At 74.9% G+C, this 57259-nt stretch carries 51 protein-coding genes (2 of these 51 running past the window's edge); 20 read left to right on the top strand and 31 right to left on the bottom strand.

Annotated elements, in window-relative coordinates:
- The 8 genes from murD to mraZ form a co-directional block, all read right to left on the bottom strand.
- Positions 1-522, bottom strand: the beginning of a protein-coding gene (gene murD, locus ACFC2L_RS11675; protein ID WP_375824470.1) for a UDP-N-acetylmuramoyl-L-alanine--D-glutamate ligase. 927 nt of this gene lie to the left of the window's left edge; only the first 522 of its 1449 coding nucleotides appear in the window; its start codon is at positions 520-522; its stop codon lies off the left edge, out of view.
- Positions 522-1604: a phospho-N-acetylmuramoyl-pentapeptide-transferase gene (mraY, locus tag ACFC2L_RS11670; RefSeq protein ID WP_047234006.1), complete on the bottom strand. Its 1083-nt coding sequence runs from the start codon at positions 1602-1604 to the stop codon at positions 522-524. The genes murD and mraY overlap by 1 nt, the downstream gene beginning before the upstream one ends.
- Positions 1601-3049, bottom strand: a complete 1449-nt coding sequence (gene murF / locus ACFC2L_RS11665) for a UDP-N-acetylmuramoyl-tripeptide--D-alanyl-D-alanine ligase (RefSeq protein ID WP_375824469.1) — start codon at positions 3047-3049, stop codon at positions 1601-1603. Before murF ends, mraY begins: the two co-directional genes overlap by 4 nt.
- Complete coding sequence (locus tag ACFC2L_RS11660; protein ID WP_375824468.1) at positions 3046-4713, bottom strand: UDP-N-acetylmuramoyl-L-alanyl-D-glutamate--2,6-diaminopimelate ligase; 1668 nt, start codon at positions 4711-4713, stop codon at positions 3046-3048. The genes murF and ACFC2L_RS11660 overlap by 4 nt, the downstream gene beginning before the upstream one ends.
- Positions 4714-4861: 148 nt before the next feature.
- Entirely contained in the window at positions 4862-6868 is a 2007-nt protein-coding gene (locus ACFC2L_RS11655) for a peptidoglycan D,D-transpeptidase FtsI family protein (RefSeq protein ID WP_375824467.1), read from the bottom strand.
- Complete coding sequence (locus tag ACFC2L_RS11650) at positions 6865-7308, bottom strand: hypothetical protein (RefSeq protein ID WP_375824466.1); 444 nt, start codon at positions 7306-7308, stop codon at positions 6865-6867. The genes ACFC2L_RS11655 and ACFC2L_RS11650 overlap by 4 nt, the downstream gene beginning before the upstream one ends.
- Entirely contained in the window at positions 7305-8339 is a 1035-nt protein-coding gene (rsmH, locus tag ACFC2L_RS11645) for a 16S rRNA (cytosine(1402)-N(4))-methyltransferase RsmH (RefSeq protein WP_375824465.1), read from the bottom strand. The genes ACFC2L_RS11650 and rsmH overlap by 4 nt, the downstream gene beginning before the upstream one ends.
- A 199-nt stretch (positions 8340-8538) precedes the next feature.
- A complete protein-coding gene (mraZ, locus tag ACFC2L_RS11640; RefSeq protein WP_031316739.1) occupies positions 8539-8973 on the bottom strand; it encodes a division/cell wall cluster transcriptional repressor MraZ in 435 nt (144 codons plus the stop codon).
- A 360-nt stretch (positions 8974-9333) separates the two neighbouring features.
- Here mraZ and ACFC2L_RS11635 point away from each other — a divergent pair, with 360 nt between their 5' ends.
- From ACFC2L_RS11635 to ACFC2L_RS11625, 3 genes are read left to right on the top strand one after another with little or no spacing between them, the layout of a single operon-like run.
- Positions 9334-10353, top strand: a complete 1020-nt coding sequence (locus ACFC2L_RS11635; RefSeq protein ID WP_375824464.1) for an AAA family ATPase — start codon at positions 9334-9336, stop codon at positions 10351-10353.
- 1 nt (position 10354) lies between these two features.
- Positions 10355-11695: a DUF58 domain-containing protein gene (locus tag ACFC2L_RS11630; protein WP_375824463.1), complete on the top strand. Its 1341-nt coding sequence runs from the start codon at positions 10355-10357 to the stop codon at positions 11693-11695.
- Positions 11692-13992 carry a transglutaminaseTgpA domain-containing protein gene (locus ACFC2L_RS11625; RefSeq protein ID WP_375824461.1) on the top strand — a complete coding sequence of 767 codons (2301 nt, stop codon included), beginning with the start codon at positions 11692-11694 and terminating at the stop codon, positions 13990-13992. The genes ACFC2L_RS11630 and ACFC2L_RS11625 overlap by 4 nt, the downstream gene beginning before the upstream one ends.
- Here the strand turns inward: ACFC2L_RS11625 and ACFC2L_RS11620 are convergent.
- From ACFC2L_RS11620 to ACFC2L_RS11610, 3 genes are read right to left on the bottom strand one after another with little or no spacing between them, the layout of a single operon-like run.
- Positions 13940-14335: a DUF3040 domain-containing protein gene (locus tag ACFC2L_RS11620; protein WP_375824460.1), complete on the bottom strand. Its 396-nt coding sequence runs from the start codon at positions 14333-14335 to the stop codon at positions 13940-13942. The genes ACFC2L_RS11625 and ACFC2L_RS11620 overlap by 53 nt on opposite strands.
- Positions 14336-14372: 37 nt before the next feature.
- Complete coding sequence (locus ACFC2L_RS11615) at positions 14373-15629, bottom strand: DNA polymerase IV (RefSeq protein WP_375824459.1); 1257 nt, start codon at positions 15627-15629, stop codon at positions 14373-14375.
- 39 nt (positions 15630-15668) lie between these two features.
- Positions 15669-16112, bottom strand: a complete 444-nt coding sequence (locus ACFC2L_RS11610) for an SAV_6107 family HEPN domain-containing protein (RefSeq protein ID WP_375824458.1) — start codon at positions 16110-16112, stop codon at positions 15669-15671.
- A gap of 196 nt (positions 16113-16308) precedes the next feature.
- Here ACFC2L_RS11610 and ACFC2L_RS11605 point away from each other — a divergent pair, with 196 nt between their 5' ends.
- Positions 16309-17151: a spermidine synthase gene (locus ACFC2L_RS11605; protein WP_375824457.1), complete on the top strand. Its 843-nt coding sequence runs from the start codon at positions 16309-16311 to the stop codon at positions 17149-17151.
- Positions 17152-17227: 76 nt separating this feature from the next.
- On the opposite strand, the gene ACFC2L_RS11600 is transcribed toward ACFC2L_RS11605, so the two are convergent.
- From ACFC2L_RS11600 to ACFC2L_RS11580, 5 genes are all read right to left on the bottom strand, one after another.
- Positions 17228-17431 (bottom strand): cold-shock protein, encoded by a 204-nt coding sequence (locus ACFC2L_RS11600; RefSeq protein WP_034655075.1) that lies wholly within the window; start codon positions 17429-17431, stop codon positions 17228-17230.
- A 321-nt stretch (positions 17432-17752) separates the two neighbouring features.
- Positions 17753-18679, bottom strand: a complete 927-nt coding sequence (locus ACFC2L_RS11595; protein ID WP_375824455.1) for a proteasome assembly chaperone family protein — start codon at positions 18677-18679, stop codon at positions 17753-17755.
- A 134-nt stretch (positions 18680-18813) separates the two neighbouring features.
- Complete coding sequence (locus ACFC2L_RS11590) at positions 18814-19254, bottom strand: response regulator (RefSeq protein WP_087471801.1); 441 nt, start codon at positions 19252-19254, stop codon at positions 18814-18816.
- A complete protein-coding gene (locus ACFC2L_RS11585; RefSeq protein WP_375824454.1) occupies positions 19251-20933 on the bottom strand; it encodes an ATP-binding protein in 1683 nt (560 codons plus the stop codon). The genes ACFC2L_RS11590 and ACFC2L_RS11585 overlap by 4 nt, the downstream gene beginning before the upstream one ends.
- A complete protein-coding gene (locus ACFC2L_RS11580; protein ID WP_375824453.1) occupies positions 20930-22261 on the bottom strand; it encodes a PP2C family protein-serine/threonine phosphatase in 1332 nt (443 codons plus the stop codon). The genes ACFC2L_RS11585 and ACFC2L_RS11580 overlap by 4 nt, the downstream gene beginning before the upstream one ends.
- A gap of 181 nt (positions 22262-22442) precedes the next feature.
- Between ACFC2L_RS11580 and ACFC2L_RS11575 the strand changes: the two genes are divergently transcribed.
- The 3 genes from ACFC2L_RS11575 to ACFC2L_RS11565 all read left to right on the top strand — a co-directional run bounded on the left by ACFC2L_RS11575 (position 22443) and on the right by ACFC2L_RS11565 (position 26565).
- Positions 22443-24731 carry a HelD family protein gene (locus ACFC2L_RS11575; RefSeq protein WP_375824452.1) on the top strand — a complete coding sequence of 763 codons (2289 nt, stop codon included), beginning with the start codon at positions 22443-22445 and terminating at the stop codon, positions 24729-24731.
- 95 nt (positions 24732-24826) lie between these two features.
- A complete protein-coding gene (serA, locus tag ACFC2L_RS11570) occupies positions 24827-26026 on the top strand; it encodes a phosphoglycerate dehydrogenase (RefSeq protein WP_375824451.1) in 1200 nt (399 codons plus the stop codon).
- A gap of 119 nt (positions 26027-26145) precedes the next feature.
- Positions 26146-26565: a pyridoxamine 5'-phosphate oxidase family protein gene (locus ACFC2L_RS11565; RefSeq protein WP_375824450.1), complete on the top strand. Its 420-nt coding sequence runs from the start codon at positions 26146-26148 to the stop codon at positions 26563-26565.
- 81 nt (positions 26566-26646) lie between these two features.
- On the opposite strand, the gene ACFC2L_RS11560 is transcribed toward ACFC2L_RS11565, so the two are convergent.
- Entirely contained in the window at positions 26647-26841 is a 195-nt protein-coding gene (locus tag ACFC2L_RS11560; RefSeq protein WP_375824448.1) for a DUF5302 domain-containing protein, read from the bottom strand.
- Between the two features lie 167 nt (positions 26842-27008).
- On the opposite strand from ACFC2L_RS11560, the gene ACFC2L_RS11555 reads away from it, so the two are divergent.
- On the top strand, positions 27009-28097 hold the full coding sequence (locus tag ACFC2L_RS11555) for an aldo/keto reductase (RefSeq protein ID WP_375824447.1): 1089 nt from the start codon (positions 27009-27011) through the stop codon (positions 28095-28097).
- Positions 28098-28191: 94 nt separating this feature from the next.
- Here the strand turns inward: ACFC2L_RS11555 and nrdR are convergent, their stop codons facing one another.
- Positions 28192-28731, bottom strand: a complete 540-nt coding sequence (gene nrdR, locus ACFC2L_RS11550) for a transcriptional regulator NrdR (protein WP_375824446.1) — start codon at positions 28729-28731, stop codon at positions 28192-28194.
- 441 nt (positions 28732-29172) lie between these two features.
- Positions 29173-29517, bottom strand: coding sequence for a LysM peptidoglycan-binding domain-containing protein (locus tag ACFC2L_RS11545; RefSeq protein WP_375824445.1), 345 nt, complete (start codon positions 29515-29517; stop codon positions 29173-29175).
- Positions 29518-29860: 343 nt separating this feature from the next.
- Here ACFC2L_RS11545 and lexA point away from each other — a divergent pair, with 343 nt between their 5' ends.
- Positions 29861-30595, top strand: coding sequence for a transcriptional repressor LexA (gene lexA, locus ACFC2L_RS11540; RefSeq protein WP_375824444.1), 735 nt, complete (start codon positions 29861-29863; stop codon positions 30593-30595).
- A gap of 126 nt (positions 30596-30721) precedes the next feature.
- Here the strand turns inward: lexA and ACFC2L_RS11535 are convergent, their stop codons facing one another.
- The 3 genes from ACFC2L_RS11535 to hflX form a co-directional block, all read right to left on the bottom strand.
- A complete protein-coding gene (locus tag ACFC2L_RS11535; RefSeq protein WP_375824443.1) occupies positions 30722-31732 on the bottom strand; it encodes an L-lactate dehydrogenase in 1011 nt (336 codons plus the stop codon).
- Between the two features lie 49 nt (positions 31733-31781).
- Complete coding sequence (locus ACFC2L_RS11530) at positions 31782-33890, bottom strand: ATP-dependent DNA helicase (RefSeq protein WP_375824442.1); 2109 nt, start codon at positions 33888-33890, stop codon at positions 31782-31784.
- Positions 33891-34023: 133 nt separating this feature from the next.
- Positions 34024-35583 (bottom strand): GTPase HflX, encoded by a 1560-nt coding sequence (gene hflX, locus ACFC2L_RS11525; RefSeq protein WP_375824441.1) that lies wholly within the window; start codon positions 35581-35583, stop codon positions 34024-34026.
- Positions 35584-35741: 158 nt separating this feature from the next.
- On the opposite strand from hflX, the gene ACFC2L_RS11520 reads away from it, so the two are divergent.
- On the top strand, positions 35742-36452 hold the full coding sequence (locus ACFC2L_RS11520; protein ID WP_375824440.1) for a class I SAM-dependent methyltransferase: 711 nt from the start codon (positions 35742-35744) through the stop codon (positions 36450-36452).
- A gap of 9 nt (positions 36453-36461) precedes the next feature.
- On the opposite strand, the gene dapF is transcribed toward ACFC2L_RS11520, so the two are convergent.
- Together dapF and miaA are read right to left on the bottom strand one after the other, a co-directional pair.
- Positions 36462-37502, bottom strand: coding sequence for a diaminopimelate epimerase (dapF, locus tag ACFC2L_RS11515; protein WP_375824439.1), 1041 nt, complete (start codon positions 37500-37502; stop codon positions 36462-36464).
- Positions 37499-38554 carry a tRNA (adenosine(37)-N6)-dimethylallyltransferase MiaA gene (miaA, locus tag ACFC2L_RS11510; RefSeq protein ID WP_375824438.1) on the bottom strand — a complete coding sequence of 352 codons (1056 nt, stop codon included), beginning with the start codon at positions 38552-38554 and terminating at the stop codon, positions 37499-37501. The genes dapF and miaA overlap by 4 nt, the downstream gene beginning before the upstream one ends.
- A 177-nt stretch (positions 38555-38731) precedes the next feature.
- Between miaA and ACFC2L_RS11505 the strand changes: the two genes are divergently transcribed.
- The 3 genes from ACFC2L_RS11505 to ACFC2L_RS11495 are packed head-to-tail and all read left to right on the top strand — an operon-like array spanning position 38732 to position 43238.
- Positions 38732-39229, top strand: coding sequence for a YbjN domain-containing protein (locus ACFC2L_RS11505; protein ID WP_375824437.1), 498 nt, complete (start codon positions 38732-38734; stop codon positions 39227-39229).
- Positions 39226-41193 carry an HSP90 family protein gene (locus tag ACFC2L_RS11500; RefSeq protein ID WP_375824436.1) on the top strand — a complete coding sequence of 656 codons (1968 nt, stop codon included), beginning with the start codon at positions 39226-39228 and terminating at the stop codon, positions 41191-41193. The genes ACFC2L_RS11505 and ACFC2L_RS11500 overlap by 4 nt, the downstream gene beginning before the upstream one ends.
- The gene (locus tag ACFC2L_RS11495) at positions 41190-43238 is read left to right on the top strand and encodes a hypothetical protein (RefSeq protein ID WP_375824435.1); all 2049 of its coding nucleotides are present in this window, start codon (positions 41190-41192) and stop codon (positions 43236-43238) included. Before ACFC2L_RS11500 ends, ACFC2L_RS11495 begins: the two co-directional genes overlap by 4 nt.
- Here ACFC2L_RS11495 and ACFC2L_RS11490 read toward each other — a convergent pair.
- Positions 43228-43854, bottom strand: a complete 627-nt coding sequence (locus tag ACFC2L_RS11490) for a hypothetical protein (RefSeq protein ID WP_375824434.1) — start codon at positions 43852-43854, stop codon at positions 43228-43230. The two genes, ACFC2L_RS11495 and ACFC2L_RS11490, sit on opposite strands and share 11 nt — an antisense overlap.
- Positions 43855-43928: 74 nt before the next feature.
- On the opposite strand from ACFC2L_RS11490, the gene ACFC2L_RS11485 reads away from it, so the two are divergent.
- Both ACFC2L_RS11485 and ACFC2L_RS11480 read left to right on the top strand, forming a co-directional pair.
- Complete coding sequence (locus ACFC2L_RS11485; RefSeq protein ID WP_375824433.1) at positions 43929-44528, top strand: YbjN domain-containing protein; 600 nt, start codon at positions 43929-43931, stop codon at positions 44526-44528.
- Positions 44525-45037 (top strand): YbjN domain-containing protein, encoded by a 513-nt coding sequence (locus ACFC2L_RS11480; RefSeq protein WP_375824432.1) that lies wholly within the window; start codon positions 44525-44527, stop codon positions 45035-45037. The genes ACFC2L_RS11485 and ACFC2L_RS11480 overlap by 4 nt, the downstream gene beginning before the upstream one ends.
- Positions 45038-45149: 112 nt before the next feature.
- Here ACFC2L_RS11480 and miaB read toward each other — a convergent pair whose 3' ends face one another.
- A complete protein-coding gene (gene miaB, locus ACFC2L_RS11475) occupies positions 45150-46823 on the bottom strand; it encodes a tRNA (N6-isopentenyl adenosine(37)-C2)-methylthiotransferase MiaB (protein WP_375824431.1) in 1674 nt (557 codons plus the stop codon).
- A gap of 102 nt (positions 46824-46925) precedes the next feature.
- On the opposite strand from miaB, the gene ACFC2L_RS11470 reads away from it, so the two are divergent.
- The 4 genes from ACFC2L_RS11470 (at position 46926) to ACFC2L_RS11455 (ending at position 50414) form a co-directional block, all read left to right on the top strand.
- The gene (locus tag ACFC2L_RS11470) at positions 46926-47744 is read left to right on the top strand and encodes an amino acid ABC transporter ATP-binding protein (RefSeq protein WP_375824430.1); all 819 of its coding nucleotides are present in this window, start codon (positions 46926-46928) and stop codon (positions 47742-47744) included.
- Between the two features lie 103 nt (positions 47745-47847).
- On the top strand, positions 47848-48726 hold the full coding sequence (locus ACFC2L_RS11465) for a glutamate ABC transporter substrate-binding protein (protein WP_375824429.1): 879 nt from the start codon (positions 47848-47850) through the stop codon (positions 48724-48726).
- A gap of 99 nt (positions 48727-48825) precedes the next feature.
- Entirely contained in the window at positions 48826-49515 is a 690-nt protein-coding gene (locus ACFC2L_RS11460; protein WP_375824428.1) for an amino acid ABC transporter permease, read from the top strand.
- Positions 49512-50414, top strand: coding sequence for an amino acid ABC transporter permease (locus ACFC2L_RS11455; protein ID WP_375824427.1), 903 nt, complete (start codon positions 49512-49514; stop codon positions 50412-50414). The genes ACFC2L_RS11460 and ACFC2L_RS11455 overlap by 4 nt, the downstream gene beginning before the upstream one ends.
- A 5-nt stretch (positions 50415-50419) precedes the next feature.
- Here ACFC2L_RS11455 and ACFC2L_RS11450 read toward each other — a convergent pair whose 3' ends face one another.
- From ACFC2L_RS11450 to ACFC2L_RS11430, 5 genes are all read right to left on the bottom strand, one after another.
- The gene (locus ACFC2L_RS11450) at positions 50420-50929 is read right to left on the bottom strand and encodes a regulatory protein RecX (protein WP_375824426.1); all 510 of its coding nucleotides are present in this window, start codon (positions 50927-50929) and stop codon (positions 50420-50422) included.
- Between the two features lie 116 nt (positions 50930-51045).
- Positions 51046-52161 (bottom strand): recombinase RecA, encoded by a 1116-nt coding sequence (gene recA, locus ACFC2L_RS11445; protein ID WP_375824425.1) that lies wholly within the window; start codon positions 52159-52161, stop codon positions 51046-51048.
- Positions 52162-52356: 195 nt separating this feature from the next.
- A complete protein-coding gene (locus ACFC2L_RS11440; protein ID WP_375824424.1) occupies positions 52357-53175 on the bottom strand; it encodes an MBL fold metallo-hydrolase in 819 nt (272 codons plus the stop codon).
- Complete coding sequence (locus ACFC2L_RS11435; RefSeq protein ID WP_375824423.1) at positions 53172-55400, bottom strand: alkaline phosphatase family protein; 2229 nt, start codon at positions 55398-55400, stop codon at positions 53172-53174. Before ACFC2L_RS11435 ends, ACFC2L_RS11440 begins: the two co-directional genes overlap by 4 nt.
- 68 nt (positions 55401-55468) lie before the next feature.
- Positions 55469-55702 (bottom strand): DUF3046 domain-containing protein, encoded by a 234-nt coding sequence (locus tag ACFC2L_RS11430; RefSeq protein WP_375824422.1) that lies wholly within the window; start codon positions 55700-55702, stop codon positions 55469-55471.
- 117 nt (positions 55703-55819) lie between these two features.
- Between ACFC2L_RS11430 and ACFC2L_RS11425 the strand changes: the two genes are divergently transcribed.
- Positions 55820-57259, top strand: partial view of a DEAD/DEAH box helicase gene (locus ACFC2L_RS11425; protein WP_375824421.1) — the start only. It continues 3663 nt past the right edge of the window; the window shows 1440 of its 5103 coding nt (coding positions 1-1440); it begins with the start codon at positions 55820-55822; its stop codon lies beyond the right edge, outside the window.

Here is a 57259-nt window from a genome sequence, read left to right as displayed (position 1 = left end):
CGTGTGCGTGAAGTGGAGCTGGAAGCTCGAGAGCTCCACGGCGAGCACGTCGAGCGTGGGGTCGCCCGCCGCCTCGACCACCGGCGTGCCGACGTTGCCCACTGCCGCCGCGCGCAGCCCGGCGGTCCGCAGGATCGTCTCGAGCATCTCGACGGTCGTCGTCTTGCCGTTCGTCCCGGTCACGGCGAGCCAGGGCGCCGGGCGCCCGGACGGACCGTCGACGCGCAGGCGCCAGGCGAGCTCGACCTCGCTCCACACCGGCACGCCCCGCTCGGCCGCGGCCACGAGGAGCGGGTGGCTCGGCGGCCAGCCCGGCGAGACGACGACGAGGTCGGTCGCCGCGAGGTCGACGTCGTCGGCGGCGCGCAGGTCGGCGTCCTCGGCGCGGTCGTCGAGCGTGACGACGGCGGCGGCCCGGGTCGCGAGGGCGGCGGCGGCCGCCCGGCCCGAGACGCCGAGGCCGGCGACGACCACGCGCGCCGCGTCGAGCGGGACCGCGAGGTCGTGACGGTCGCGTGCCACTAGCCGACCACCCACTCGGCGTAGAAGATCCCGATGCCCAGCGCGGCGAACAGCCCGGCGATGAGCCAGAAGCGGATCACGATGGTGACCTCGCCCCAGCCCGACAGCTCGAAGTGGTGGTGCAGCGGGGCCATCTTGAACACGCGCCGACCGGTCATCTTGAAGAAGCCGATCTGGATGACGTCGGAGAGGACGATGATGACGAAGAGGCCGCCGATGATGAGCGCGAGGAACTCGGTCCGCGTGAGGATCGACAGGCCGGCGAGCGCGCCGCCGAGGGCGAGCGAGCCGGTGTCGCCCATGAAGATCTTCGCCGGGCTCGCGTTCCACCACAGGAAGCCGAAGCACGCGCCGACGATCGCCGCGGCGACGATCGCGAGGTCCTGCGGGTCTCGCGTCTCGTAGCAGCTGGGACCCGCCGAGGCGAGGCGCTGGCACGTCTGGTTGAGCTGCCAGATCCCCACGAGCACGTACGAGCCGAACACGATGAGCGACACGCCCGTCGCGAGGCCGTCGAGGCCGTCCGTCAGGTTCACCGCGTTCGACCACGCCGTGATGAGGAAGTTCGCCCAGATCACGAACAGGATCAGCCCGACCGTCGCGCCCGCGAACGCGAGGTCGAGGTTCGTGTCGCGCAGGAAGGAGATGCGCGTCGACGCGGGCGTCCGGCCGTGCTCGTTGGGGAACTGCAGGGCGAGCACCGCGAACGCGATGCCGACGGCCCCCTGGCCGATGATCTTGGCGCGCGCCGTGAGGCCGAGGCTGCGCTGCTTGCGGATCTTCGTGAAGTCGTCGAGGAACCCGACGATCCCGAGCCCGGTCATGAGGAAGAGCACGAGCAGCGAGGACACGCTCGGGAACCGCCCGGAGACGACGTACGACATCGCCCAGCCGAGCAGCGTCGCCCCGATGATCACGACCCCGCCCATGGTGGGCGTCCCGCGCTTGGTGAAGTGCGCCGTCGGACCGTCCTGGCGGACGAACTGCCCGTAGTTGCGGTGGACGAGGAACCGGATGAACAGCGGCGTCCCGAAGAGGGCGACGAGCAGGGAGACGCCCGCCGCGACGATGATCGCGATCATGCGCCGTCACCTCCGGACGTGTCCGCGCCGGCCGCGGCCAGCTCGTCGCCGAGCCGCCACAGCCCGGACCCGTTCGAGGCCTTCACGAGCACGACGTCCCCTTCCCGCAGCTCGTCGCGCAGCAGCGCGGACGCCGCCTCCACGTCGGGGACGAACCGCGTCTCGTCGCCCCACGAACCCTCCTGGGTCGCACCGTCGTGGATCCCGCCGGCACCCTCGCCGACCACGACGAGCAGCTTGACGTTCAATCGGACCACGAGCCGGCCGATGTCGTCGTGAGCGACGCGCGAGTCCTCGCCGAGCTCGAGCATCTCGCCGAGCACCGCGACGGATCGCCGGTCGCGTCCCGCCATGACGGCCAGCGCCTTGAGCGCCGCCCGCATCGAGTCGGGGTTGGCGTTGTACGAGTCGTCGATCACCGTCACGCCGTCGGGACGCTCGGTGACCTGCATCCGGTGCGGGCTCAGCGCGCGCGCGTCGGACAGCCGCGCGGCGACGTCCGGCAGCGCGACACCGAGGCGCAGCGCCGCCGTCGCGGCCGCGAGGGCGTTCGTCACGTGGTGCTCCCCCACCAGGCCGAGGGTCACGCGCGCGTGCGTCTCCTCGGTCGGCCGCGCGTCCCCGGCAGCTCCCGGACGGACGCGCAGCGTGAAGGACGCACGGCCGGTCCGGTCGATCCCGAGGTCCTCGGCGCGCACGTCGGACGCGGGGATCGTGCCGAACGTGACGACGTCGCCCGGGGCGGCGTCGGCCATGGCGGCGACCCTGAGGTCGTCGGCGTTGAGCACCGCGACCCCGTCCGGGGCCAGGCCCGTGACGATCTCCGCCTTCGCGCGCGCCACGGCCTCGATCCCGCCGAACTCCCCGAGGTGGGCGCTGCCCACGACGAGGACCACCGAGACGTCGGGCGGCGCGATGCGCGTCAGGTAGGTGAGGTGGCCGACGCCGCTCGCCCCCATCTCCAGCACGAGGAACCGCGTCGACGCGTCCGCCTCGAGCACGGTGAGGGGGAGCCCGATCTCGTTGTTGAACGAGCCCCGCGGCACGACCGTCTCGCCCTCGGGCCGCAGGAGCTGCCCCAGCAGGTCCTTGGTCGTGGTCTTGCCCACCGAGCCGGTCACCGCGACGACGCGCAGGTCGCCACGCTCGCGCAGCGTCGCGAGCACGTGCCGGGCGAGCTCGCCGAGGGCGGTCTGGACGTCGTCGACGACGACGCACGGCACGTCGAGCTCGCGGGCCGCGAGGACCAGGGTCGCGCCGGCGGCGACGGCCCCGGCCGCGTAGTCGTGGCCGTCGACGTGCTCGCCGGGCAGCGCGACGAAGAGCGACCCGGGCCCGACCCGGCGCGAGTCGACGACGACGGGCCCCCCGACCCGCACCTCCGGGTCGGCGGACAGCCGTCCGCCGGTCGCTGCGGCCACCTGCGCCGCAGTGAGCTCGATCATGCGTGGTGCTCCTTCAGGTCGTCGGGGGTTCCGTGGGGTGCGCCGGCCGCGGCCCGCTCCTCGAGCGCGGCACGCGCCTCGACACGGTCGTCCAGGGGGTGGTCGACGCCGGCGATCTCCTGCCACACCTCGTGACCGCGGCCCGCGACGAGCACCGTGTCGTCGGGGCCCGCGGCGGCGATCGCCTCGCGGATCGCCCGTGCGCGCGGCGCGACCTCGAGCACCACGACGTCGCGCGGCTCGGGCGCGGCGGCCGCCGCCTCGCGCGCGGCGTGCGCGCCCGGGAGTACCTCGGCCCGGATCGCGGCGGGGTCCTCGCCGTGCGGGTCGTCGTCCGTCACGACGACGACGTCGGCCCCCTCGACCGCGACGCCGCCCATCGTGGGCCGCTTTCCGCGGTCGCGGTCACCCGTGGCGCCGAACACGACGACCAGGCGACCGGGCGTCGTCGGGCGCAGCGCGTCGAGCGCGAGCGCGAGCGCGTCCGGGTTGTGGGCGAAGTCGACGACGACGCGCGGGCGGTGCGGCGGACGCGAGACGAGCTCCATGCGACCCGGGACCGCCGGGGTGAGCCCGCCGGCCGCCTCGAGCGCCGCCTCCAGGTCGCGCGGGTCCGTGCCCGCCTCGAGCACGAGCGCGAGGGCGAGCGCCGCGTTGGCGACGTTGAACGCACCGGGCAGGGCCGTCGTCGTGCGCACGCTCCGCCCGTCACGGTGGCGCAGCGTGAACGCGGAGCCCCCCGCCGCCGACGGCTCGACGTCGTGCACGGTCCAGTCGGCGGCAGGCTGGTCGTCCGCCGTGTCCTGCGGGCTCACGCGCAGCGTCGCGACCGGGACGCGGGACGCCGCGACCATGCGCTCGCCCCACGCGTCGTCGACGACGACGACGCCGCGGCGGGCGTGCTCCGGCGTGAACAGGAGCGCCTTCGCCTCGAAGTACTCCTGCAGGTCGCCGTGGAAGTCGAGGTGGTCCTGGCTGAGGTTCGTGAAGCCGACGACGTCGAACACGAGCCCGTCGACCCGGTGCAGCGCGAGCGCGTGCGAGGAGACCTCCATCGCGAGGGTGCGCACGGTGTCCTCGCGCATCGCCGCGAGCAGCGCCTGCAGGTCGGCCGCCTCGGGCGTCGTGAGGCAGCTCGGCAGGACGCGGTCTCCCGACCGCATCTCCACCGTGCCGATGAGGCCGCCCTTCCAGCCGAGCGCGCGCAGCGCGTGGTCGACGAGGTACGTGGTGGTGGTCTTGCCGTTCGTCCCCGTCACGCCGAACGTCGTGAGGTCCTGCGCCGGGCTGCCGTAGACCCACGCGGCGACGGGGCCGAGCAGCGCGCGCGGGTCCGCGGCGACGAGCACCGGGACGCCCAGGTCCGCCTCGGCCACCGACGCCGCGCCTTGCTCGTCCGTGAGGACGGCGTGCGCCCCGCGCGCGACGGCGGCGGGAGCGAAGCGCGCCCCGTGCGCGCGGGCACCCGGGAGGGCGACGAAGAGGTCGCCCGCGTCCGCCGTGCGGTCGTCGGAGGCGACCCCCCACACCTCGACGGCGCCCGGTGCGGACGGCCCTCCGGACCCGTCACCTGCGCGGACGTCGAGGCCGAACCGTGCTGCCAGGTCCTCGACCGACCGGCGGGTGGTCGCGGCAGGACGAAGGCGGTCGATCGGGGATGTCACGTGTAGAACCTACCGTGCCGGGACCGCCACCCTCGCAAGCCGTCCCGCCCCGGCCGCCGCACCGGACCAGGCTTCACCGGACCTCCACGGACACCGTCACGGGCGGGGCGACGGGCTCGCTGCGCGAGGCCGACCGACGGGGTGAGGTTCACCACGTCGTCGGGAGCGGCACGTACGGCTCCGTGCTCGGCTGCACGCCCTCGTGCTCGAGCGTGAAACCCATGATCTCGCTGAACACGGGCGCCGCGACGACGCCGCCGAAGATCGACGAGTGGGGGTCCTTGAGGAACACCGACACGGTGTAGCGCGGGTCGTCCGCCGGCGCCACGCCGATGAAAGAGGCCATGATCGAGGAGAGCCTCCCGTCGGAGCCCGCCATCTGCGCCGTGCCCGTCTTCCCGGCGACCCGGTAGCCGGGCACCGCGGCGCTGGAGCCCGTGCCCTCCTCGACGACCGACTCCATCATGTGCAGCACCGTGTCCGCCGTCTCCTGCGAGACCACGCGCACCGGGGCCGGGCGCTCGGCCGGGACGAACGCGCCGCGCTCGTCGGTCGTGCCGGCGACGACGCTCGGCGTCGTGCGGACGCCCCCGTTCGCGATCGTGGAGAAGACGCTCGTGGCCTGGATCGCGTTCACCGACACGCTCTGGCCGAAGAGCACGGCGTACTCGGTGCGTCCGTCCCACGCGTCGGCAGGGTGGAGGATCCCGGCAGACTCCCCCGGCAGGCCGACGCCCGACAGTTCGCCGAACCCGAACTTGCGCAGGTAGTCGTAGCGCACCTGCTTCGGGATCCGCTCCCCGACCTGGACGGTCCCCGTGTTCGACGACTCCGCGAGCACGCCGGCGAGCGTGAGCCGCTCCACCGGGTGTTCGTGCGAGTCCTGGAAGGTCTCGCCGTTGGGCGTCGTGTAGAGGTACGGCACCTCGAACTGCGTCGCGGCGTCGGCGTACCCGCCCTCGATCGCGGCGGCCATCGTGACGACCTTGCCCGTCGACCCGGGGTCGAACACGTTCGACACCGCACGGCTCGGCCGCGCCACGGCGTCCGTCGTGCGGTCGTTCGGGTTCACGGTGCCGGAGTCCGCGAGCGCGAGGATCTCGCCCGTGCGGAGGTCCTGCACGACGGCGATCGCGTACTCCGCGCCGGTCTCGCTCACGGCGCGGTCCACGGAGTCCTGCGCCTTCCACTGCACGTCGCGCGCGACGGTGAGCTGCACGTTCCGCCCGGGCACCGCGTCCACGACGTCGCACCGGCCGGTCGGGATGACCTGGCCGCCGAGCCCGGCCTCGCACTCGCGCGACCCGGAGACGCCGGCGAGGACGTCGTCGTAGGACGCCTCGACGCCACCGCCGCCCGCCTGCTCCTCGTTGACGAAGCCCACGAGGTTGCCCGCGACGGTGCCCGCCGGGTACGTCCGCTCGCTCGTCATGGTGGTGCGCACGTAGGCGGAGAGCCGCAGGTCGGCGATCTGGCGCTGCACCTCGGGCGTGACGTCCTTGGCCAGGACGACGTACCGCGACGTCCCGTTGAGCTGCGCGGCGAGCTCCGGGGAGGACCTCCCGAGGATCGGGGCGAGCAGCTTGGCCACGCCCACGGCACCGCCCTCCTCGAGCGGCTCGCCGTCGACGAGGTCCGCGGTGCGGGGCGTGAAGTCGGCGATCGTCTTCGGGTCCGCCGCGACCGTGTACCGGTCCACGGACGTCGCGAGCACCACGCCGTCGGCGTCGGTGATGTCGCCACGGTGGGCCAGCAGCGTCGAGCTGCGCGTGCGGTCGGCGCGCGCGTCCGCCGCGAGCGCCGGCCCGCGGAGCACCTGCACGTTCACGAGCTGGCCCACGAAGACCGCCGTGATGACGCCCGCGACGACGATGAGCCAGCGCTGGCGCCGCTCGGGGCGCCCCGGCTCGCGGCTCCCCCGCGCGGGGCGGGCGGGCGGGCGCCCCGCGCCCCGCGGCGCCCGCGAGACGGTGGTCCTCGACGCACGGGCGGACGCCGCGGTGCGGGTGCTCGTGCCCGCGGTCTTCCGACCCCCGCCGGAACCAGCGCGGCCTCCCGGCGAGGGCCGGGAGGCCGTGGGGGCGGGGCGGGACCGCTGCGTGCTCGCCGCGGGGTGCGACCGGCGGTCGCGTCCTGCTCCGGCGTCGCCCGTCACTGCCCGGCCTCCTCCAGCGCGCCGCCGACGACCGTGCCGTCGGACAGCCGGAGCATCGCGGGGTCCTCGGCGGGAACCATGCCGAGGGACGCCGCGGTGTCCGGCAGCGAGGTCTTCCGGGCATCGACCTGCGCCTGCAGGCTCTGCGTGTCCTGGGCCACGCGGCTCACCTCCCGGCGCAGCTCCGACATCTCGTAGGAGTTGCGCGCCATCGTCGTGTTCACCAGGAGAGCACACAGGAGCGCGGCACCGAGGATCGACATGCAGACGACGAGGAACGGGATCTTGGACCGCGCCTGCAGCGGCGCGCGGACGAGCTCGAGGCGCGAGCGGAGCGCGCGCTCGGACGCGCCGCCCGGCAGCGCCGTGAGCGACGGGCGCGGTGCCGGGCGCGCCGTGCGCGGGAGCGGGCGGGCGGCGGTCGACCTCTGTGCGCTCATCGTGTCCTCTCCCCCGGGTCGTGCGGTCGGTCGGTCTGGTGGTGCGTCGGGCGCCGGTGCTGCGGCGTGGGTCGGGTGCGCTCGGCGGCGCGGAGCCGGACGGACGCGGAGCGCGGGTTGGACTCCCGCTCCTGCTCGGAGGCCTCCTCGGCGCCCCGGGTGAGGAGCCGCAGGTAGGGCTGGTCGTCCTCCGGCACCACCGGCAGCCCGGGCGGGGCGCTGACGGTCGCCCCCGCAGCCAGCACGCGCTTGACGATCCGGTCCTCGAGCGAGTGGTACGACTCGACGACGACGCGCCCCCCGACGGCGAGCACGTCCACCGCGGCGGGGACCGCGCGCTCGAGGACCTCGAGCTCGCCGTTCACCTCGATCCGCAGCGCCTGGAAGGTGCGCTTGGCCGGGTTCCCGCCCGTCGTGCGCGTCGCCGCGGGGATCGCCCCGCGGACGACCTCGACGAGCTCGGCGCTGCGCTCCCACGGGCGCTGCTCGCGGCGTCGGACGATCGCCCGGGCGACGCGCTGCGCGAACCGCTCCTCGCCGTAGTCGCGCAGGATCCGGGTGAGCGCGCGCTCGTCGTAGGTGTTGAGGACGTCGGCGGCGGTCTGGCCGGTCGTCGGGTCCATGCGCATGTCGAGCGGCGCGTCGTGCGCGTAGGAGAACCCGCGGTCCGCCTCGTCGATCTGCAGCGACGACACCCCGAGGTCCATGAGCACGCCCTGCACCGGCCCGCCGACGACGTCGGCCACGACGTCGCCGATCTCGTCGTAGACGGCGTGCACCGCGCGGAACCGGTCGCCGAAGCGCTCCAGGCGCCGCGACGCGCGGGCGATGGCCTCGGGGTCGCGGTCGATGCCGACGACGCGCGCCGTCGGGACCTGCTCGAGGACCGCCTCGGTGTGCCCGCCCATGCCGAGCGTGCAGTCCACGAGGACGGCGCCGGGCTCCGCCAGCGCGGGGGCGAGCAGGTCGACGCACCGCTGGAGGAGGACCGGGACGTGCCGCTCGGCGGCGTCGTCGGGGGTGCTCGTCATGTCCGTCTCCTCTCCGTGCTGGTCGGTGCTGGTCGCTGGTGGTCCGTGCCGGTCGGTGGTGGCCGCGCCGCCCGGCGGTGCCGCTCGCCGGGCCGGTCCCGTACGGTCAGGTCTCCCTCCGCGTCCTTTCTGGCGCCGGGGAAGTGCGCCAGACCGGGCGGGAGGAGGCCTCACCGTGCGGGAGCCGTGGGGCGTGACCCTAGAAGCGCAGGTCCGGGAACACCTCCTCGGCGGTGTCGGAGTACGCCGACTCCTGCTCCGCGAGATACGTCTCCCACGCCTGCGCGTCCCAGATCTCGACCCGCGTGCCGGCGCCGATCACGGCGACGTCGCGGTCGAGCCCCGCGTACGCCCGCAGGGGCGCGGGGATCGAGACGCGTCCCTGCTTGTCCGGGATCTCGTCGCTCGCCCCCGAGAGGAAGACGCGCAGGTAGTCCCGGGCCTGCTTGCTCGTCACCGGCGCCTGCCGGATCTGGTCGTACATGCGCCGGAACTCGTCCATCGGCAGCAGGAACAGACAACGCTCCTGCCCCCGCGTCATGACGAGACCCGGTGCGAGCCGCGACCGGAACTTCGCGGGGAGGATGAGCCTCCCCTTGTCGTCCAGCCGTGGCGTGAAGGTGCCCAGGAGCAGGCCGGAGGAACCGCCGAGCACGTCGTCCACGAAACCGGACATGCACCAGGCACCTCCTCTCCTGCTCCCTTCTCCTCCACGGTACTCCACTTCCCTCCACCGCTCTCGGTGAATCCACCGGCTTTCACCCGCCTTCGCAGGATCTCCGCAGGTCAGCCGGTGTGGAGCGCGGTGGAGGGGACCACTCCCCATGGCGCGTCGCGTCGGCGTCCCGGCGGCACACCCCGCGCCGCGCGGGCGCCGCAGCGGCGCGTCCGGCCCTCGCGCCGACGCTCGGCGCACGGCCGGCGGTCCACTAGGCTCTTCCCACCCGCGGTCTCCCTGGTCCGCGGCCCTGCGCCACCGACGACGGAGGTCTCCGTGCTCCCCGACATCGCCCCTGTCGCGCCCGCCGACGAGCCCGGGGGCGGCCCCCTCGCCGGTCTCGACGAGCTGGTCGAGACCACGGGCCGGATCCGCTCCGGCATCGAGTCCGTCGTCACGGGCCGCCCGGACCTCGTGACGGTCACCGTCGCCGTCCTCCTCGCCCAGGGTCACCTCCTCATCGAGGACGTCCCCGGCGTCGGCAAGACGACGCTCGCCAAGGCGCTGGCCCGCACGATCGACTGCAAGGTCGGACGCATCCAGTTCACGCCGGACCTCCTGCCGAGCGACCTCACCGGCGTCAACATCTACCGCGCGGCGAACCACGAGTTCGAGTTCCGTCCCGGACCGGTCTTCTCCAACATCGTGATCGGCGACGAGATCAACCGCGCCTCGCCCAAGACGCAGTCGGCGCTCCTCGAGTGCATGGAGGAGGGGCAGACGACGGTCGACGGGACCACCCACCCGCTGCCGAGCCCGTTCCTCGTCGTCGCGACGCAGAACCCCGTCGAGATGGAGGGCACCTACCCGCTCCCCGAGGCGCAGCGCGACCGCTTCATGGCCCGGCTGACCGTCGGCTACCCCGACGTCGACGCCGAGCTCCGGATGCTCGACCGGCAGGAGTCGGACAACCCGCTGGCGCACCTCAGCCCCGTGACGACCGGTGCCGCCGTCCTGCGGTTCGCCGAGGTGGCGCGCGCCGTCTACGCGTCCACCGCCGTCAAGCGGTACGTGCTCGCCCTCGTCACCGCGACGCGCGAGCACCCCGGCCTGCGGCTCGGGGCCTCGCCCCGCACGACGCTCCAGCTCCTGCGCGCGGCGAAGTCCCTCGCGGCCATGGCGGGGCGAGACCACGTGCTCCCCGACGACGTCCAGTACCTCGCCGTCCCGGTGCTCGCGCACCGCCTCGTCATCACGACCGAGGCCCGGCTCTCGGGCCAGGACGCCGAGGCCGTCGTCGCGTCGATCGTGGCGCAGACGCCGATCCCCGCCCTGGACGCGACCGAGCGACGCTGACGTGCGCGCCCCGTCGTTCCTCGCGCGGCTCCGCGGCAGGAGCAGGAGCCTCGCCAGCGCACGCCTGACCCGGCGCGGCACGGTGGTGCTCGCCGCCGGCGCCGCGCTCGTGGTCCTGGGCGTCACGCTCGGCCTGCCCGACCTCGTCGGGCTCGGCGTCGCCGGTGCGCTCGCCGTCGGTGCCGCCTGGTGCTGGATGGCCGTCCGACGCATCGACCGCGGTCGCGGGGCCCTGCACGTGACGCGTCGCGTCCAGCCGAACCCGGCCGTGCACGGGCAGTACACGACGGCACGCCTCACGGTCGCGGCGACCCGGGCGACGTCGTCCACCGCCACGACGCTCGCCCGCCTGCGGATCAGCGAGCAGGCCGCGCACGAGCTGTGCGACCAGGGCTCCCTGCGCGCGCAGGTCGCGACGGTGGGCGACCACATCGCGGTCCGCTACCGCCTGCGCCCGCTCCGCCGCGGACGGTGGCCGCTCGGCCCGCTCCTCACGACGCGGGTCGACCTCTTCGGCCTGGTCAGCGCGACCCAGGAGCTCGGCGAGCCGACCGCGGTCGCGGTGTGGCCGCGCACGGTGGAGCTGCCCGTCCGCGGGTCGCGCGCGTTCGGCGAGCACGAGCGCTCGGCGTCGGGCGCCCGGCTCGCGTCGAGCGACGACTCGGTGCTGCGCGACTACGTCGCCGGCGACGACCCGCGGCGCGTGCACTGGGCCAGCGCGGCCCGGCACGGCCAGCTCATGGTCCGCGCGGACGAGAGCGCGGGCCTGCCGCCCGTCAGCGTCCTCCTCGACCGCGGGCTCCTGCCCCACCCGGAGCTCGCCGCGTCGAGCCCGCGCGCGCTCGCCGACGGCGAGTGGGCGGTCGAGTGCGCGGCGTCCATCGGCGTGTCCCTCCTCCAGGCCGGGCACCCCGTCCGGCTCGTCCCGACGTCCCTCGCGCCGGTCGTGTCCGGCACCGGCTTCCGCGTCAACCGCTCCGGCGAGGGCCCGGCCGACCTCCTGGACGCCACCGTCGACCTGCACGGGCACCACGTCGTCGCGGACGCCGACCGCTCGGTCGTCGCGACGTCCGAGGCGCTGCGACGGGACCGGCGCCCGGGCGAGATCACCGTCGCGGTGCTCGGCCCGCTCGGCTCCGTCGCCCGGCACACCGTGGCGGCGATGGCCGGTGACGGCCTGCACCGCGCGCTCGTCGTGAGCGCACGGCCCTGGGCGCCCGAGCACGCCGACGCGCTCGAGACGGTGGCCGCCCTGCGGTCCACCGGGTGGCACGCGGCGCTCGTCGACCCGTCGGTCTCCCTGGAGCACGCCTGGACCCTGCTCGTGGAGGGCTCACGATGACCACGTCCCGACCGGCCCCCTCGACCCCCGTCGGCCTCCGCGTGCTCGCGACGAGCGGGCTCGTCGCCGTCGCGGTCGTCGCGTCGACCTACGCGCTCGGGAGCGTCATCGGACCGGGCGGCTGGACCGGCACGGCCGTGCGCACCGTCGCGGTCCTGGCGCTCGTGACCGGGATCTCGCGCTACGCCCTCGAGCGGGGCCACGCGACGCGGGGCGAGGTCCTCGCCCCGCCGGCCGCGCTGCTCCCCTCGCTCGCGGGGCTCGTCGTCGGCCTCTGGGCCCTGCTCGGGCTCTACGGGGGCCCGACCGACCGGTTCTCCCTCCTCATCGGCCTCTCCAACGTCGACCGGGTCCTGTCCCGGCTCTCCACCGCGCGGGACCTCACGCTCGCGGAGGTCGCCCCGATCGACCCGAGCCTCCCGATCGCCCTCATGGCGGTCGGGGGTGCGGTCGTCGTGTTCCTCGTCGCCGACCTCATGGCCGGCGGGCTCCGGCTGGGAGCCGGGGTCGCGCTGCCGCTCCTCGCGCTGTGGATCCCCGGGCTCGTCATCATGGGCGAGATCCCGCCTCTGGCGTTCGTCGTGACCGTGACCGCGCTGGTCCTCCTCCTCGCGGTCGACAACCCGCACCGCACCGTGCGGCGCGGCGCGACCACACGACGGGCGGAGGACCGTGCGGCCGGCGGCCTGCGGGCCGCCGGGGCGCTCGTCGTGGCGGTCGCCGTCGCGGTCGTCGCCCTGGGGCTCGGGTCGGCGAGCGCCTCGCTCCCCGAGGTCGCGTCGGCGTCGTGGTCCCGGCTCTTCTCGTCGACCGGGCAGACGGTGCGCCTCTCGGACGACCTCGACATGCGGCGCGACCTCGCCGAGCGCTCCGGGGAGGTCGTCCTGCGCTACCGCACCGACGGCGACGAGGTCGGCCCGCTCCGCGTGTTCACCCTCACGGGGTTCGACGGCACCAACTGGCGGCGCGGCGCGGACCGCGACGGCACCCCGATCGAGGGCGCGGAGCAGGTGCTGTGGCCGAGCGACCCTGCCGGGGTCGAGGAGCCGACCTCCGTGCGCGTCACGCTCGAGTCGTTGCGGGACACCCGGCTCCCCGTGCCGACCGAGCCCCGCGCCGTGGGCATCGACGGCGACTGGTCGTACGACGACGTCCGCGACGAGGTGCTCGGCGAGCAGCCCACGAGCGCGGGGACCGCGTACGACCTCACGGTCTTCCCCCGGCCGCTCGACGGGCCGTCGCTGCGGGAGGCGACCGGAGCCGACCCGGACGACCCCAACTATCTCGACGTCCCGGCGACCGAGCACGAGCAGGACATCCGTGACCTGGCGGCCGCGGTGGTCGAGGGGGCGCCGACGCGCTACGACCAGGCGCTCGCGCTGCAGACCTACTTCCGCGACGTCTCGCAGTTCACGTACTCGACCGAGGTCCCGCCGGGCGACTCCGGCGACGCGGTCTGGGACTTCCTCCAGGACCGCACGGGCTACTGCGTCCAGTTCGCGACGTCGATGACGATGATGGCGCGGACCCTCGGGATCCCCGCGCGACTCGGCGTCGGGTTCCTGCCCGGCGAGCGCGTGGACGACTCGAGCTTCCAGGTCACCGGCCGCGACTCCCACGCCTGGCCGGAGCTCTGGTTCCCGGGCCAGGGCTGGGTACGGTTCGAACCGACCCCGGCCCAGCAGACGGGTCCGACGCCGCGCTGGGCGACGCCCGTGGCCGTCACTCCCGGGGGCCTGCAGGACCCGGGCAACGTGCCGAACCCTGGTGCGACGACCGCGGCACCGTCCGCCCCTGCGAGCCCGGTCCCCACGACGCCGGGCACCGGCGGGACGACCGGCGGCGGTGCGGACGAGGGGGCACCGTGGCCGCTCGTCGTGGGGGTGGCGCTCCTCGTCGCGGTCGCCATGGGCGGGGCACTATGGCTGGTGCTGCGGCGTCGGGCCGAGACGCAGAGCATGCGGGACGCCGAGGACGCGTGGGCCGAGTTCACCGACAGGCTCGGGGCGCTCGACGTGCGGTGGCCGACGTCCACGACGCCCCGGCGCGTCCCCGCCGCCGTCGTCGCAGCCCTGCAGGCGCGCCGCGGTCAGCACCCGCGTGACGAGGACGTCGCCGAGGCCGTGGCCGGGCTCGCGTCGGCTCTGGAGGCCGAGCGCTACGCCCCGGAGCCGCGGACGGTCACCCGCCCGGAGCGGCTCCAGGAGCTCGTCGACACGGCGGTCGACGCGGTCGAGGGATCGCTCAGCGACCGTCCTGCTCGCGCCGACGGTCCCAGCGCTCTTCCAGTCGGCTGAGGAACGGCTTGCGCGACGGCTTGCTCGGCGCGGCCGGGCGGACGGTGCCGTCCGCCTCGACGGTCCCGACCGGTCCCTTGCGCGACGAGCGCGGGGACTGGAAGACGAGGACGACGCCGCCGAACATGAGGACGAAGCCGATCACCCCGAGCCAGGTCTGCGAGAGCGCGGCCCCCAGCACGAGGAGGAGGAGGCCGCCGACGACGCCGACCCCGGCCAGGACATAGCGCAGCGCCGAACGTCGTCGTGGCGCCTGGAGCGTGTTCGCCAACCGCGGGTCGTCCGAGGTGAGCGCGCGCTCCATCTGCTCCAAGACCCGCTGCTCGTACTCAGACAGAGGCATGAGCACCCCGTTTCTCCACGGTGGTCGTGTGTCACCCTCAGGATAGATCGACATCCGCGGGGTTGGTAGTCGAGCGGGTCCTGGCGGGCCCCATGGCGATGGATCTCACCCCGAACCGCCCTCGGACCGCGTCGACGGCCTCCTCCACCCGGCGTCGCGCCGCGCTCGTCTCCTCGACGGCCTCCTCGAGCGTGGGCTGCACGACGGCCTCCGCGCGAGGTTCGAGCCCCTCGGCGCGGACTCCCACGAGCCGCACGGCCAGGCCCCGGAGGTCGACGCTCGCGACGAGCTCGCGCGCCACGAGGTAGATCTCGCGCGCGACGTCCGTCGGGGCTCCGAGGGTCCGTGCGCGGGTGACGGTGCGGAAGTCGCTCGTCCGGACCTTCACGCTCACGGTGCGGGCGACGAGACCCTGGTGGCGCAGGCGGCCCGCGCACCGGTCCGCGAGCTCCAGCACGCGCGCCTGGACCGCCGTGAGGTCGCGCAGGTCGTGGGTGAACGTCGTCTCGGCGCCGATGCTCCGCTCGGACCGCTCCGGCTCGACCGGCCGGGGGTCGCGCCCCCACGCGAGGTCGTGCAGGTGCGCCCCCGCGACCTTGCCGACCGCCGCCTGGAGGGAGGCCACGTCCGTGTCGGCGAGCTCGGCGACGGTGCGGATGCCCCACTGCGCCAGCGCGCTCTCGGTCCGCTCCCCCACGCCCCACAGGGCGCCGACGGGCAGAGTCCGCAGGAACGGGACCGTGGCCGCGGCCGGCACGAGGAGCACGCCGTCCGGCTTGGCGTGCGTCGAGGCCAGCTTGGCGACGAACTTGTTCGTCGCGATGCCGACCGAGCAGGTGATGCCGTGCTCGGCCCGCACGCGCCGCCGCAGCTCGGCCGCGATCCGCGTCGGGGGCCCGAGCCGTCGCCTGGCCCCGCTCACGTCCAGGAACGCCTCGTCGACGCTCACCTGCTCCACGAGCGCCGTGATCTCGCCGATCGCCGCCATGACGGACCGGGAGACCTCGTGGTACCGCGTGTGGTCCGGGGGCACGACGATCGCCTGGGGGCACAGGCGGCGCGCCGTCACCATCGGCATCGCCGAGTGGACGCCGAACGCCCGCGCCTCGTACGTCGCCGCGAGGACGACCCCCCGCTCCGCGCCGCCCACGATCACCGGACGCCCCACGAGCTGGGGGCGCCGGGCGAGCTCGACGGACGCGAAGAACGCGTCCATGTCGACGTGGAGGATCGAGCACCCCTCCTCGTCGTCGCCCCAGTCGCGGCGGACGACCGCGCGCGGCCCGCGGCTCACCGCCGCCTCACCGGGCGCTCGGCGAGCGCCGCGCCGAGGTCACGACGCCACCGTCCGCAGGCCGGGCATCCGGACGAACCCGGCCGCCGGGTCGACGAGCATCGCGACCTCGTCGCGGAAGTCCTCGGCGCACGCCACGAGCTCGTCGGCGCGGCGCGGGTCCACGGCGTCGAACCGACCCGCGTCGACGGCGGCGCGGACGCGCGCCCCGCTCGCGAAGTAGCCGGACCAGGCGGCGAGCGACGGCTCGGCGTCCGCGAGCTGGTCCCACACCGACCGGGCCCGGCCGCGGCGCACGGGGCGGGCGCGCAACGCGACGACCGCCGCGGCGGCGCGCAGCGCACCGAGGTGCGCGTGCACGAAGCGCTCGCCCGCGTCCTGCGCGAGCGCCGCCGCGACGAGCTCCGCGTCCGCGCGGTCCAGCAGCCGACGGACCTCGGCGGGGACGGCGACCGCCCCCCTCGCGCCTGCTTCGTTCGACATCGCGCACCTCCTCCTCCACTATCGAACACCTGTTCGATCCTGTCAACGTCGGGTGGCTGCCAGCCCGTACGGTGAGCACATGGCTCGCCGCACCTCCCGACGCTCCCCAGGGTCCTCCGCGCCACCCACACCGTCCCGGCGCCGGGGTGCCGGGAGCCGTGGCACGGCCGCGGCCCCCGACCTCCCGACCGGGCCCGTGCCCACGTCGACGGGGACCGCGCACGTCGAGCGCGACCCCGACCACCCGTCGGCGGTCACGCTCTACGTCAACGGCGTCCCCAGCTCCTACCTCGACCTCGACGACCCCGGGATGCTCGCGTTCGAGTACATGCAGCAGATGGCGGCCGTCGTGGACGAGCTCGCCCCGGGCCCGCTGCGCGCGCTGCACCTCGGCGCGGCCGGGTGCAGCCTGCCGCGCTGGGTGGAGCACACCCGGCCGGGCTCGTCCCAGCTCGGGGTCGACCTCGACGCCCGCCTGCTCGAGCTGGTCCGCACCTGGTTCGACCTGCCGCGCTCCCCCCGGCTCCGGCTGCGTCCCGACGACGCACGGCACGCGCTGGCGAGCCTTCCCGACGCCTCGTACGACGTCGTCGTGCGCGACGTGTTCGACGGCGACCGCACGCCCGACCACCTCGCGACGCGCGGCATGGCGGACGAGGTGCACCGCGTCCTGCGCCCCGGCGGGGTGTACCTGGTCAACTGCGCCGACCGACCGCCGCTCACGACGGCACGCCGCGAGACCGCGACGCTCGCAGCCGCGTTCGGGGAGAACGCCTGCGCGGAGGACCGGGTCGCGGCGATCGCCGAGCCCGCGCAGCTCAAGGGCCGGCGCTACGGCAACGTCGTCCTGGCCGCGGTCCGTGCCGGGTCCGGTGCGCCGACCCTGTCGAGCACGACGCTGGCGCGTGCGGTCCGCTCGCTCGCCGTCCCGGCACGCGTCGTCACGGGCGACGAGCTCCGCGCGTTCGTCGGCACCGCGCCGGTGCTCGACGACCCCGCGGGGACGTCGGCCGACGGCACCGCCGCGGACGGGTCGTGAGACGCGACAGGAGCCGCGCCCGAGGGACGCGGCTCCTGCGACGACCGGGTGGCCCGGCCGCGAGACGTCGTGGACGTCAGAGCGGACGAACCTTCTCCGCCTGCGGGCCCTTCGGCCCCTGGGTGATCTCGAACTCGACCCGCTGCGCCTCGTCGAGCGTGCGGTACCCGTTCGACTCGATCGCCGAGTAGTGCACGAAGACGTCGGCACCGCCGCCGTCCTGCGCGATGAAGCCGTAGCCCTTCTCGGCGTTGAACCACTTCACAGAACCCTGCGCCATGCTCTTCCTCTGACCTTCTGTCCGTCCGGGGACATCAGCGAGCGGACCCTTCGTCCACCCCCGTACGCCGCAATGCCATGTCCCACGTCCTTCGCCGGCGCCCGGCCGTGTGCGGCCGGCGGGCCCGACGCCGGACCACCCCGCCGGGCGGACCCACGTACCGGCCCTGCACCGGGTCGTGCGCAAGTACGTCACTGCAACGGGTCACAGTGTGGCATGGACCACGTCTGGTCCGCCACGGAACTCGCCACCTCTCGTGATGATTTTTCGGCACATTCCGCCCCGGTCGGCGGACCGGGGCGGGTCGGGGCGAGCCGCGGCTCAGTCGCCCGACTGCTGGGCGAGGAAGCGCTCGAACTCCGCCCCGAGCTCGTCAGCCGTCGGGATCGGCGCGGACTCGGCGAGCAGGCTCGTCCGACCGACGGAGCGCGCGAACGCGTCGTACTGCTCCTCGAGCGCGCGCACGACGGCGGCGACCTCCTCGGAGTCACGCACCTGACGCTCGACCTCCGTCTTCGCCTCCTGCACCGCCTCCGCGAGCCCGCTCGTCGCGAGGTCCAGGCCCGTGACGCGCTGCACGTGCTCGAGCGCGACCACCGCCGCGGGCGGGTACGACGACTGCGCGAGGTAGTGCGGCACGTGCACGGTGACGCCGAGCGCGTCGTGCTCGGCGCGGCCGAGCCGCAGCTCCAGCAGCGCGGCGAGGCTCGCCGGGACCTTCACGGTGCCGAACCACGACGTGTGCTCGCCGAGCAGCTCGGGCCGGGTCGCGTGCGCCGTGACCGAGAGCGGACGCGTGTGCGGGATCCCCATGGGGATGCCGTGGAAGCCGACCGTGAGCGACACCCCGAGGCGCTCGACGACGTCGCGCACCGCCGCGACCACGCGCTCCCACTGCACGTCCGGCTCGGCGCCGTGCAGCAGCAGGAACCCCGTCCCCTCGGCGTCGCGCACGTGGTCGATCACCAGGTGCGGCTCGTCGTAGTCGGACCAGCGGTCGGTGCTGAAGGTCATCGTGGCGCGCTTGGAGCGGTAGTCGAGGAGCTGGTCGACGTCGAACGTCACCACCCGGGTGACCTCGCCGATCTCCAGCAGGTGGTCGACCGCCACCGCGCCCGCGCTGCCCGCGTCGACGAACCCCGCGACGGCGTGCAGCAGCACGGGCCCGGCGCCCGGCTCGGGCGGCGTGGGCCACAGGCGTGCCACCGCCTGCTCGTCGAGCTCGTAGATCCCGCGAGGGTCCAGCATGCATCCTCCTCGTGACGTCCTTCGCCCGTGCGCTGCCGACGGCGCGGCGGGCCTGACGAGGACAACACGGCTCGTCCCGCGGTTCTTCCCGGACCGGCGGTCCCGCAGTGGCCCGTCCCGGGCCCGTGCCCAGGTCAGCGACCGGGCAGGCGCACCACCGAGACGAAGAAGTCGTCGATCTGGCGCACGACGTCGATGAAGCGGTCGAAGTCGACGGGCTTGGTGACGTACGCGTTGGCGTGCAGCGAGTAGCTGCGCACGACGTCCTCCTCGGCCTCCGACGTCGTCAGGACGACGACCGGGATCTTGCGCAGCGCCTCGTCCGCCTTGAGCTCGGCGAGGACCTCGCGCCCGTCCATCCGGGGCAGGTTGAGGTCGAGGAGGATGAGGTCCGGCGTCGGGGCGCCCGCGTGCTCGCCCTCCTTGCGCAGGAACTGCAGCGCGCTCACACCGTCGGAGACCACCGAGAGGCGGTTCGTCACCTTGTGGTCCTCGAACGCCTCGCGCGTCATGAGCACGTCGCCGGGGTCGTCCTCGACCAGGAGGACGTCGATCGGCTTGCTGCCGTGGCTCATGCGGGGCTCTCCTCGTCGTCGTGACGCGCGCGGGCAGGGGTGACCTGCTCCGCGCCGTCGGGGTCGGAGCGAGCGTAGCCGACCTGCGCGTGCACGTACGCGTGGGCGAGCGTGAAGCGGATCGTCGTCCCGCCCTCGCGCGGCTCGATCCAGATCCGGCCGCCGTGGTACTCGACGATGCGCTTGCACAGCGCGAGGCCGATGCCGGTCCCCTCGTACACGTCCTTCGCGTGCAGACGCTGGAAGATGACGAACACGCGCTCCGCGTACTGCGGGTCGATCCCGATCCCGTTGTCCTCGACGGAGATCTCCCAGTGCGTGTCGCGCGCGAGCACCCCCAGGTGCACCGCCGGCGGCCGGTCCGGGTCCCGGAACTTCAGCGCGTTGCCCACGAGGTTGGCCAGGAGCTGGTGCAGGAGCGCCCGCTCGCCGACGACGACGGGCAGCGGGTCGTGCGTGATGCTCGCCCCCGTCTCCGCGACCTTCTCGGACAGGTCCTCGAGCACGCCCTCGAGCTCCCGCTCGAGGTCCACGTCGACGCGCTCGTTGCCCGTCCGGCCCACGCGGGAGAAGCCGAGCAGGTCCTGGATGAGCCGCTGCATGCGCTTGGCGCCGTCGACCGCGAAGTCGATGTACTGGTCCGCGCGGTCGTCGAGCTCGCCGCCGTACCGCTTCTTGAGGAGCTGCGTGAAGCTCGCGACCTTGCGCAGCGGCTCCTGGAGGTCGTGGGACGCGACGTAGGCGAACTGCTCGAGGTCGCGGTTCGACCGCTCGAGCTCGCGCGCCTGCTCGGCGAGGAGCTCGTGCGAGCGGGCGGCGTCCTCGTGGGACGACTTGATCTCCGCGACCTGGTTCACGAGCTCGACGCGCATGTGCTCGACGTCCTGCGCGAGGTCGGCGATCTCCGCCGGACCGGAGGTCACGACCGGCTCGTCGAGGCTCCCGGAGCTCACGAGCCGCACCCGGTGCGCCAGCTCGGCCATCGGCTCGGTCACCCAGCGCTTGAGGCACACCCAGAGGATGATCCCGACCGCGAGCGCCGAGCCGACCAGGACGAGGACGCTCCCGAAGAGCGCCCGGCTCCACCGTTCGAGCGCGTCGAGCCGCTCCACGCGCTCGGCCCGGAGCGCGTCGACGTACCGCGCGGTGTCGGCCCGCGCGGCCGCGAACAGCTCGGCGCCGTGGGCCTGGTCGACGGCGCGCACCCGCCCCGGCCCGTCGTCCTCGGTGGTCGCGATGGCCGGCTCGGCGTAGTCGGTGACCCAGGCCCGCACGGAGGCGTCAGACTGCCCGGCCAGCGCCGCGAGCTCGGCGTCGAACCCGAGGCGGTCGACGAGGGTGCGGTCCGGGACGACGCCCTCGGCGTCCGTCCCCACCGCGCGGGTGTAGGCCTCGAGTGCGGTGTCGTCGCCGGTCGCGACGTACGCGCGGACCGCGACCTCGGCGTCGAGCAGGCCCACGTACGCGGCGTCCGCCTCGGTCACCGCGTCGAAGAACGGCCCGGTGACCTCGCTCTGGATGGTGAGCACGCGCGAGAGCGCGATGGCCGACGTCGCGAGGACGCCGAGGAGGATCACGCCCGCGACGACGAGCGCCCACCCGAGGCGGCGGCGCAGGGTCGGGGCACGCCGGCGCCCGGCGCGCCCCGCGACGGCCGTCTCGCCCACCGGGCGCGTCACCGGGCCCACTCGTCGGAGTCGGCGAGAGTCGCCGTGCGCTCGCCGGGGGTGCCCTCGTCCCCGCCCCAGCCGAGCACGAGGAGGGCGGCGTCGTCGGCCAGCGGGCCGCCGTGCAGGTCGCGCACGCGGCGGAAGACGCGCTCCACGACCCCCTCGACGCCCTGCTCGAGCGCGCTGTCGACCGCGCGGCGCAACCCGTCGACGCCGACCCGCTCCGGGCGGGTGCGCGGCCCGGCCACGCCACCCGGCCCCGCGACGGTCGCCTCGACGAGCCCGTCCGTGTAGAGCATGAGAGCCCAGCGTTCCCCGAGGTCGACGGACTGCGACGCCCACCCGCCCTGCACGGGGATGCCGAGCGCGCGACCGCGCGCGGTGGGCGTGATCTCGGTCGCGGTGTCGCGCAGCAGGAGCGGCGCGAGGTGCCCGGCGAGGTACACCTCCGCGCGGCGGCGGTCCGCGGAGACCACGACCTGGCACAGCGTGACGAAGACCTCGGGGCGGGCGCGCTCGGGCACGAGGACGCGCTCCAGGAGCGGGAGGATGCCCTCCGGCTGGGTGTCCGAGAGCACGATGGTGCGCCACGCCGTGCGCAGCGTCGCGCCGAGCGCGGCCTCGTCGGGACCGTGGCCCGCGACGTCGCCGATGATGCACAGGACGGTCCCGTCCGGCCGCTCGACCGCGTCGAAGAAGTCGCCGCCCAGGAGGCCGTTGCCGCCGGGGACGTAGCCCACCATGACGTCGAGCCGGTCGTCCTGGACGAGCGGCGTGGGCAGGAGCGCGCGCTCGAGTCGCGCGGTCTCGGCCGCCCGGACCTCGCTGCGGTACAGCGCGCGCTGCTGCTCGACGGACATGCGCCGCTGCACGGCGTAGCGCACCGACCGGCCCAGGAGGTCGCCGTCGACCTCGCCCTTCACCAGGTAGTCGTCGGCGCCGGCGGCGACGGCCTGGACGCCGAGGTCGATGCCCGAGTGCCCCGTGAGGACCACCAGGGCGGGCGGGTGGGTGCCGGTCCGCACCCGCTCGACCGCCGACAGCCCGACCGAGTCGGGCAGACCGAGGTCCAGCAGGACGCAGTCGACGTGCCAGGAGACGAGCATCTCGAGCGCGGCGTCGAGCGTCGTCGCGCGGTGGAGGTCGACCGTGAGGTTGCCGTCCGCCAGCAGCTCCTCGACGAGGATCGCGTCGCCGTCGTCGTCCTCGACGAGGAGGATGCGCAGCTCGTCGGTCGGTGCGAGGACAGCGCGCTCGGACAGCACCTGGTCGCGCGCGTCGGCCTCGTCGCCCCGCGCCGAGGGCCGCGCGGGGACCTGACGGTCGGTCCCGGTCACGACGCCCGCTCCCCTCTGGTCGCCATGGCCCACGATCCTAGCGTCAGCCGCGCGTCCGGCCCGGTCACGGGCACGGGACGCGCCGAGGCGCGGTCCGGGTCCCGGCGCCGGTGCGCCATAATGGACGGCCGTGTCACGGGCGCGCGCCCGGACGCGACGCCCGGCCGAGGGAAGGGACAGCGTGGGACGCAACGACGAACTCCGGCTCGAGCAGGAGGTCGTGGACACCCTCTACGCACGCCTCGACGAGCTGCGCGCCGCCGCCCGCGCGCGGCTCGACGCCGTCCGCCGGTCCGGGCCGTCGGGCTCGCCGCAGAACCGGAGCGAGCGCGACGCGTTCGCGACGCTGTACGAGGACCGCGTCGCGCAGCTCGACGCGGTCGAGGACCGGCTCGCGTTCGGCCGCCTCGACCTGGACGACGGCACGCGCCGCTACGTCGGGCGCATCGGCCTGACCGACGCCGAGCACACGAGCCTCCTCACCGACTGGCGCGCGCCCGCGGCGCAGTCGTTCTACCGCGCGACGGCGGCCCACCCCGACGGCGTCGTCCGGCGGCGGCACCTGGTGACCCGCGGGCGCGACGTGACGGGCCTCGAGGACGAGCTCCTGGACCTGGACGCGCCCGAGGCCGTCACCGGGACCACGCTCTCGGGCGAGGGCGCGCTCCTCGCCGCGATGGCGGCGGGCCGTACCGGGCGCATGGGCGACATCGTCGCGACGATCCAGGCGGAGCAGGACGCGATCATCCGGTCCGGGCTGGCCGGCGCGCTCGTCGTGCAGGGCGGGCCGGGCACGGGCAAGACCGCCGTCGCGCTGCACCGCGCCGCCTACCTCCTCTACGCGCACCGGCGGCTCCTCGAGCGCTCGGGCGTCCTCCTCGTCGGCCCGAGCCACTCGTTCCTGCGCTACATCGACCAGGTGCTGCCGTCGCTCGGCGAGACCGGGGTCGTCAGCACGACGATCGCCGACCTCCTGCCGGGCGTCGTGGCCGACGGCGCGGAGGACCCCCGCGTCGCGCGCGTCAAGGGCCGGGCGGTCATGGCCCGCGCGGTGCGACGCGCGGTGCGGGCGCGCGAGCGCGTGCCCGCGGCGGACGTCCCCGTGCGCCTCGACGGCCACGACCTGCTGATCCGGCGCCGCGACGTCCGCGACGCCATCGCGAAGGCGCGGCGCACCCACAAGCCGCACAACCTCGCGCGCGTCACGTTCGTCCGCGAGATGCTCTCGCGCCTCGTCGACCAGTACGGGCGCCAGCTCGGCGAGCCGCTCGTCGGCGAGGACCGCGCGCTCGCGCTCGAGGACCTGCGCTCGCACCGCGACGTGCGCGTCGCGCTCAACCTCGCGTGGCTCCCTCTCACGCCGGAGCGCCTCGTCGAGGACCTGTGGACCAAGCCGCACCGGCTCGCGGAGGCGGCACCCGAGCTCTCGCCCGCCGACCGGCGCCTGCTGGAACGGCCGAAGGGCTCGCCGTGGACGCCCGCCGACGTCCCGCTCCTCGACGAGGCCGCCGAGCTCCTCGGCGAGGACGACCAGGCGGAGCGGGCCGAGGCCGCCGCACGGGCGGCGCAGCGCGCGCAGGACCTCGAGTACGCGCGGCAGGTGCTCGAGTCGTCCGGGGCCGGCGGCGGGATCGTCGGCGCGGACGTGCTCGCCGAGCGCTTCTCCGCGAGCGGCCCGCGCCTGACCACCGCGGAGCGCGCCGCGCAGGACCGCACGTGGACCTACGGTCACGTCGTGGTCGACGAGGCGCAGGAGCTGTCGGCCATGGCGTGGCGCATGCTCGTGCGCCGGTGCCCGACGCGCTCGTTCACCGTCGTCGGCGACGTCGCGCAGACGTCGTCGCTCGCGGGGGCGCGCTCGTGGAAGGGCATGCTCGACCCGGTCTTCCGTGACGCGTGGCGCCTCGCGGAGCTGACCGTCAACTACCGGACCCCCGCCTCCGTGGCCGACGCCGCCCGCCGGGCGGCCCTCGCCGCGGGGCTGCCGGTCTCGCCGCTCACGTCCGCGCGCGACGTGGAGGACGCGCTGCGCGTCGTCGAGGCGACGCCCGCCGGCCTCCCCGCCCAGGTCCGCGCCGAGGCCGACGCGGCGCGCGCGGAGTTCGTCGCCGCGGAGTCGGGGCGGGTCGCCGTCGTCGCCGCGGCGCACGCGACGCCCGCCCTGCGCGCCGCCCTCGGTCTCGAGGACGCGGGCCCGGACGCCCCGCTCACGGTCCTGGACCCGGTGCAGGTGAAGGGGCTCGAGTTCGACGCCGTCGTGCTCGTGGAGCCCGCCGAGGTCGCGACCGGCCCGTCCGGCGCCTCGGACCTCTACGTCGCCATGACCCGCCCGACCCAGCGCCTCGTCGTCGTGCACGCCCGCGCGCTCCCGGCCGGCGTGACCGGGACGGGACCGGGCGAGGAGGCGGGCTCGACGACGGACGCGCCGACGAGCACGGTCGCGGAGGACGGGGCGCGCGTCGCACCCTGACCCTCCGACCCGGACGGCGCAGGTCGGCCGTTCACCTCGTCCCGAGTGTCAAGACCCGTTTGGTCCGGACCACGGACCGGGCGCACCATGGGAGCGTGCTACGCGCCCTCCTCCTTGAAAACCTGCACCCCCTCGCTGCCTCGAACCTCGAGGCGGCGGGCATCGACGTCACCGTCCGTTCCGGCGCCCTCGACGAGTCCGAGCTGATCGAGGCCCTCGACGGGGTCCACCTCCTCGGGATCCGGTCCAAGACGAACGTCACCGCGAACGTGCTCGAGAACGCCCCCGACCTGGTGGCGCTCGGCGCGTTCTGCATCGGCACGAACCAGATCGACCTGCGCTCCGCCGCGTCGCAGGGCGTCGCCGTGTTCAACGCCCCGTTCCAGAACACGCGCTCCGTCGTCGAGCTCGCGCTCGCCGAGATCATCGCGCTCACGCGCCGCCTCACCGAGCGCGACCGCGCGCTGCACGAGGGCCGCTGGGACAAGTCGGCCGAGGGCGCGCACGAGGTCCGCGGCCGCACGCTCGGCATCGTGGGCTACGGCAACATCGGCACCCAGCTCTCGGTCGTGGCCGAGAACCTCGGCATGTCCGTGGTCTTCTACGACACGGCGGAGAAGCTCGCGCTCGGCAACGCGCGACGCATGGACACGCTCGACGAGCTGCTGGAGCAGGCGGACGTCGTCACGCTGCACGTCGACGGCCGCCAGGGCAACGCCGGGCTGTTCGGCGCCAAGCAGTTCGCCCGCATGCGGCAGGGCTCGATCTTCCTCAACCTGTCGCGCGGGTTCGTCGTGGACTACGGCGCGCTGCGCGAGGCGATCGAGGAGGGCCGCGTCTCCGGTGCCGCCGTCGACGTGTTCCCGCAGGAGCCCAAGCGCAAGGGCGACGCGTTCGACTCCGAGCTGCGCGGCCTGCCGAACGTCATCCTCACGCCGCACATCGGCGGCTCCACCGAGGAGGCGCAGGAGGCGATCGGCCAGTTCGTCTCGGCCAAGCTGCGCGACTACCTCACGACGGGCTCGACGACGCTCAGCGTCAACGTGCCGAACCTCGCGCTCGAGCAGACGACCGGGATCACGCGCATCACGCACCTGCACCGGAACACGCCGGGCGTCCTCGCGGCCGTCAACGCGACCCTCGCGGAGCACGGCACGAACATCGAGGGTCAGCTCCTCGCCACGCGTGGCGAGATCGGCTACGTCGTCACGGACGTCGGCTCGCGCGTCGAGCCCGCCGTCATCGAGGCGCTCGCCGCGATGGAGCAGACGATCGCCCTGCGCGTCCTCGACTGACGCTCACCACGAGCGCCTTCGCCGCGTGCACCGGTGGCCCCGGCGCACGCGGCGAAGGTCCTCGGGCGGCATGACCTTCGCCGCTGAGCGCCCCGCGCTCGGCGGTGCCACGATGAGGCATGACCGGATACACGCACGACGGGCCGCAGATCCTCGACGCGGACGCGTCGTGGGACCTCGTGGAGGGGACCCACGTCGCACGCCTCGCCGTGAGCGTGCGGGGCGAGCCGGACATCTACCCCGTGACCGTCCGCGCGCACGGGCGCACGCTCGCGTTCCGCACCGTGCCGGGGACCAAGCTCGCGACCCTCGCGACCAACGAGCGGGTCGCGCTCGAGTGGGACCACGTCGACGACGACGGGGCCTGGAGCGTCGTCGCCCGCGGCACCGCGCGCCGGGTGCGCTCCGAGCACGAGGTCGACGCCGTCCTGGCGGACGCGGCCCCGCTCGTCCCCGTCGTCGACGTGCCGACCGAGGAGTGGGTCGTCATCGAGGTCCGCGAGCTGACCGGGCGACGCTTCGCCCGTTCGGAAGCCTAGCGACCGTCGTCGCCCCGGACGTGCGTCGTCCGGCCACCCCGACGGGGCGACCGGACGACGAGCGCTGAGCCGGACCGGCGGTCAGCCCGACTTGCGGCGGAACGTGCGCTGGACCGGGCCCACGGTCTCGGACCCGTGCACCGCCCCGGTGTTGGACTCGCCGTCGGCCGTGCGGTGGCGTGCGGCGTTCTTCCGGTCGAGCGCCTCCCGGAACTTCGCCTTGGCCTCGTCGGTCGGTGCGGTGTCTGCAGCGGATCGCTGCTGGTCGGACGCCATGGCGGTCTCCTCGTCGATGGGGGAACTCGGTCGTGCACTGCGGTCGGCCCGACGGTGCGGGCACCTCGACCAGCCTCCCGCACCCCGACGCCGGACGCCACCTGATTTGTCCGCCGGTCAGCCGCTCCCCGAGGGACGGTCGGGTGGCGTCCGGTAGCGTCGGCCCCGTGCCGACCGACTCCTCCACCGCCCCCGCCGCCGGCCCCTCCGCGGCGTCGTCCGCGGACCACGCCCCGCTGCCGCACCGCCGTCTCGGCCGTTCCGGGCTGGCGCTGCCGGCGGTGTCGCTGGGTCTGTGGCAGAACTTCGGCGACGCCGACCCGCGGGCGACGCAGCGCGAGATCGTGCTGCACGCGGTCGACCGCGGGGTGACCCACCTCGACCTCGCGAACAACTACGGCCCGCCGGGCGGAGCGGCCGAGGAGTCGCTGGGGCACCTCCTCGCGCGCGAGCTGCGGCCCGTGCGCGACGAGCTCGTCGTGACGACCAAGGCCGGCTACCGCATGGGGCCCGGTCCCTACGGCGAGGGCGGCTCGCGCAAGTACCTGCTCTCCTCGCTCGACGCCTCGCTGCGTCGCCTCGGGCTCGACCACGTCGACATCTTCTACTCCCACCGCTTCGACCCGACGACGCCGCTCGAGGAGACCGTCGGCGCGCTCGCCACCGCGGTCCGTTCGGGGCGCGCGCGGTACGCGGGCATCTCGTCCTACTCGGCGCGCCGCACCCGGGAGGCGCTGCAGGTCGCGGAGCAGGTGGGCGTCGACCTCGTCGTGACCCAGGTGTCGTACTCGATGCTCAACCGGTGGGTCGAGGAGCCCGACCCGCACGACCCCGCAGGCGCGTCCGTGCTCGACGTCGCCGGCGCCGAGGGACTCGGCGTCGTCGCCTTCTCGCCGCTCGCCCAGGGGATGCTCACCGACCGGTACCTGCACGGGGTCCCGGACGACTCGCGCGCGGCGCGCGGGGGGCCGCTGCGACCGGCATTCCTCTCGGAGGCGAACCTCGACCACGTCCGCCGGCTCGACGACCTCGCCCGCGCCCACGGGCGCAGCCTCGCCACGACGGCGATCCTCTGGGCGATGCGGGACGAGCGGGTCACCTCCGTGCTGCTCGGCGCGAGCTCGACGCGACAGCTCGACGAGAACCTCGCCGCGCTCGACGCGCCGCCGCTCTCCGCCGAGGAGCTCGCCGCCGTCGACGCGCTGCCCGCGGACACCGGCATCAACATCTGGGCGTCGCGGTCCAGCGACCTGTAGGCCCGCCGGGCGAACGTCGACGACCCGGGCCCTCCGCCGGGGGCACCACGTGACCTCGCGCACGGCGCCGCGACGTGACCTTGCGCGCGACGCCTCAGGCGTGCGGTGCGGTGTGCTCGCGCACGTCGGCGTCCGCAGCGGTGCTGCCCGAGCCCTCCTCGGCCCGCGCCGCGGCCGTCTCGCGCTCCTCGCGCTCGACGCGCAGCGAGGTGATCGCGCTCTCGAAGTCCTCGAGCGAGTCGAACGCCTGGTAGACGCTCGCGAAGCGCAGGTAGGCGACCTCGTCGAGCTCGCGCAGCGGCCCGAGGATCGCGAGCCCGATCTCGTACGCGTCGAGCTCGGCGCTGCCGCTCGCCCGGATGGTCTCCTCGACGCGCTGCGCGAGCACCGCCAGGTCGTCCTCGTTGACGGGCCGCCCCTGACAGGCCTTGCGCACGCCGTTGACGATCTTCTCGCGCGAGAAGGGCTCCGTCACGCCGGAGCGCTTGACCACGGACAGGCTCGCGGTCTCGATCGTCGTGAATCGGCGGTTGCACTCGGGGCACTGACGGCGCCGACGGATCGACGCGCCGTCGTCCGAGGTGCGCGAGTCGACGACGCGGGAGTCCGCGTGGCGGCAGAACGGGCAGTGCATGGCGGGCTCCTCCGCGGGTTCGCGCCGACAGGTCGGCGCGACGAACGTATGCCGTCGCGGCAGGACGGTGCAACACGCCTCCGACGCCGGCGGCTCGCGCGCGGTGACGCGGCGGCGCGCGGGCAGCCGCACCGGGGCGCGTGGACGGCAGAACGGGGGCGGTCGTGTTCGACCGCCCCCGTCGGGACGCCCCCGTCCCCATCTCGCGCGTGACTCGCCTCACGCGCGGTGACGTGCACAGGAGTCGCGGTGGACCGCGTGCTCCTCGCCTCGTCCGCCCAGCCCCCCAGCCGGCGTTGTGAGGTGACACTAACTTAGGGTGACCTAAATGCCACCGCAACCCCTGCGCACCGTGCGGAGCCGTTTCCTCCCGTGTCCTGCGTCACACCGCACCGTCCTGCGTCACACCGCACCGGCCCCCTGAGACCGCGGGGCTCGGCGTCAGGCGGATGTCGGCAGGAGGATCCTCTGACCGGCCTGGAGGCCCGACGACGAGAGCCCGTTGAGCTCGGCGAGCCCGCTCACGACGTCGCGCAGGTCCTCGCCCGGGGCCGCCACGCCCTGCGCGAGCTCCCAGAGGGTCTCGCCCGAACTCACGACGTGGACCCGGACCTCCAGAGGCTCTCCCGGACCGCTCGCGACGGCGACGCCCACCCGTGCGGCGAGCAGCAGGACCACGGCGGCCAGGAGCACGAGGACCACGCGGCCCCGCCGCGTGAGCCGCAGCGGCCGCTCCCCCGCTCGCCCTGCCCCAGGGCCGAGGGGCCCGACCGTCGAGATCGTCATCGCATCCATCCCTGCTCCGTCCCGGCCCGCGGGCCCGATCGCCTTCCCCGGTCGATCGGACGCCGCGAGCCCTTCGCCTCCGCGCCGACCCGGACCGGTCGAACACGTGTACGTAGAACACCTGTACGAAGGTCTATCACGAACGACCCACGGAGTCGAGACATGCTCGAACAGGTGTTTGATTCGTGTCGCAACCTCCCCTAGCCTGGGGTCAGGTCGGTTCGCCGGACATGTCCGCTCGGACCCGGAGGGGCGACCGAGGTCCCGGAGCGCACGCGCCGGGGAGGGGAGGCTGCAGGCCCGGGAGGCGTCGGCGGCCGCGACGGACGAAGGCGGAGCGACCATGGCGGGACGAGGCACGGACAGGGCACGGGGGCTCGCCGAGGTGCGCGAGCTCCCGGACGGGTCGGCGGGAGGTGACGGGCTCACGCCGCGGCAGCGCCTCGTGCTCGAGACCATCCGCGCGTGCGTCGAGCAGCGCGGCTACCCGCCGAGCATGCGGGAGATCGGCGAGGCCGTGGGCCTGACGAGCCCGTCGTCGGTGAAGCACCAGCTCACGACGCTCGAGCGCAAGGGGTTCCTGCGGCGCGACCCGAACCGCCCCCGCGCGATCGAGGTCGTTCAACCGGACGACGCGCGCCGCGCCACCCCGCTCACGGCGGCGGGCTCCGCGACCGAGCCCGCGTACGACGAGGCGCACCCGGCGCCGTCGTACGTCCCGGTGGTCGGCCGCATCGCCGCCGGCGGCCCGATCCTCGCGGAGCAGGTCGTCGAGGACGTCTTCCCGCTGCCCCGCCAGCTCGTCGGCGAGGGCGAGCTCTTCCTCCTGCGGGTGCAGGGCGACTCGATGGTCGACGCCGCGATCTGCGACGGCGACTGGGTCGTCGTACGCCGCCAGCCCGTGGCGGAGAACGGCGAGATCGTCGCGGCGATGATCGACGGCGAGGCCACGGTGAAGTCCCTGCGCCGCGCGGACGGTCGCGTCTGGCTCATGCCGCACAACGCGGCGTACGACCCGATCCCGGGCGACGACGCCCAGGTCCTCGGGCGCGTCGTCTCCGTCCTGCGCAGCCTCTGAGCGCACGGGGTCCGGTCCCCGTCGTCGTCCCCGTCACAGTCACAGTCACCGAGCACGGCGAGAGCCGGGTGGTCGTCGACCACCCGGCTCTCGCGGTGCGCGGACCCCGTCGGCGGGCCCGGTGGGTCAGAGGCCGAAGCGCCGGGCGACGCCCCGCAGCGACTCCGCGGACGAGCGCAGCCCGGCGAGCTCTGCCGCGGCCAGCGGCACCTCGACCCGCTCGCTGGCGCCGCGACGGTCGACGAGCGTGGGCAGCGAGAGGCACACGTCGTCGAGCCCGTACGCGCCGTCGAGCAGCGTCGAGACGGGCAGGATGCGGTGCTCGTCGTCGAGCACGGCCTCGATGATGCGCGTGCCCGCGAGCCCGACGGCGTAGTTCGTCGCCCCCTTGCCCTCGATGATCCGATAGGCCGACTGCACGACCTCGCGCGCGATGTCGTCGCGCACCGCCTCGGTCAGCGGGCCACGGCCACCGAGTCCCGGCCACTCGAGGAGCGGCACGCCGCCGATGGTCGCCGAGCTCCATAGCGGGATCTCGCTGTCGCCGTGCTCGCCGGCGATGTACGCGTGGACGTTCTGCACCGCCACGCCGCAGTGCTGGGCCACGAGGAAGCGCAGGCGCGACGAGTCGAGCACCGTCCCGCTGCCGAAGAGCTGCGACGGTGGCAGCCCCGAGAACTTGAGCGCCGCGTACGTGACGATGTCGACCGGGTTCGTCACCATGACGTAGACCGCGTCCGGGGCGACCTCCACCAGCCCGGGAAGGATCGTGCGCATGAGGCCGATCGTGCCCTCGGCGAGGTCGAGCCGCGTCTGGCCGGGCTTCTGCTTGGCCCCGGCCGTCACGACGACCACGTCGGCCCCTGCGCACACCGCGACGTCGTCCGACCCCTCGACGCGGGCCATCGGCATGAACTGGATGCCGTGCTGGAGGTCGAGCACCTCCGCCTCGACCTTCGCCCGGTTCACGTCCAGGAGCGCGACCGTGCGCGCGGCCCCGCGCATGAGGGCCGCGTAGGCCAGCGTCGACCCGACGGCGCCCGCGCCGACGATCGCCAGCTTGGTCGTCCGCGCTCCCCCTCCCGGCCCGCCCGTGGTCGCGTCGCCCGTGCCGTGCGGGGACGTGCTCGTCGTCATGTCGCCTCCGTGAAGTTCGCTGGGTTCCCTGATGCTCGCGGGAAAGGACTCAGCCTAGAGCGGTGAGGCGCCGGAGCGCAGCGGTGGCGACGTCACGGTCCGTCGTCTGCCAGAACCCCGGCATGGACCGCGTGAGGAACGTCCCGTAGCGCGCGGTCACGAGGCGCGGGTCGAGGACCGCGACCACGCCACGGTCCGCCGTCGACCGGACGAGCCGACCGGCGCCCTGCGCCAGCAGGAGCGCGGCGTGCGTCGCCGAGACCTGCATGAACCCGTTGCCGCCCGCGGCCTCGACGGCACGGGCCCGCGCCGACTTCACCGGGTCGTCCGGGCGCGGGAACGGGATCCGGTCGATGAGCACGAGATGGCACGACGGCCCCGGGACGTCGACGCCCTGCCACAGCGACAGCGTGCCGAACAGGCACGTCGCCGGGTCGTCGGCGAACTCGCGCACGAGCGTGGGGAGCTGGTCGTCGCCCTGGCACAGGATCGGCACGTCGAGCCGCTCGCGCATCGCCTCCGCAGCGGCCACCGCGGCGCGACGCGACGAGAACAGGCCGAGCGTGCGGCCGCCCGCCGCTTCCACGAGCGCGGCGATCTCGTCGAGCTGGTGCTCCGTGGACGCCTCGCGGCCGGGCGTCGGCAGCCGCTTGGCGACGTAGAGGATGCCCTGCCGCGCGTAGTCGAACGGGCTGCCGACGTCGAGCCCGCGCCACCGCGGCGCGTCGGCGTCCCCGCTCTCGCCGCCGCCGAGCCCGAAGGTGCGCGCGACGGCGTCGAAGCTCCCGCCGAGCGCGAGCGTCGCCGAGGTGAAGACCCCGGTGCGCTCGGCGAGCAGGTGCGTGCGGATGAGGCCCGCGACGCCCAGCGGGGCGGCGTGCAGGCGGCTCGCGCCCTCCCCGAACCGGTCGGCCGACCAACCGCCCTCGCCGGGCCGGGAGCACCAGAGCACGTCGTGCCCGGTCGGGTCCGCGGCCATGCGCTCGGCGACCTCGAAGAGCTGCAGCATGGTCGACTGCGCCATCTTCAGGCCGGAGTCGGGCTGGGCCGGCTTGGTGACCCCGGTCTCGGGCTTGAGCGTCGAGAGCACCTCGCGCGCGGCGTCGCGCACGGCGGCGACGGCGGAGCGCGCGCCCTCGGGCAGCCCGTCCGGGAACCGCTCGGCGGGCAGCGCTCCGACGACCGTGCCGAACGCGGCCGAGGCCGCGTCCAGCGCGTCCGTCGTGACGCCCCCGTGCCGCCGCGCGAGGCGGGCCGCGCTCTCGATCGCCGGGACGGAGAGGTCGACCGTCGCCGCCGCGGTCACCCGGTCGGCGAGCTCGTGCGCCTCGTCGACGACGAGCACGTCGTGCTCGGGCAGCACGCCGGGCGAGCCCATCGCGGCGATGCCGAGCATCGCGTGGTTGGTCACCACGACGTCGGCCTCCCGTGCCGTCGCGCGCGCCTTCTCGGGGAAGCACTCGGCGAGCAGGGGGCACCGCTGGCCGAGGCACTCGAGCGCCGTGACCGAGACCTGCCGCCACGCCTTGTCGCTCACCCCCGGCACGAGGTCGTCCCGGTCCCCGGTCGACGTCTCGTCGGCCCACTCGCGCAGGCGCACGACCTGCTCGCCGAGCGCCGCGGCGCTGGTCCCGCCGCGTGCGGCGGGGTGGTCGGCGGCGCCCGCGGACTCGCCCGGCAGGTCGAACAGCGTCGGCTCGTCGGCCGGGTACCCGCCCGCGATCTTGTGGACGCACAGGTAGTTGTGCCAGCCCTTGAGGAGCGCGATCGTCGCGGGGCGCGGGAGGCGGTCAGCGACGGCGTCGGCGACGAGCGGGAGGTCGCGCGTGATGACCTGGCGCTGGAGCGCCAGCGTCGCGGTCGAGACGATCACCCGCTCGTCGGTCGCCACCGCGTGCCGCACCGCGGGCACGAGGTACCCGAGCGACTTGCCCGTGCCCGTGCCCGCCTGCACCACGAGGTGCTCCGACCCCTCGATCGCGTCGGTGACCGCGCGTACCATCGCGTGCTGGCCGTCGCGCCGCGCGCCGCCCAGCCGCGTGACGGCGACGTCGAGCAGCGCGTCGACGTCGGGCACGTCGCCTCCCGCGGTGCCGGCCGTCGTCCCCGGCCCCTCGGCGTCGACGCGGTCGGGGGCAGGTCGCGTGGAGGGGGGCACCCGCCGAGTCTACGGTCGGTCACCCACGGGGCGGAGGCCCTGTGGACGACGGCGCCGGGCACGGCACGGCCCCGTGCGGCAGGAGCCGCACGGGGCCGTGGAGAGCGTCGGGCCGAGGTCCGGTGCGGGCCGGTCAGCCCTGGGCCGAGGCCCCGACGAGCTCGGTCGCGAGCGCCTGGGCGACGCGACCGCGCAGCAGCGTGCCCTCGGGCGTGTGCTCCTCGTGGTCGATCTCGCCCTCGGTGTGGACCCGGTGCACGAGGTCGCCGCGGTGGTAGGGGACGACGACGTCGATCTCGACGTCCGGGCGGGGCAGCTCGTGCGCGATGAGCTCGCGCAGGTGCTCGATCCCCTCGCCCGTGTGCGCCGAGACCACCACCGTGCGCCGCTCGCGCAGCCGGATCCGCGCGATCGTCTCGGGGTCCGCGACGTCGGCCTTGTTGAGGACGATCACCTCGGGCACGTCCTCCACGCCCGGGATGTCGGCCAGGACGTGGCGCACCGCCGCGATCTGGCCCTCCGGGTCGGGGTGCGACGCGTCCACCACGTGGAGCAGCAGGTCGGCGTCGCCGACCTCCTCGAGCGTCGACCGGAACGCCTCGACGAGCTGGTGCGGCAGCGCGCGGACGAACCCGACGGTGTCGGCGAGCGTGTACACGCGACCGTCCTCGGTGCGCGTGCGGCGCACCGTGGGGTCGAGCGTCGCGAACAGGGCGTTCTCGACGAGCACGCCCGCGCCCGTGATGGCGTTGAGCAGGCTCGACTTGCCCGCGTTCGTGTAGCCCGCGATCGCGACGGACGGGACCGCGTGCCGCTTGCGCGACGCGCGCTTGGTCTCGCGGCCCGGGGCCATCGCCTGGATCTCCCGGCGCAGCTTGGCCATGCGGTTGCGGATGCGGCGGCGGTCCAGCTCGATCTTCGTCTCACCCGGACCACGCGAGCCCATGCCCGCGCCCGCCCCGCCGACCTGACCACCGGCCTGCCGGGACATCGACTCGCCCCACCCGCGCAGGCGCGGGAGGAGGTACTCGAGCTGGGCGAGCTCGACCTGCGCCTTGCCCTCCCGGGACTTCGCGTGCTGGGCGAAGATGTCGAGGATCAGGGCGGTCCGGTCGATCACCTTGACCTTGACGATGTCCTCGAGCGCACGCCGCTGGGAGGGCGCGAGCTCGCCGTCGATCACGACCGTGTCGGCTCCGCTGGCGGCGACGACGTCGGCCAGCTCGGCTGCCTTGCCGGAGCCCAGGTACGTGCCCGGGTCGGGCTTCGCGCGGCGCTGGATCACGCCGTCGAGCACCTGGGAGCCCGCCGTCTCGGCGAGGGCCGCGAGCTCGCGCAGCGAGATCTCGGCCTCCTCCGCGGACGTGGGGGCGCCGTCCTCGCGCGGGTCGGAGCCGGGGCTCCACAGCCCGACGAGCACGACCTTCTCGAGGCGCAGCTGCCGGTACTCGACCTCGGTGACGTCCTCGAGCTCGGTCGACAGGCCGACCACGCGGCGCAGCGCGCTGCGCTCCTCGAGCTCGAGCTGCTCGCCGTCGTGCCGTGCGTGGACCGTGCCGCCCTCGGCGCGCGCCGTCCCGGCCCGAGCGAGCACCCGCGCCACGACGTCGCTCGCGATGTCCCGCGTCGCGCCGGTCGGCTCGTCCTGAGCCGGGGTGGGGTTCGCCGGTGAGTTTGCCGGGGTAGCGCTCATGTGCCGCCTTTCGTCGGGAAGAGGCGCGCGTGCGCCCTGGTGACACAACAAGCGTGGCACGGGAAATCGTCCCGGGGCCAGCGGATAAGCCGGTGAGCCCTGCGCGGACGGAGCCGGCCGCCGTCGTCCGCGTGCCGGTCCGCGTAGGATCGGCCGACGTGACCGAGGACCAGGACCCCGCCGTCGACCCTGCGCACGACAGCACGCAGGACCACTACTTCACCGCGAAGCCGGCGTCCCCCGCCGAGCGCCGCACGATCTCCGTGCGCCTTGCGGGACGTGACGTCGAGGTGGAGGTCGCGTCCGGCGTCTTCTCCCCCGGGCGCCTCGACCTCGGCACGCAGGTCCTGCTCCGCACCACCCCACCGCTCGACGACGTCGTGGCGGCCCGGTCCGCCCGCGCGGACGGCGGGTCCGACGGCGACGCCGCGCACGTCCTCGACCTCGGCTGCGGCTGGGGCCCGGTCGCCCTCACGATGGCCCTGGAAGCTCCGGGCGCGACCGTGTGGGCCGTCGACGTCAACGAGCGCGCGCTCGACCTCGTGCGGCGCAACGCGGAGCGGCTCGGCCTGACGAACGTCCGTGCGGTCGTGCCGGACGACGTGCCCGACGACGTCGCGTTCGCCGCGCTGTGGTCGAACCCGCCGATCCGGGTCGGCAAGGACGTCCTGCACGCGATGCTGCTGCACTGGCTCCCGCGCCTCGCGCCGGGCGCGAGCGCGCACCTCGTCGTGCAGCGCAACCTCGGGTCGGACTCGCTCCAGCGGTGGCTCGCCGAGGCGCTGCCGCCGCACCTGCAGGGCGCGGTCGTCGAGCGCGCCGCGAGCGCGAAGGGGTTCCGGGTGCTGGAGGTCGTGGCCCCGGGCTGAGCCCGACCGTCAGACCGGCGCGCGGTCGTCCTCGGTCGCGACGGGCTCGGCCTCGTGGTCGTCCGCCGTCGTGGCGGCGTCGGCGCCGTCGCCGTCGCCGTCGACGCCGTCGTCGGGGGCCGACGCCGCGAGCGCGGGCAGGAACGCCGCCAGGTCCACCTCGCCCGAGTAGACGAGCTCGGCGGGTCCCGCGAGCTCGACGCGGTCGCCCTCGAGCGCCCGCACGCGCACCGTCCCGCCCGGGACGTCGACGAGCCAGGTGTCCGGCGCGTCCGGGCCGCCCCAGACCCGGACCGCGAGCGCCGCGGCGCACGCACCGGTGCCGCACGACGGCGTCTCCCCGACGCCGCGCTCGTGGACGCGCATGCGCACGCGACCGACGAGGGTTCCGTCGTCCGCCGTCGTCTCACCCAGCGGCACCACGAGCTCGACGTTCGTCCCGTGCGCCGGGTGCGGCTCGACGACCGGCGCCTGGGTGAGGTCCGCGTGTGCCAGCACGTCCTCGCGCGCGACGGCGAGCACCGTGTGCGGGTTGCCGAGGTCGACGCTCAGCGCGGGGCGCGGGACCTCCCAGCCGCGGACGACGACGGTCGCGTCGTAGCCGTCGTGCAGCGCGGGCCGGCCGCCGGGGAGGAACCACGGGCCCATGTCGACCGCGAACCAGCCGTCGTCCTCCTTGCGCACGCGCTTGACGCCCGCGCGCGTCCCGACGGGGACCTCGTTCCCGCCCGCGAAGCTCACGAGCCCGAGCCGCTCGGCGAACGCGGCGAACACGCGCACGCCGTTGCCGCACATCTCGGCGACGGAGCCGTCGGCGTTGCGGTAGTCCATGAACCAGATGGCGTGCGGGTCCTCCGCGAGCACCTCGCGCGACTCGGGCACGAGCGCGGTCGGGACGAGGCGGATGACGCCGTCGCCACCGATCCCGCCGCGGCGGTCCGCGAGCGCGCGCACGAGCTCGGGCGTGAGGTCGAGCTCGCCCGTCGTGTCCGCGAGCAGCACGAAGTCGTTGCGGGTCCCGTGGCCCTTGGTGAAGCGGGTGCGCATCATGAGCCCAGACTACGGCGCACCGGTGCGGCGCCGTCCGCTTCGTCCGGCCCGACGGCCTCGCCCCGGGCGGACGCGGCGGCGTGCTCGTCGGCCACGGCGACGAGCGCGAGCGCGTCCTCGACGCGCGTCGGGGACTGCGCGTCGAGCCAGCGCACGCGGGGGTCGCGCCCGAACCAGCCCATCTGCTTGCGCGCGAGGCGGCGCGTGTTGGCGGTGACGGCCTCGCGCGCGGCGTCCTCGGTCGTCTCGCCGTGGAGCGCGGCCAGCACCTCGGCGTACCCGACGGCGCGACGCGCGGTCCGGCCCATCCCCCGCGCCTCCACCCGGCGCACCTCGTCGACGAGCCCCTGCGCCCACATCCGCTCGACCCGGCCCGCGACGCGCGCGTCGAGCACCGCGCGGTCGCAGTCGAGGCCGAGCTGGACGGTCGGGCGCACGTAGACCTGCCGCGGGAGGTTCGCGGTGAAGGGCTCACCCGTGAGCTCCATGACCTCCAGGGCGCGGACGACCCGTCGCGTGTTGGCGGGGCCGATGCTCGCGGCCGCCGCGGGGTCGCGCCGGGCGAGCTCGTCGTGCAGCGCGCGCGTCCCCTCCGTCTCGGCACGCGCCTCGAGCGCCGCGCGCACGGCGGGGTCGGTGCCGGGGAACCGCATGTCGTCGAGGAGGGCGCGCACGTAGAGGCCCGACCCGCCCACGACGACGGCGCGCGCCCCGCGCGCGGCGATCTCGTCGAGCGTCCGGCGGGCCTCCTCCTGGTAGCGCGCGACCGACGCGTCCTCGACGGGGTCGAGCACGTCGAGGAGGTGGTGGCGCACGCCGCGGCGCTCGTCGACGGGGACCTTCGCGGTGCCGACGTCCATGCCGCGGTAGAGCTGGTACGCGTCGGCGTTGACGATCTCCGCCGGCGCGCCGGGCACGGACAGCCGCTCGGCCAGGTCGAGGGCGAGGTCCGACTTGCCCGTGGCGGTCGGTCCCACGACGGCGACGACGACGCGGCGGCCGTACGGGTCGTCGCCGTGCTGCGCGCCGGTCGGGTCGGGCTCGGTCTTCACCCGCGCAACGGTACCGGCCGGGTCGCCCGGGCCTGGGTCGTGTGGGCGGTGATGCGTAGTGTGTCCGGTGGACGGTCCGCCTGCTCGCGGGCCCGCCACCGACCCCGTCGCGTGCCCCGACCCGCCCTCCCGCGGGCGGCGCACGGACGCACGCACCGACGACAAGGACTCGAGCACATGGGTTTCTTCACCAAGCCGGACGCCGCCCCGACCAGCCAGAACGCGCCGGTGACGCGCGAGCGGGTCGAGGCGTTCCTCAAGAGCCGCGACTGGCGGTACTTCGTCGACTCCGACGGGGACCTCGGCGGCAACTGGGACGGCAAGGTGTTCTTCTTCTTCCTCATGGGCGAGAAGCAGGAGATCCTGCAGGTCCGCGGCCGGTGGAACCGGACGCTGCCCGCCGCCGCGGAGGCGCAGGTCGTGCTCGTCGCCAACGAGTTCAACCGCGACAAGATCTGGCCCAAGGTCTACACGCGCGTCGAGGACGACCAGGTCGCCGTGTACACCGAGGTCGCGACCGACCTCGAGTTCGGCGCGGCGGACGACCAGCTCGGCCAGCTCGTCGAGTGCGGCCTGTTCACGGGCCTGCAGTTCTTCGACGCGCTCGACGAGCGCTTCCCCGACACCGCGGCGCAGGCCGTCGTCGCCGACGGCCCCGACGTCGACGCGCGGTGAGCGCGGCGCACGAGCGCACCGACGGCGGGGTCTCCCCGCACGGCACGGCCCCGGGCGGGGAGGCGACGGCGGCGTTCCAGGTCGACCTGCGGGGCGTCGTGGACCTCCTCGCCCGGCACCTGTACTCCAGCCCGCGCGTCTACCTGCGCGAGCTCCTGCAGAACGGGGTCGACGCGATCACGGCGCGGGTCGCGCTGGAGGGCTCGGAGGCACCGAGCCGCATCCTGCTGCGCCCGCTCCCGGACGGCGGTCTCGAGGTGCACGACTCGGGCGTGGGCCTGACCCGCGACGAGGCGCAGGAGCTGCTCGCGACCATCGGTCGCAGCTCCAAGCGCGACGTCGAGCTGGGCTCGGGCCGCGAGGAGTTCCTGGGCCAGTTCGGCATCGGGCTGCTCTCGGCGTTCATGGTCGCCGACGAGATCGAGCTCGTCTCGCGCTCGGCCCGCCCGAGCCCGTCGGGCGCCCCGGTCGCGCCGGTGCGCTGGCGGGGCCGCGCCGACGGGCGGTACGAGCTCGTCGAGCTGGGCCCGGACGACCCGGACGCGCCCGCGGAGCCGGGGAGCGTCGTGCGCCTGCGTCCGCGCCGGGACACCGAGCACTGGCTCGCGCCCGAGACCGTGGTCGCGCTCGCGCAGGACTTCGGCTCGCTCCTGCCCGTCGAGCTGCTCGTCGAGACGCGTCTCGACGACGCGGCCCCGGTCGGCGCGGACGCGCCCGTCGTGCTGCGCCGGCTGAGCGGCGACGAGCTGCCCTGGCGTGCCGCGCACCCGACGCCCGCCGCGCGCGACGCGGCGCTGACGGCCTACGCCGAGCGGACGCTGGGCTTCGGCCCGCTCGCCCGGATCGACCTCGACCTGCCCCTCGCGGGGCTGTCCGGCGTCGGGTACGTGCTGCCCGCCGCGGTCGCGCCGACGACCACGGCGCGGCACCGCGTCTACCTCAAGCGCATGCTGCTCGGCAGCGCCGTCGACGACCTCCTGCCCCCGTGGGCGTTCTTCGTCCGCTGCGTCCTCGACGCGTCCGTGCTGCGGCCGACCGCGTCGCGCGAGGGCCTGTACGAGGACGAGGTCCTGCTCGCGACCCGGGACGCGCTCGGAGCGCAGGTCCGCCGGTGGCTGCTCGAGACGCTCGCGACGGACACCGTCCTCGCGCGCCGCTTCCTGGAGACCCACCACCTCGCGGTCCGGGCGCTCGCGCTCACCGACGACGAGATGCTCGACGTCGCGGCGCGCGTGCTGCCGTTCGAGACGACCGCGGGGACGGGGACGCTCGCCGACCTCGCGGAGGCGCACCCGCAGGCCCGCCTGCTCTACACGTCGAGCGTCGAGGAGTTCCGCCGCATCGCGCCCGTCGCGGCGGCCCAGGGCCTCGCCGTCGTCAACGGCGGGTACGTCTACGACGCCGACCTGCTCGAGCGCGTCGCGGCGCGGTTCCCGCAGTGGCGGCTGTCGCCCGTCTCCGCCACCGACGTCGCGCACGTCCTCGACGAGGTCGAGCCCCTGCGCGAGCTCGAGGTCGCGGACGCGCTGGCGTCGCTCGACGCCGCGCTCGCCGAGCAGGACTGCGACGTCGTGCTGCGCCGGTACGAGCCGGACGCCCTGCCGGCGATGCTGCTGCACGACCGCGACGGCGACCACGCGCGCGAGGCGGCCCGCGTGGCCGAGACCGAGGACCTGTGGGGCGAGGTCCTCGCGGGCCTCAGCGGCCCGGTCCGCCCCCGTCGGCTCGTCCTCAACGACGCCAACGACACGGTCCGCGACCTGCTCGCGAGCCCCGACGCCGAGGTCCGCGCCGCGGGCGCCCGCTCGCTGTACGTGACCGCGGTGCTGGCGTCGGGCAAGGCGCTGCAGCCCGTCGAGGCGACGCTCATGAACGACTCGCTGTCGCTCCTGCTGGCCCGCGCCCTCGCGACCCCCCGCCCCGACAAGCACACCGACCAGCACACCGACGAGGAGAACCGATGACCCGGTCCGTGGACCAGGTGAACGCCACGCTGTACGACGTCCGCCGCATGCCCTACGGCCTCGCGCGCTCCACGGCCGCCGCGGCCGAGGTCGAGCGCGTGGAGGCCGAGGGGCCGGACGGGGCGCGCGCGTACGCGCTCTTCGTCCTCGTCGAGTCCTTCGTCTGGGGCGGCGAGGTCACCAAGGCCTACCTGCCGTTCACCAAGCTGCTGCGCTGGTGGGACGAGCACCCCGAGCACTTCGACGCCGAGGACGCGCACTCGCTCTTCTGGTCGTTCAAGTGGATGGTCGGGCACCTCATGGAGTTCCCCACGGTCCCCGCCGCGCAGATCGAGCGCACGCTCGACGACATGGCGCGGCGCTACGCGCTCGCCGGGAACGGTACGAACGCGGTCGCGCTGGAGCGCTTCGAGTGGGCCCGGGAGCGCGGGGGCGCGGACGTCGAGGACGCCTACCGGGCGTGGGTCGCGACCCCGCGGGACGAGTACTCCCAGTGCGAGGCCTGCGAGCCGGGCGACCGTGCCGCGTACCTCTTCGAGACGGGGCGCCACGAGGAGGGCATCCGGCTGCTCGAGCAGGTGCTGCAGGGGTCGCCCTCGTGCGCCACGGAGCCCGGCGACATGCTCTCCCACCTCCAGCTCGCGTACGTCGCGGTCGGCGACGCCGAGGCCGCCGCCCGCACGCACCGTCGCGGGCTGCGGCATCTCGACACCGGCGTGTCGATGACGGGCCCGAAGGGCCGGCACGTCGAGTTCCTCGCGCGCACCGGGAACGCGTCGCGCGCGCTGCGCCTGCTCGCCGAGCACCAGGCGTTCCTCACCGAGGCCGACTCGCCGGGCGACCGGCTCGGCTTCCTCACGAGCGTGAGCGTCGCGACGGGCGTGCTGCGGGCCGAGCACGCGGACGCCCCGCTCGCCCTGCGCGACGTGCCCGCGACCACGGTCGCCGAGCTCGACGACTGGGTGCGCCGCGAGGCGGCCGGGCTCGCGCGCTCGTTCGACGACCGCAACGGCACGCCCGCCGCGACCGAGCGGCTGCGCGCCGCGTGGGACCACGGGGCGCGCTCGCTGCCCGTGGACCTCTCGGTCCTGTCGGGCGCACCGGGGCCCGTGGCCGGTGCCCCGGCCGCCCCGACCGTCGACGCCGCCGGCGCGGCGGACGACCGGGGGACGGCGCACCCGTCGGACGGCCCGGCCCCGGCGCCCACCGGTGACGCCGCCGCGGACCTCGCACGCACCGAGCACAGCGCCGACCACGCTGGGCAGGCCGAGCACGCCGGGGACGAGCCCACCGACGCCGAAGGTCTGCTCCGGCTCGCCGACGACGTCACGGGCGAGGACCCGGTGCGCGCCGCGCAGCTCCTGCGGCGCGCGTCAGCGCTGCTGGAGTCGGCCGGCCACCTCGACCGGGCAGGGTTCGCGCTCGCCGAGGCGGCTCAGCTCGCCGCGGTCGAGGGCGACGACGACGGCGCCGCCCCGGCGTTCGTGCACGCCCTCGCGCTCCTGCGCGCGGGCGGCGTCGCCCCCCGGTTCGTCGGTCCGGTCGTCCGCGCGTCGGCACGGCTGGAGGCCGGGCGCGGCGACGTGACCGGCGCGCTCGCGCAGCTCCAGCGCACGCTGGACGACCTCGACGCCGCCGGTCCCGACGTCGTCGGCCAGGCGACCCGCGCGGCCGACCTCGTCGAGCGGGACTCCGCCGCCGACGAGCGGGAGCGCCGCGACCTGCGGGACACCCGTGCCCGGCTGCTGGCGACCGCAGGAGAGCTCGACGCCGCGGCCACGCTCGCCGAGGCCGTGGCCGAGGAGTTCGCCCGCGCGGGCCAGGTCGGCGACGCCGCCCACGCGTTCTGGCTCGCGGGCCGCTCCCGCACCGCGGCCGGAGCCGACGCGGACGCCGTCGACCTCCTCGAGTCCGCGATGGAGGGCTTCGCGATCGTCCACGACCGCGACGCTCGGACGATGGTCGCGAACGAGCTCGTCGCGACGCTGCGCCGCCTCGGTCGCGAGCAGGACGCGGCCGCCGTCGGGGCGGGGCTCAGCGGCTGACGGGCCCGGCCGGCGCCGGGGAGGCGAGGGCGCCGTCGTCGAACCAGCGCACCTCGTAGCCGCGCTCCTCGTACTCCCCCGTCGCGACGTGGCGGTGCCCGTCGTCGGGCGCGGCTCCGAACCCGGCGAGCACGGCGTCCGGCGCCGCGCTCCGCGGGTCGTGCACGACGACGACCCGCGCACCCTGCCGCGCGAGGTCCGCGCCGAGCGCCTGCGCGGCGGCCTCGTCGTCACCGAGCTCGACGACGTCGACGGGGCCCGCCCAGCCGGCACCGGCCAGGGCGAGGAGCCCGACCGACGCGGCCGTCCCCGCCACGGGGGCTCCCGGCCCGCCCGCCCGGGTCGCGACGGCCCAGGCGGTGTCGAGCCAGGTGTCCGCGACGCCCGCCGCCGCGAGCGACGCCCGTGCCGGTCCCCGCGTCCGTGCGGTTCCCGGTGCGACGACGACCACGGGGGCCGGGGCGGACCGATCCCCGCGCAGGGACGGGACGCCGTCCACCAGTCGACCCAGCGCCGCGAGCGCCGCGGTGCGCGTGGCGCCGAGCACCGCGGCGGCACCCGCGGCGCCGGGGACGAGCAGCGGGGTACCGGGCAGGACGACGGCGCGGACGGTCACGCGCCCACCGTAGCGGTCGCCGGGACGACGTCGGCGATGCGGCGTCCGGGGGCGCGCGCGAGTACGGTGGGTGGGTGAGGTTCTTCGGGGCGCAGGACGACGACGACCGGCGGGACGGTGATCCCGGCGAGGCTCCGGACGGCGGCGGGGCCGTTCCCGGCCGCGCCGGGGACGAGCTGCAGTCGCAGGTCGAGGACCTCCTGGCGCGGGAGCTGGGCCAGGTCGCGACGGACGTGCTGCGACCCCCGACCCCGCTGTCCCTCTCCCGGGTCGTCGAGTGGATCACCGACAGCGGCTACAGCTACTTCGTCGACTCCGACGGCGACGTGGGCGGGCTGTGGCACGGCCGGCTGTTCTACTTCCTGCTCTTCGGCCACGGCGACGAGATCCTGCAGGTCCGCGGGCAGTGGAACCGCGACCTCGCGCTCGAGCGGCTGGAGGAGATCCTCGAGTTCTGCAACGAGTGGAACGCGGACCGGATCTGGCCCAAGACGTACACGCGCGTGCGCGACAACGGGATGATCCAGGTCTTCACCGAGGTGACCGTGGACCTCGAGCACGGGGTGACGGACGACCAGCTCGACCAGCTCCTCCAGTGCGGCCTGAGCACCGGGTCGATGTTCTTCGACGCGCTCGACGAGTTCTACCCCGACCCCGCGAGGCAGGCGCCATGACGCAGGCCCGCACCAACTGGTTCGCACGCCTGTTCGGCAACCGCCGCCCCAAGGCGCCCGACTCGCTCCCGCGCGAGGAGGAGCTGCCGCGCGCGCTGTCGATGGCGCGCATCGGCGACCACCTCACGCGTCGCGGGTACCACTTCCGCGTGGACGACGACGGGGACATCACCGGGACGTGGGACGGCCACCGCTTCTGGTTCCTGCTGCTCGGCGACCGTTCCGAGATCCTCCAGGTGCGGGGCCGCTGGTCCACGTCGCTCCCGCTCGAGTCCCGGCTCGTGACCCTGCAGGCCGTGAACGACTGGAACCGCGAGCGCATCTGGCCCAAGGTCTACGTCCGCGAGGAGGCGGGCCGGCTCGCGCTCTACGCCGAGGTCTCCGTCGACCTCGAGCACGGCGCGACGGACGACCAGCTCGCCCAGACCGTCTCGTGCGGCCTGGGGACAGCCGTCCAGCTCTTCCACGCCATCGGCGCCCAGCTCCCCCCGGGAACCTTGGACGACTGACGCCGGCCATCACGTCCGGGCCGCGCACGTCCAGGTCCGCACGGCCAGCAAGCACTGGCGGGCATGCGCGCCCGGAACGCGCGTCCGGGCACGCGGGGCCGGGATCGGCGGCTCAGGCGCGGAGCGTGGGGAGGCCCAGGGCGACGGGGCCGGACGCGGCGCCGCCGCCGTGACCGTGCCCGTGGTCGTCGTCGGCACCGCCCAGGCGGGCGCGCTCGCGCTGCGCCCACGCGTCGCCGGAGCGGGTGCGCCGCACCGCGAACGTGCCGCCCCCGACCGCCGAGTCGGCGATGAGGTGGTGGGGCGCGGAGCGCGTGACCTCGACCGTGACGACGTCACCGGGTCGCGGCATGCGGGGGTCGAGGTCGTCCGCGAGGCGCGGGTCCGTGGACCAGGGCGTCGCGCCGGACGAGGTCGCGGCGTCGTCGGGCGCCGTGGGGACGACGTCCGTGGGGAGCGCGAGGTGGACGAGCCGGTTGTCCGGGGCGCGTCCGGTCACGCGGTGCGTGGCGCCGTCCTTGCGCCCGGCGCCCTCGCCGACGAGGACGTCGATCGTCCGGCCCACCTGGCGTGCGGACTCCTCGCCGGCGATGCGCTCCTGGAGCGCCTGGAGCCGCTCGAAGCGTTCCTGGACGACCTCCTTGGGGAGCTGCTCGTCCATGGTCGCGGCCGGCGTCCCGGGGCGGGGCGAGTACTGGAACATGAAGGCCGAGGAGAAGCGCGAGGCCTCGACGACGCGCATCGTCTCCGCGAAGTCCTCCTCGGTCTCCCCCGGGAAACCCACGATGATGTCGGTGGTGATCGCGGCGTCGGGCATGACGGCCCGCACCCGGTCGAGGATCCCGAGGAACCGCTCGGAGCGGTAGGAGCGGCGCATGGCGCGCAGGATCCGGTCGGAGCCCGACTGGAGCGGCATGTGGAGCTGGGGCATGACGCTCGGCGTCTCGGCCATGGCCGCGATGACGTCGTCGGTGAACGCGGCCGGGTGCGGCGACGTGAACCGGACGCGCTCGAGGCCGTCGATCGTCCCGCACGCGCGCATGAGCTTGGCGAACGCGCCGCGGTCGCCGAACTCGACGCCGTAGCTGTTGACGTTCTGGCCGAGCAGCGTCACCTCGATGGCACCGGCCTCGACGAGCGCCCCGACCTCGGCGAGGACCTCGCCCGGACGACGGTCGCGCTCCTTGCCGCGCAGGTGCGGCACGATGCAGAACGTGCACGTGTTGTTGCAGCCGACGCTGATCGACACCCAGCCGGCGTAGACCGACTCGCGCTTCGTCGGCAGCGTGGACGGGAACACCTGCAGCGACTCGGCGATCTCGACCTGCGCGGCCTCGTTGTGGCGTGCGCGCTCGAGCAGCACGGGCAGCGCGTCGAGGTTGTGCGTGCCGAAGACGACGTCGACCCACGGCGCCTTCTCGACGATCGTGCCGCGGTCCTTCTGCGCGAGGCAGCCGCCGACGGCGATCTGCATCCCGGGCCGCGCGGCCTTCACGGAGGCGAGCTGGCCGAGGTTCCCGTAGAGGCGCGTCGCGGCGTTCTCCCGCACGGCGCACGTGTTGATGACGACGACGTCGGCGCGGTTCGCGGCCTCGTCGTCCGCGCTCGCGCGCGTGTACCCCGCCTCCTCCAGCATCCCGGCCATGTGCTCGGAGTCGTGGACGTTCATCTGGCAACCGAGCGTGCGGACGACGTAGGTGCGCGGGTGCGCGTCGTCGACCGGCGCACCGGAGGTGGCACCGGGTGCGAGCGCGGCCGGGACGGGGGCGGGGGCGATCGTGGACATCACCGTCCAGGGTACGGCGCCGGGTGCCGTGTTACGGAACTGTTGCCCGACTGTTGCCGGATGAGGTGGCACCGTGCAACAGAAGGGACATAGTGTCCAGGAATGGCCGACGAAACCTCTTCGCCGTCCGACGCGCAGCGCAGCGCGCAGGACGCTCAGCCCCTCCCCGCCGAGCAGGTCCTCGGTGAGCCGCTCGTCGAGCTGCGCGACGTCAACAAGCACTTCGGGGAGCTGCACGTGCTCCGGGACATCAACCTGACCGTCCGGCGCGGCGAGGTGCTCGTCGTCATCGGCCCGTCGGGCTCGGGCAAGTCGACGCTGTGCCGGGCGATCAACCGGCTGGAGACGATCGACTCCGGCGAGATCCTGGTGGACGGCGAGCCGCTGCCCGAGGAGGGCAAGGCGCTCGCGCGGCTGCGCTCCGACGTCGGCATGGTCTTCCAGTCCTTCAACCTCTTCGCGCACAAGACGATCCTCGACAACGTCACGCTCGGCCCCGTCAAGGTGCGGCGCGAGAAGGCCAAGGTCGCGAAGGACCGCGCGCTCGCGCTGCTCGACCGCGTCGGCGTGATGAACCAGGCGCAGAAGATGCCCGCCCAGCTCTCCGGCGGGCAGCAGCAGCGCGTCGCCATCGCCCGCGCGCTCGCGATGCAGCCCAAGGTCATGCTCTTCGACGAGCCCACCTCGGCGCTCGACCCCGAGATGATCAACGAGGTCCTCGACGTCATGGTCGCCCTCGCCAAGGAGGGCATGACGATGATCGTCGTCACGCACGAGATGGGCTTCGCCCGCAAGGCCGCGAACCGGGTCGTCTTCATGGCCGACGGCCAGATCGTCGAGGAGGCCCATCCCGAGGAGTTCTTCACCGCGCCCAAGAGCGACCGCGCCAAGGACTTCCTCTCGAAGATCCTCACCCACTGAACCCCGCCGGGCAGGCACGAGCCCGGCCCGACAGCCCCAGAACCCGGTCGACCGTCGAGGCACACCTTCGACGGGCGTCCACCACTCACGAAGGGTAGGAACGATGCGCACACGACACGCAGGTGCTGCCGTGCTGGCCGCTCTCACCGCGCTCACGCTCGCGGCGTGCGGCGGCGGCGAGGTCGGCGGCGGCGACGACGACGCGACCGACACGGCCACCGACACGGGCGACACCGGCGGTGGCGCCGAGGGCTCGATCAAGATCGGCATCAAGTTCGACCAGCCGGGGCTCGGGTACCAGGACGGCTCCACCTACACGGGCTTCGACGTCGACGTCGCCACGTACGTGGCAGGCGAGCTCGGCTACGGCGAGGACCAGATCGAGTGGGTCGAGGCGCCGTCCGCCCAGCGCGAGACGATGCTCCAGACCGGCCAGGTCGACATGATCTTCGCGACCTACTCCATCACGGACACGCGCAAGGAGACGGTCGCGTTCGCCGGGCCGTACTTCGTGGCCGGGCAGGACCTGCTCGTCGCCGAGGACAACACCGACATCACCGGACCGGAGTCGCTCGAGGGCAAGAACCTCTGCTCCGTCACGGGCTCGACGTCGGCGCAGCGCATCAAGGACGAGTACGCCGCGGGCGTGCAGCTCCTCGAGCGCCCCGGCTACGCCGAGTGCGTCACCGCGCTCACCGCCGGCCAGGTCGACGCCGTCACGACCGACGACATCATCCTCGCGGGCCTCGCGGCCCAGCCCGCCAACAAGGGCAAGGTCAAGGTCGTCGGGGCGCCGTTCTCGACCGAGCGCTACGGCGTCGGGCTCCCGCAGGACAACGACGTCTGCGAGGACGTCAACACCGCGATCGAGAAGATGATCGAGGACGGTTCCTGGGAGGAGTTCGTCACCAAGAACACCGAAGGCACCGGGTACACGCCGAACGCCAGCGAGAACCCTCCGACGGTCGACCCCTGCGCCTGACCGTCCACGGCCGGGGGAGCCGCGCGCCGGTGCGCCGCTCCCCCGGCCACCGGGCCGTCGACCCGGCCCGGCACGTACCCTCCCGGAGGACCACCAACCGTGGGTGACTACCTGTCGCAGACCTGGGCGCTCGCCCGGGAGTACGACGTGCTCGGCGCGTTCTGGGTCAACATCCAGCTGACGTTCTGGGCCGCGATCCTCGCGCTCGTGCTCGGCACGGCGCTCGCGCTCATGCGCATCTCCCCCGTGCCGAGCCTGCGCTGGGCCGGGACCGCGTACGTCAACGTGTTCCGCAACACGCCGCTGACCATCATCATGACCTTCATGGTGCTGGGGCTGTGGGGACAGCTCAACGTCACGCTCGCACCCGACTTCGCGGCGAACTTCTTCCGGCTCGCGGTCGTGGGCCTGGCGATCTACCACGCGGCGTTCGTGTGCGAGTCGATCCGGTCGGGCGTGAACACGGTGCCGCTCGGCCAGGCCGAGGCGGCGCGCGCGATCGGCCTGCCGTTCCTGCCCGCGGCGCGCCTCATCATCCTGCCCCAGGCGTTCCGCGGCTCCGTCGCGCCGCTCGGCAACACGCTCATCGCGCTGCTGAAGAACTCCACGGTCGCGGCGGCGGCGAGCGTCACGACGGAGACGTCGAGCCTCATGAAGACCATGATCGAGTTCAACTCGAACTACATCTACGGGATCTTCCTGACGTTCGCGATCGGCTACGTCATCCTCGTCATCCCCATCGGGCTGCTCACCACGTCCCTCTCGAACCGACTGGCGGTCCGCCGATGAGCACCCAGCAGTCCGTCCTCTTCGACGCCCCGGGCCCCCGGGCGCGACGCGCGATCATGATCGGCAACGTGGTCGGGGCGATCGTCGTGCTCGGCGTCGCCGCCCTCGTGCTCGTCGCGCTCGGCAACAAGGGCCAGCTCGCCCCCGAGCTGTGGTCGTCGCTGTTCACGGCCGACGCGTGGCAGTACTACTTCATCCCGGGCCTGCAGAACACGCTGCGCGCCGCCGGCTTCGCCATCGTCGGCGCGCTGGTCTTCGGGCTCCTCTTCGGCACCGGCAGGCTGTCGCACCTGCGCGCGGTGCGCGTCGTGAGCGGCATCGTGGTCGAGTTCTTCCGGGCCGTGCCCGTGCTGCTCATGATGATCTTCTTCTGGCTGCTCCTGGGCCTCAGCCACGTCGACGACGCGCCGTTCCTCGCCGTGGTGCTCGCGCTCGTGCTCTACAACGGCTCCGTCATCGCCGAGCTCGTCCGCTCGGGCGTCGGGAACCTCCCCCGGGGCCAGGGCGAGGCCGGGCTCGCGATCGGGCTCACCACGGGGCAGACGCTGCGGTCGATCCAGCTCCCCCAGGCGCTCATCGCGATGCTCCCCGCGCTCGTGTCCCAGCTCGTCGTCGTGCTCAAGGACTCCGCGCTCGGGCAGATCATCACGTACAACGAGCTCCTGCGGGCCGCGCAGCTCTACGGCGTCGGCAACGGCAACATCCTGCAGTCGCTCGTGCTCGCCGCGGTGATCTTCATCGTCATCAACTGGCTGCTGACCCTCGTGGCGCGCTGGCTCTCCCGCTTCCTCAGCGGCCGCACCGCGGGCGCGACGGCCGCCGGCCCGGGCATCGGGAACCCCACGGTCGTCGCGGGAGGACCGGCCGAGGACGCACCCGCAGTCTCCGTCACCCGCTGACGGGTTCAGTCGAGCGGGGGCTCGACCGCCTCGGCGTCGAGCTCTCGCTGGACGATCTCAAAGGCCAGCGACGGGCTGTAGCCCTTCCGGGCGAGCGCCCCGACGGTCCGGCGCACCCGCACGTCACGGTCGAGGCCACGCGTGCGGGCGAGGCGCGTGCGCGCGAGCTCCAGGGCCGCGTCGGCCTCGGAGTCGTCGTCGACCTGCTCGAGCGCCGCGGCGCCGACCTCGCCGTCGATGCCGCGGCGGCGCAGCTCGGTCGAGATCGCGCGGCGGGACAGCCCGCGCTCCGCGTGCCGGGTGCGGACGATCATCTCCGCGTACTGCGCGTCGTCGACGAGGCCGACCTCCTCGAGCCGGTCGAGGATCGGCAGCACGACGTGCTCGGGGTAGCCCTTGCGCGCGAGGGACTGCGCGAGCTCCGCGCGGCTCTTCGGCGCGGCCGTGAGGATCCGCAGCACGGTCTCCCGGGCGCGCTCGGCGAGGTCGGCGTCGCTGATCTCGCCCCGTTCCACGAGCTCGTGGAGGGTCGGGCGCGGGCGCCGCGCGGCCTTGCGGCCGGCACGACGCCCGTCGTCCTCCTCGGGCGGGCCGGAGGGCTCGACGCCCTCGTCCCCGTCCTGCTCGCCGATCAGAACGGCGACTTCTTCCCCTTGGCGGCTGCAGCCGGGGCCTTCGCCGCGGCGGGCGCCGCAGCGCCGTCGGCCGCGACCGTCGCGCCCGCGGCCGGGTCGGCCGGCGCGTCGACCTTAGCCCCGACGCCGAGCTTCTCCTTGATCTTCTTCTCGAGCTCGTTGGCGAGGTCCGGGTTGTCGCGCAGGAACGAGCGCGCGTTCTCCTTGCCCTGGCCGAGCTGGTCGCCACCGTAGGTGAACCACGACCCGGACTTGCGCACGAACCCGTGCTCCACACCCATGTCGATGAGGCCGCCCTCGCGCGAGATGCCGACGCCGTAGAGGATGTCGAACTCGGCCTGCTTGAAGGGTGGGGCCATCTTGTTCTTGACGACCTTGACGCGGGTCCGGTTGCCGACCGCGTCGGTGCCCTCCTTGAGCGTCTCGATGCGGCGGATGTCGAGGCGGACGGAGGCGTAGAACTTCAGCGCCTTGCCACCGGTCGTCGTCTCGGGCGAGCCGAAGAAGACGCCGATCTTCTCGCGGAGCTGGTTGATGAAGATCGCGGTCGTCCCGGACGCGTTGAGCGCACCCGTGATCTTGCGCAGCGCCTGCGACATGAGGCGGGCCTGAAGGCCGACGTGGCTGTCGCCCATCTCGCCCTCGATCTCGGCCTTGGGCACGAGCGCCGCGACGGAGTCGATGACGATGATGTCGAGCGCGCCCGAGCGGATGAGCATGTCCGTGATCTCGAGCGCCTGCTCCCCCGTGTCCGGCTGGGAGACGAGCAGGGCGTCGGTGTCCACGCCGAGCTTCTTGGCGTACTCGGGGTCGAGCGCGTGCTCGGCGTCGATGAACGCCGCGATGCCACCGGCGCGCTGCGCGCTCGCCACGGCGTGCAGCGCGACCGTGGTCTTGCCGGAGGACTCCGGGCCGTACACCTCGATGACGCGCCCGCGCGGCAGGCCGCCGATGCCGAGCGCGATGTCGAGCGCGATGGAGCCCGTGGGGATGACCTCGACGGGGGCGCGGCCCTCCTCGCCGAGGCGCATCACGGAGCCCTTGCCGAAGCTCCGGTCGATCTGGGCGAGGGCTGCCTCGAGCGCCTTCTCGCGGTCTGCGGGTGCGGGCATGTCAGTCCACCTTCGGTTCGACGTTCATCTGTTCGTTGTGGCCCGACGCTACGGGCAGCCACCGACACGCGGCTCCGGCGACCCTCGAGCCTGTGGATCGTCGTGCCGGACCGGCGTCCTGGACCCGCCGCGGCGGGCCCTGTGCACAACTCTAGCCGAACACGTGTTCGATCCCGGAACGCGCACCTCGGCGTGTCACGCCCGCGCCCCGCTCTCGTCGCCGGACGACGACCACGCCTCCCCCGGGCGCAGCACCACGACGCGCGTCCCCGGCGCCTCGCGCTGCACCGCCGCCTCGAACGCCGTCCCCGCGTGGTCCATCCACCCGCGCGGGAAGTGCCGTCCGCCCGGTGCGTGCAGCGTGCCCCAGTGCACCGGGATCGCGACGCCGACGCCCACCTCGGCGCACACCCGTGCCGCCTGCGCGGGGCCGAGGTGCCCGCCCGACAGGCGCGGGCCCCACCCGCCCACCGGGACGAGCGCGACGTCCACGGGGCCGTCCGCGAGCGCCGGGAGGTGGACCATGTCCGGGTAGTGCTCGGTGTCCCCGACGACCCACACCCGCACACCGCGCGGACCGTCCGACCGCACGAGGTGCCCGTTCGCCGCGTTGGGCCGGTGCGGCATCGGCCGGTGCCCGTGCACCGCCGTCACGAGGCGCACCTCGACCCCCGCCTCGGCCGGGCCGACCGCGTGCCACGCGTCGTCGAGCCCGACCCCGCGCAGGCCCCGGGCGCGCAGCCACCGCGCGTTCGCCGGCGCGGTGAGCACGGGCACGTCGCCGAGGAGGCGCAGCGAGCGCAGCTCGGCGTGGTCGTGGTGCAGGTGGGACAGGAGGACGGCGTCGCTGCCCTGCCACACCGCGGCAGGCCGCTCCCCGCGCCGCCGCAGCATCCCGGCGTGCCGGTGCAGGAGCGGGTCGGCGACGAGCCGCACGGCCCGGCCGCCGGGGCGGCCGGACGGCAGGTCGAGGACGACGCTCGAGTGGCCGAGCCACGTCACGCGGACGCTCACGGCTCCTCCTCCCCTCGCGGCGCCCCGTTCGCGGCGGGCGCGGCGGGCGCGGCGGGCTCGGCGGGCTCGGCGGGGCGCAGGCCGAGGTCGCCGAGCCAGGCGACGAGGCGCCGGTGGACCGCCTCGGCCCCGACGAGCATCCGCGCGCCGTCCACGTCCTCGAGCTCGTCGTCGGGCAGCACGAGGTGCGTGGGGTGCAGCAGGACGGCCTCGTTCTGCGCCCCGCCGAGGCCGCCGTGGGACCCGACCAGCCCCTCGAACGCGTGCACCATCCCGACCTCGTCCACACGCGAGACGAGCACGAGGTCGCCCGCGTCCTCGAGGTCCGCGACACGCAGCAGGTCCGCCGCCGCGCGCGACCCGTAGCCCGCGAGCGGGTCCTCCCCCACGACCTCGCCGGTCCGCAGGTCGCGCGAGCCGCCGCGGCCGTGCGCCCGCGCCTCCCCGCCGGCCCCGCGCTCGACGACGACGCCGACGGCGGGGTTCGCGACGAGCCCCGGGAGCAGGCCGGGCCACCGGTCACGGACCTCGTCCCCCGTGAGCCGCCGTGGCTCGCGCGGGAACCACACCATGCCCAGGTTGCCCGACCCCACGACCGCGACCTCGGGGAGCTCGGGCAGCGCGGCGGTCTCGGGTCCGCCGCGGCGCTCCGAGCGGTCCGGACCGACCAGCATGCGGCCCGCGCCCTCCGGGACGGCGTCCGGCGCCGTCGGCCGCAGGGCGTTGAGGGCCGTGTTCGTCGGGCCCCAGGTCTCGCTGTCCGGCGCGGTGGCCCGACGGCGCCCCTCGCCCCGCGAGGAGCCCTCGCCCCGCGAGGAGCCCTCGCCCGCGCGAGGCCCGTCGTGCGGGCCCGGCCGGAGCGCCATCAGCCGGCGGACCTCGTCGAGGAAGGACCGGCCCTCGACCTGCTCGAACGTGGACCCGAGCGACTGCCCGTGGTCCGAGAGCACGACGACGTCGTACCGGCGCGGGGCCACCGCGGCGACCTGCTCCCAGAGGCCGACGACGCGGTCGAGCCCCTCGAGCGCGCGCAGCGACTCAGGGCGCAGCGGCCCGGCGTGGTGGGCGATCTCGTCGTAGTCGACGAGGTCGACGCACACGACCGGCGCCCCGCGCACGAGCTGCTCCGCGACGAGCGTCGTGTTGAGGTCGCGCAGCACGACGTTCGTCACCGCGCGCAGCACCGGGTACCAGCCGAGGCGCGACACGCGGGGCTCGACGCCGCGCACGGCCTGCTGCCAGCCCTGGTACAGCTCCTTGACGAGCTCGCCGAGCGCAACGACGACCGCCCGGACGAGCACGAACGGGCTCGCGAAGAAGTGCACGAACATCTGCCCCGGCCCGAGGCCCTCGCGCGCACGGCTCATCACGAGCAGGCTCGTCGCGGCGTCGCCCGAGAACATGGTCGAGACGGCGACGCCGCCCCCCGCGAGCAGCCCGGAACCGTCGCTCGTGCGCGCCTCGACCGCCGCCGCGTCGGCGGGGCGGTTGGTCACGACGAGCCGGCCGAGCGCGCGCGACCACCAGCGGAACGCGGGCACGTGCTCGGTCGAGCCGTGCAGGAGGCCGATCGTCGAGGCCGGCGTCGTCGCGGGCACGCGCGCCCACCACGTCGTGAGGTGGTGGCTCCCGCTGCCGAGCCAGCGCGCGAGCGTCGGGGTCAGCCCCGCCTGGAGCGCGTAGTCGAGCGTGGGGCGCGCGACGCCGTCGAGCAGGACGAGGAGCAGCCCCGCCGGCCGCCCGGCCGCACCCGCCGCACCCTGGTCCCGCCGCGGGAGTCCCGCCTGCCGGCGCGCGCGCCGGAGGAGGTCGCCCAGGACGTACTCGTTGTCGCTCGCCCCCACGACCCAGCGACCGAGCGCCATGAGGACGGCGGCGAGCACGAGGACCGCGAGGACGTCCACCCACGAGCCGCTCCGGAACCCCGGCAGGTACGTGAGGGCCGCCCACGCGACCGCCAGCTGCGCCACCACGCCGGACACGAGCGCGCCGACCACGCCGAACCGGTGCGCGAGCCGCCGCAGCACGGGGCGCAGGAGCACGTCGCCCAGCCCGACGGCGAGCGCCGCGAGGACGAGCGACCACGGGTTGGTGACCTCGACCCCGGGCACGAACCAGATCGCGAGCCCCAGGCCGACGGTCGTCGAGACGAGCGACCAGACGGCTCCCCGCACGTCGGCCGCGGTCACGCGGACCGCGGCACGGCCTCGGGCGGGAGCGCTCATGCGGCCATCATCGTGGCGCGCGGCCCGTCGCGCCCCTCGACGGTCCGCGGCCGCCGGCGCGGGACGGGTCAGCGGCGCGGCGGGGCCTGGCGGTGGTCGTCGTGACCCCAGCGGCGTTCGTCGGGCACGTCGAGCGCGTCGCACAGCGCGTGCCAGACGACGCGCGGCTCCACGCCGTCCTCGAGGGCCTGGGCGGCGGTCCGGTCGTCGAGCGCGGACAGCACCTGCTCCCGGACGTAGGCGCGTCCCAGGGACGCGCCGAACACCTCGTCGACCAGCTCGGAGAACTCGCGGTAGCGCACGGCACCAGCCTCCCACGGACGGACGGCCGTGCTGTTCCCGCACCTGTCTGTCGCACTGGCGGGGCGCCTGCCCCGCGTCGCGCGGCGCGTGTGGGTGGGCACGACCACAATGGGCGGGTGACCGTGGACCCGCTCGCGCGCTTCGCCGCGCCCACGCGCGCCTGGTTCTCGGGCGCGTTCGACGCCCCGACCGCCGCGCAGGCGGGGGCGTGGGACGCCGTGTCGAGCGACCGGCACGCGCTCGTCGTCGCCCCGACCGGGTCGGGCAAGACGCTCGCGGCGTTCCTCTGGTCGCTCGACCGGATCATGGCCGCGCCCGGGTCCGGCGCGGAGGTCGCCCGGGAGCGGCGCTGCCGCGTCGTGTACGTCTCGCCGCTCAAGGCGCTCGCGGCGGACGTCGAGCGCAACCTCCGGTCGCCGCTCGCCGGCATCCGCCAGGCGGCGGTGCGGCTGGGGCTCGAGGTGCCGGACGTCGTCGTCGGCACCCGGACGGGCGACACGCCCACGAGCGAGCGCCGCCGCCTCGCGACGCACCCGCCGGACATCCTCATCACGACGCCCGAGTCGCTGTTCCTCGTGCTCACGTCGCAGGCGCGCGCCGGGCTCGCGGGCGTCGAGACGGTGATCGTCGACGAGATCCACGCGGTGGCCGGGACCAAGCGCGGCGCGCACCTCGCGGTGTCCCTCGAGCGGCTCGACGCCTTCCTCGAGGCGCAGGAGCGCCCGCCGGCGCAGCGCGTCGGGCTGTCGGCGACGGTCCGGCCCGTCGAGGCCGTCGCGACGTTCCTCGGCGGCCACCGCCCGGAGGCGGAGGCCGGTCGCGAGGTGGTCGTCGTGCAGCCGCCCGCGAGCAAGCGCATCGAGGTCGACGTCGTGGTGCCCGTCCCCGACCTCGCGGACCTCGGCTCGGCGGCCCTCGTTCCCGACACCTCGCAGCGGACGGCGGCGCGCCCGGGGGCGGGCGGCCGCGGGGGTGGTGGCACGAGACCGGGGACGTCCCTCGACGGCCTCCCGCCCCTGCCCCCGGGCGAGCCCGACCTGTCGGGTCCGGCGACCTCGCGACCCACCGGGGCGCCCGACGTGCGCCCTCCGCGCCCGTCGGTGTGGCCGCACGTCGAGGAGCGCGTCGTCGACCTGGTCGCCGACCACCGCTCCACGCTCGTCTTCACCAACTCGCGACGTGGCGCCGAACGGCTCACGGCGCGCATGAACGAGGTGTGGGCGGAGCGCCAGGGCGAGGACGTCCTCGACCCGGGCACGATCACGGCGGCCCAGGTGCAGGCGCAGTCGGGCGCGAGCTCCGGCGCCGAGCCCGTCATCGCGCGCGCCCACCACGGGTCGATGAGCCGCGCGGAGCGCACGCGGACGGAGACCGAGCTCAAGGACGGGCGCCTGCCCGCGGTCGTCGCGACGTCGAGCCTCGAGCTCGGCATCGACATGGGCGCGGTCGACCTCGTCGTGCAGGTCGGTGCCCCGCCGTCGGTCGCGTCCGGGCTCCAGCGCATCGGGCGCGCGGGGCACCAGGTGGGCGCCGTCTCGCACGGCGTCGTGTTCCCC

The organism is Cellulosimicrobium sp. NPDC055967, assembly GCF_042269845.1.
Taxonomy (GTDB): Bacteria; Actinomycetota; Actinomycetes; order Actinomycetales; family Cellulomonadaceae; genus Cellulosimicrobium.
This window is presented reverse-complemented; position numbering and strand designations above follow the sequence as displayed.

Excerpts from the sequence above, each read along its gene's own strand:
- dapF (WP_375824439.1), bottom strand. The coding sequence starts at position 37,502 with ATGATGCGCACCCGCTTCACCAAGGGCCACGGGACCCGCAACGACTTC.
- ACFC2L_RS11610 (WP_375824458.1), bottom strand. The coding sequence starts at position 16,112 with ATGTCGAACGAAGCAGGCGCGAGGGGGGCGGTCGCCGTCCCCGCCGAG.
- miaB (WP_375824431.1), bottom strand. The coding sequence starts at position 46,823 with ATGTCCACGATCGCCCCCGCCCCCGTCCCGGCCGCGCTCGCACCCGGT.
- ACFC2L_RS11560 (WP_375824448.1), bottom strand. The coding sequence starts at position 26,841 with ATGGCGTCCGACCAGCAGCGATCCGCTGCAGACACCGCACCGACCGAC.
- rsmH (WP_375824465.1), bottom strand. The coding sequence starts at position 8,339 with ATGACGAGCACCCCCGACGACGCCGCCGAGCGGCACGTCCCGGTCCTC.
- ACFC2L_RS11480 (WP_375824432.1), top strand. The coding sequence starts at position 44,525 with ATGACGCAGGCCCGCACCAACTGGTTCGCACGCCTGTTCGGCAACCGC.
- ACFC2L_RS11590 (WP_087471801.1), bottom strand. The coding sequence starts at position 19,254 with ATGAGCCACGGCAGCAAGCCGATCGACGTCCTCCTGGTCGAGGACGAC.
- ACFC2L_RS11535 (WP_375824443.1), bottom strand. The coding sequence starts at position 31,732 with ATGACGACGAGCACGTCCCCGCACGGCACGGGCGACGCGACCACGGGC.
- ACFC2L_RS11600 (WP_034655075.1), bottom strand. The coding sequence starts at position 17,431 with ATGGCGCAGGGTTCTGTGAAGTGGTTCAACGCCGAGAAGGGCTACGGC.
- ACFC2L_RS11545 (WP_375824445.1), bottom strand. The coding sequence starts at position 29,517 with ATGACGATCTCGACGGTCGGGCCCCTCGGCCCTGGGGCAGGGCGAGCG.
- murF (WP_375824469.1), bottom strand. The coding sequence starts at position 3,049 with ATGATCGAGCTCACTGCGGCGCAGGTGGCCGCAGCGACCGGCGGACGG.
- lexA (WP_375824444.1), top strand. The coding sequence starts at position 29,861 with ATGGCGGGACGAGGCACGGACAGGGCACGGGGGCTCGCCGAGGTGCGC.
- ACFC2L_RS11435 (WP_375824423.1), bottom strand. The coding sequence starts at position 55,400 with ATGAGCGCTCCCGCCCGAGGCCGTGCCGCGGTCCGCGTGACCGCGGCC.
- nrdR (WP_375824446.1), bottom strand. The coding sequence starts at position 28,731 with ATGCACTGCCCGTTCTGCCGCCACGCGGACTCCCGCGTCGTCGACTCG.
- ACFC2L_RS11465 (WP_375824429.1), top strand. The coding sequence starts at position 47,848 with ATGCGCACACGACACGCAGGTGCTGCCGTGCTGGCCGCTCTCACCGCG.
- ACFC2L_RS11620 (WP_375824460.1), bottom strand. The coding sequence starts at position 14,335 with ATGCCTCTGTCTGAGTACGAGCAGCGGGTCTTGGAGCAGATGGAGCGC.
- recA (WP_375824425.1), bottom strand. The coding sequence starts at position 52,161 with ATGCCCGCACCCGCAGACCGCGAGAAGGCGCTCGAGGCAGCCCTCGCC.
- ACFC2L_RS11650 (WP_375824466.1), bottom strand. The coding sequence starts at position 7,308 with ATGAGCGCACAGAGGTCGACCGCCGCCCGCCCGCTCCCGCGCACGGCG.
- mraY (WP_047234006.1), bottom strand. The coding sequence starts at position 1,604 with ATGATCGCGATCATCGTCGCGGCGGGCGTCTCCCTGCTCGTCGCCCTC.
- ACFC2L_RS11565 (WP_375824450.1), top strand. The coding sequence starts at position 26,146 with ATGACCGGATACACGCACGACGGGCCGCAGATCCTCGACGCGGACGCG.
- ACFC2L_RS11470 (WP_375824430.1), top strand. The coding sequence starts at position 46,926 with ATGGCCGACGAAACCTCTTCGCCGTCCGACGCGCAGCGCAGCGCGCAG.
- ACFC2L_RS11625 (WP_375824461.1), top strand. The coding sequence starts at position 11,692 with ATGACCACGTCCCGACCGGCCCCCTCGACCCCCGTCGGCCTCCGCGTG.
- ACFC2L_RS11455 (WP_375824427.1), top strand. The coding sequence starts at position 49,512 with ATGAGCACCCAGCAGTCCGTCCTCTTCGACGCCCCGGGCCCCCGGGCG.
- ACFC2L_RS11595 (WP_375824455.1), bottom strand. The coding sequence starts at position 18,679 with ATGCTGGACCCTCGCGGGATCTACGAGCTCGACGAGCAGGCGGTGGCA.
- ACFC2L_RS11505 (WP_375824437.1), top strand. The coding sequence starts at position 38,732 with ATGGGTTTCTTCACCAAGCCGGACGCCGCCCCGACCAGCCAGAACGCG.
- ACFC2L_RS11495 (WP_375824435.1), top strand. The coding sequence starts at position 41,190 with ATGACCCGGTCCGTGGACCAGGTGAACGCCACGCTGTACGACGTCCGC.
- hflX (WP_375824441.1), bottom strand. The coding sequence starts at position 35,583 with ATGAGCGCTACCCCGGCAAACTCACCGGCGAACCCCACCCCGGCTCAG.